Raw genomic sequence first — 57,671 nt, forward strand, 5'->3', positions numbered from 1 at the left:
AGCGGTGGCTCAGGCCACAAGGATGTTGCATGTATGCCCGGATAGAGCAGTCCACCTAAAAAAACGATATTTCCGCCTAACCGGTCAACAACGCTACTCTCAGGGGTATACCGCTACCCAAATCCCCCGGGGACTCCATGGAAAGAACCACCGTCAAACCGCTTTTGCTTGCCCTCGCCCTCGTCGCCATCGCGCCATTCGCCCAAGCCGCCACAACCCTGGTCTACTGCTCCGAAGCCAGCCCCGCCGGTTTCGACCCGAGCCAGTACACCAGCGGCACTGACTTCGATGCTTCGGCGGAGACGGTTTTCAACCGCCTCACCCAGTTCAAGCGCGGCGGCACTGAAGTCGAGCCCGGTTTGGCGACGCGTTGGGATGTGAGCCAGGACGGCCTCAGCTACACCTTTCACCTGCGCGACGGCGTGAAGTTCCACACCACGGACTATTTCACCCCGACCCGGGACTTCAACGCCGACGACGTGCTGTTCACCTTCCAGCGCCTGCTCGATCCGGAGAACGCGTTCCGCAAGGCTTACCCCGCCGAGTCGCCGTACTTCACCGACATGGACCTGAACAAAACGATCAAGAGCGTCGACAAGCTCGACGAGCACACCGTGCGTTTCAGCCTGAACAACGTCGATGCCGCTTTCATCCAGAACCTGGCCATGAGCTTCGCCTCGGTGCAGTCCGCCGAATACGGCGCGCAGCTATTAAAGGAAGGCAAGGCAGCGGACATCAACCAGAAGCCGATCGGCACCGGTCCGTTCGTGTTCAAGCGTTATCAGAAAGACTCGCAGATCCGCTTCGCCGGCAATAAGGCGTACTGGAAACCCGAGGATGTAAAAATCGACACCCTGGTGTTCTCGATCACCCCGGATGCTGCCGTGCGTTTGCAGAAGCTCAAGGCCGGCGAATGTCAGGTCAGCGGCTATCCGCGCCCGGCGGACATCGAGGTGATGGAGAAAGACCCGAACCTTACGGTGCTCAAGCAGGCCGGTTTCAACCTCGGCTTCCTGGCGTACAACGTGACCCACCCGCCGCTGGATCAGCTCAAGGTCCGCCAGGCCCTGGACATGGCCATCGACAAACCGGCGATCATCAAAGCCGTCTACCAAAGTGCCGGTCAGCTCGCGCAAAACGCCCTGCCACCAGCGCAATGGTCGTTTGATCCGAACATCAAGGACGCGCCGCACGATCCGACCAAGGCCAAGGCGCTACTGAAAGAAGCAGGGGTTGCACCGGGTACGACTATTAATTTATGGGCCATGACCGTGCAGCGCGCCTCCAACCCGAATGCGCGGATGTCGGCGCAGATGATCCAGCAGGATTGGGAGAAGGTCGGGATCAAGGCCAACATCGTCAGCTATGAGTGGGGCGAGTACATCAAGCGCGCCAAGAATGGCGAGCACGATGCGATGATTTACGGCTGGACCGGCGACAACGGTGACCCGGACAACTGGCTCGGCGTGCTTTACAGCTGCGCAGCGGTGAAAGGTAGCAACTACGCTAAGTGGTGCGACCCGGCGTACGACAAGCTGGTGCAGCAGGCCAAGGTCTCAACCGACCGCAATGAACGAGTCAAGTTGTACCAGCAGGCCCAGAAAATCCTTAAGCAGCAGGTGCCTATTACGCCGATTGCCAACTCGACGGTGTTCCAGCCTCTGCGCAAGGAAGTGACCGACTTCAAGATCAGTCCTTTTGGCCTCACACCCTTCTATGGCGTGGGTATAAATAAGTAACACCGCGCTCTAACCGGGTGCGCCATACGCCCCGGCTGCCCCTTCATGGGGCGCCATTTGCACCGTAAAAAACGCGCGCAAACGGTCAAATGCGTCAATAGTTATACATATGCGACATTAAGGTACGTACGTGCCACTGTTTAAGACTTGTGGCCGTTCTGGATCTTGCAATGGGTATGGCCCCTGCATAAGTATCCGCAGGCACGACTCACGAGGTCGTCCTCTAATTCCAAAAATGACAACAAATCATGAGGCCACCATGCTTAAACACGCGGTCATTCCGTTTTTAGTCGGCGCCAGCTTGTTAGCTGCCGCACCTTTCGCCCAAGCGGCGACTAACCTGGTGTTTTGCTCCGAAGGGAGCCCGGCCGGTTTTGATCCTGGTCAGTACACCACCGGAACCGACTTCGACGCCTCTGCAGAAACCATGTTCAACCGCTTGACTCAGTTCGAGCGCGGCGGCACCGCTGTAATCCCGGGTTTGGCGACTAGCTGGGACATTTCCACGGATGGTCTGACGTACACCTTCCACCTGCGTGAAGGCGTCAAGTTCCACACCACCCCGTACTTCAAGCCTACTCGTGAGTTCAACGCCGACGACGTGCTGTTCACCTTTAATCGCATGATTAACAAGGATGATCCGTTCCGCAAAGCGTACCCGACTGAATTCCCGTACTTCACCGATATGGGGATGGATACCAACATCACCAAAATCGATAAAGTCGACGACAAAACCGTCAAGTTCACTTTGAAAGAAGTGGACGCAGCGTTCATCCAGAACATGGCCATGAGCTTCGCGTCCGTGCAATCCGCCGAGTACGCTGCCCAGCTGCTCAAGGAAGGCAAAGCCGCCGACATCAACCAGAAGCCGGTCGGCACTGGTCCGTTCGTGTTCAAGAGCTACCAGAAAGACTCCAACATCCGCTACACCGGGAACAAGGACTACTGGAAGCCTGACGACGTCAAGATCGACAACCTGATCTTCGCCATCACCACCGACCCGTCGGTGCGTATTCAGAAGCTGAAGAAGAACGAGTGCCAGATCACTCTGTTCCCGCGTCCGGCCGACCTGAAGGCGCTGCAAGAAGACAAGACACTGAAAGTGCCTAACCAGGCTGGTTTCAACCTGGGTTACATCGCCTACAACGTGATGGATAAGATCAAGGGCAGCGATCAGCCGAACCCGATGGCCCAACTGAAAGTGCGTCAGGCACTGGACATGGCCGTCAACAAACAGCAGATCATCGACTCCGTTTACCAAGGTGCTGGTCAACTGGCCGTCAACGCCATGCCGCCAACCCAATGGTCCTACGACACCACCATCAAGGATGCGCCGTACAACCCTGAGAAAGCCAAAGAGCTGCTCAAGGAAGCGGGCATCAAGGAAGGGACCGAGATCAACCTGTGGGCCATGCCGGTTCAGCGTCCGTACAACCCGAACGCCAAACTGATGGCTGAAATGCTGCAGTCCGACTGGGCCAAGATCGGTATCAAGGCCAAGATCGTGACCTATGAGTGGGGCGAGTACATCAAGCGCTCCAAAGGCGGCGAAAACGGCGCGATGCTGATTGGCTGGAGCGGCGATAACGGTGACCCGGACAACTGGCTCAACGTGCTGTTCGGCTGCGACTCGCTGCAGGGCAACAACTTCTCCAAGTGGTGTGACAAGAAGTTCGACGGCATCGTAAAAGAAGCCAAGCGCACGACCGACCAGGGCAAGCGCACCGAGTTGTACAAACAGGCGCAACACGTCCTCAAGGACGCCGTTCCAATGACACCTATCGCTCACTCGACGGTGTTCCAACCCATGCGCGACAACGTGCAGGACTTCAAGATCAGCCCATTCGGCTTGAACTCCTTCTACGGCGTCAGCGTCAGCAAATAAGATCGGGCAACGGCGGCGTGTTTAACGTCGCCGTTGCTTTATCTGCCGGGAATGTAGGAATTATCTGACAGCCAAATCCTCTGCGTACCACAGCAGATGTTTAGGACGTGTCGGCTTTTCCTACGAGTTTTTCAGGCCTTTCCGCATTTACTGCCAGACCCACGGCCCATACCGTCGGGATCTGACCAGTTTATGCGTGGGCCCTCGGTTTGCTGCACATGGTTTGAGATCAATGAAGTCCCCACGTCCCTGGACGGGACGGTGGCTCATTGTTAAACACTAGAAAGAGGGAGCGTCATGCGCCATACCTTGGTTTTATCCGCATTGCTGGGCACCGGCCTGTTGGCCGCCACTTCCATCAGCCAGGCCGCCAACAACAGCCTGGTCTTCTGCTCTGAAGGCAGCCCCGCCGGTTTCGACACGGCGCAGTACACCACTGCGACCGATAACGACGCCGCCGAGCCGCTGTACAACCGACTGGCAGAGTTTGAAAAAGGCGCGACCAACGTCGTACCGGGCCTGGCAACACGCTGGGATATTTCCGAAGACGGCCTCACGTACACCTTCCACCTGCGCGAAGGGGTGAAATTCCACACCACGCCTTACTTCACGCCAACCCGTGACTTCAATGCCGATGACGTGCTGTTCACGTTCAACCGCATGCTCGACCCACAACAACCTTTCCGTAAGGCTTACCCCACCGAGTTCCCGTATTTCAACGGGATGAGCCTGAACAAGAACATCGCCAAGGTCGAAAAGACCGGGCCGCTGACCGTGGTCATGACGCTCAACAGCGTCGATGCCGCGTTCATCCAGAACATCGCCATGAGCTTCGCCGCCATCCTGTCCGCCGAATACGCCGACAAACTGCTGGCCGAAGGCAAACCGAGCGAGATCAACCAGAAGCCGATCGGCACTGGCCCGTTCGTGTTCAAGAGCTACCAGAAAGATTCCAACATCCGCTACTCCGGCAACAAGCAGTACTGGGACCCGAGCCGGGTCAAGCTCGACAACCTGATTTTCGCCATCAACACCGACGCCTCGGTGCGGGTGCAGAAACTCAAGGCCAACGAATGCCAGATCACCCTGCATCCGCGTCCGGCCGATGTGACGGCATTGAAGAACGATCCGAAACTCAAGCTCATCGAGAAGCCGGGTTTCAACCTTGGCTACATCGCCTATAACGTGCGGCACAAGCCGTTCGACCAGCTCGAAGTGCGCCAGGCGCTGGACATGGCGGTGAACAAGCAAAGCATTCTCAACGCCGTATACCAGGGCGCCGGGCAGTTGGCGGTCAACGCCATGCCGCCGACCCAATGGTCCTACGACGACACCATCAAGGATGCCGCCTACAACCCGGAAAAAGCCAAGGAACTGCTCAAGGCTGCCGGCGTGAAGGAAGGCACCGAAATCACCCTCTGGGCCATGCCGGTCCAGCGCCCATACAACCCCAACGCCAAGTTGATGGCCGAGATGCTTCAGGCTGACTGGGCGAAAATCGGCCTGAAGGTGAAGATCGTCAGCTATGAATGGGGCGAGTACATCAAGCGCACCAAGAACGGCGAACACGACATCAGCCTGATCGGCTGGACGGGCGACAACGGGGACCCGGACAACTGGCTCGGCACGCTTTATAGCTGCGATGCCATTGGCGGCAACAACTACTCCATGTGGTGTGATCCGGCTTACGACAAGCTGATCAAGCAGGCCAAGATCGTCACTGATCGTGACCAGCGCACCGTGCTTTACCAACAGGCGCAGCAATTGCTCAAGCAGCAAGTGCCGATCACGCCAGTCGCTCACTCGACGGTCAACCAGCCGTTAAGCGCCAAAATCGAAGGGTTCAAGGTGAGCCCTTTTGGTCGCAACGTGTTCTCGGGTGTCAGCATAGAAAAATAACCGATAGCCAGAAACGCTGAGGGCGGATTCCGTCCTCACGCAAACGTGTTGCCGTAATTCGCCGATCCGGCCTACAGCAAACGTTTGCGATGCCTTGAACGAGTTACAAACCAAATAGCCGGATCACCAAAAAAGACCGGCATTAAAAAAAAGAAAGAAAGGAGCTTCACCCATGAAACTGAGCAACACCGCGATTTTGGCCTTGGCCATCAGCAGCATCACCGCCACGGCTTACGCGGAATCCCAAAGTCAGGACTTCACCCCGGTGACGGTCAACACCGCCAGCGCCCAAGCGGATGCCCCCGGCTTCCTCGAAGGTTCTACCATCAGCGGCACAACCCGTAACTGGTATGCCAACGAACAACTGAAACGTGGCGGCAAGTTCACCTACCGCAAAGACGGCGTAGCTACGCCGACCGACCGCCGGATCAACTGGGTCCAGGGCACGATCGTCAACTACACCTCGGGCTTCACCCAAGGCACCGTGGGCGTCAGCACCGAAGTGGCCGCGTACAACGCCGTGGCGCTGGAGCGCGATCGCAAGAACCTGGCTTCCAACAACGGTGGCGCACCGGGTTCGCGTCCAGGCGCAGGCAACAACCGTACCCTGACCAACGAAGGCGGCGACGCTGAAGGCCAGTGGAGCAAACTGGGCCTGGCCAACGTCAAGTTCCGCGTGTCGAACACCACCCTGACCGCCGGTCGCCAGAACTTCAGCACCCCGATCGTCGACAACATCGGCAACCGTCCGCTGCCGTCGAGCTTTGAAGGTGTGAGCATTCACAGCGAAGAGCTGAACAACCTGTCGTTCGACGCCGGCACATTCGATCGCGTATCGCCGCGTACCGAAGAAAGCCTGTCGAAATTCCGCTCCGAGTACACCAACAACAGCGCTGAAACCGACCACGTCAACATCGTCGGCCTGAACTACCAGCCACTGAAAAGCCTGAAGACCAGCCTCTACGCTTCCCAGGTTGAAGACTTCTGGAACCAGTACTACTTCGGCGCCACCCACGAACTGGGTGACAGCCAGGTTCTGAGCCTGACCACCGGCCTGAACTACTACAAAACCGTCGATGCCGGCAAAAAAGAGATGGGCGAAATCGACAACGACACCTACTCCCTGTCGTTCGGCCTGACTCACCAGGCTCACAGCCTGACCTTCTCGTACCAGGAAATTAACGGTAACGAGTACTTCGACTACCTGCACGAAACCAACGGCATCTACCTGGCCAACTCCCTGCTGTCCGACTTCAACGGCCCGAACGAAAAATCGTTCCAGATCGCCTACGGTCTGAACATGGCTGAATACGGCGTGCCAGGCCTGAAGTTCAACATCTACCAGGCTCGCGGCTGGGGCATCGACGGTACTCACTACACCGGCACCGCCTACGACGTGCGCAACATGGACGGCGAACACCATTACGAATACGGCATCGGCAGTTCGTACGCCGTGCAGAGCGGTCCGCTCAAAGCGACCACCATCCGCGCGACCTACACCACTCACCGCGCCAGCGAAAACCAGGCTGATGGCAGCATCAACGAGTTCCGTCTCGTGACCACCATCCCGTTCAAGGTTTTGTAATACCGCACGCCAACGGCTGACTCATCAAGAGTCGGCCGTTTGGCTTTTATCTGTTCAACCGATTGCAGAGGGCTCTTGATGAAAATGCTTCCCCTACGTGCGGCCATCGCTGCCGCGTTGCTGAGTGTCGCTGTTGGTGTCTCGGCCAAACCCCTGGTGGTCTGTACCGAAGCCAGCCCGGAAGGCTTCGACATGGTCCAGTACACGACTGCAGTCACAGCCGATGCGGTGGCCGAAACCATCTTCAATCGTCTGGCGGACTTCAAGCCCGGTACCACCGAAGTGGTTCCGGCACTGGCCGATTCCTGGGACATCAGCGAGGACGGTCTGACCTATACGTTCCACCTGCGCAAAGGCGTCAAGTTCCACACCACCGATTACTTCAAGCCGACCCGCGACATGAACGCCGACGACGTGGTCTGGAGCTTCCAGCGTCAACTGGACCCGAATCACCCGTGGCACAAACTGTCGAGCGTGGGCTTCCCGTACTTTGAAAGCATGGGCTTCAAGGAACTGCTCAAAAGCGTCGAGAAGATTGACGACAACACCGTCACTTTCACGCTGACCCGTCGTGAAGCGCCGTTCCTGGCCGACATTGCCATGGCCTTCTCCTCGATCTACTCCGCCGAGTACGCCGACCAGTTGCTCAAGGCCAACAAGGCTGGCGATCTGAACAACAAGCCGATCGGTACCGGCCCGTTCATCTTCCAGCGCTACGCCAAGGACGCTCAGGTCCGGTTCAAGGCCAACCCGGAGTACTTCCGTGGCAAGCCACCGGCCGAAGCGCTGATCCTGGCCATCGCCACCGACAACAACGTGCGCCTGCAAAAACTCAAGGCCAACGAGTGTCAGATCGCGCTGTATCCGAAGCCGGATGACATCCCGAGCATCAAGAAAGACCCGAACCTGAAAGTCGATGAACTGAACGCGATGACCGTTTCGTACATCGCCATGAACACCACCCACAAGTACATGAGCGACGTGCGGGTGCGTAAAGCCATCGACATCGCCTTCGACAAGGCCGCTTACGTCAATGCGCTGTTTGGCAAAGGCAATGCGACGGTCGCGGTCAACCCGTACCCGGACACCCTGCTGGGCTACAACCACAAGCTGACCAATCCGCCACGTGACCTGGACAAGGCCCGCGCCCTGCTCAAGGAAGCCGGCGTACCGGAAGGCACCACGTTTACTCTGTTCACCCGTAACGGCGGCGGTCCGACCAACCCGAACCCGATGCTCGGCGCACAGATGATGCAGGCTGACCTGGCCAAGGTCGGGATCAAGATCGACATCCGCGTCATGGAGTGGGGCGAGATGCTCAAGCGCGCCAAAAACGGCGAGCACGACATGGTTTCCGCCGGATGGGCGGGCGACAACGGCGACCCGGATAACTTCCTGACGCCTATGCTCAGTTGCGAGGCGGCCAAAAACGGCGAAAACTACGCGCGCTGGTGCAGCGAGAAATTCCAGACGCTGATCGATGAAGCCCGAGCTAAAGTGAACCCGGCCGAACGCGCAGCGCTCTATGAGCAAGCCCAGGAAGTCTTTAACCAGGACCAACCCTGGATCAGCATGGCTCACACCCGTATGTTCACCGCAATGCGCAACAACGTAGAGGGCTATCACATTAGCCCCCTCACCACTAATAACTTCGCCACCACCCAGGTGAAGTAGATAAGAAAACTCCCGGCGTCCCTGACTCCAGGGACGCCAGGCACGCCTAACCGGCTGATGAGGTACCACACAAGATGTTTAGTTTTATTGCCCGCCGACTGGGGTTACTGATCCCCACGTTTTTCGGCATCACCTTGCTGACTTTCGCGTTGATTCGCATGATTCCGGGCGACCCCGTGGAAGTAATGATGGGCGAACGTCGGGTCGACCCCGAAATGCACGCTCAGGCAATGGAACGCCTAGGTCTGAACAAACCCCTGTATGCCCAATACCTGGATTACATCGGCAAGTTAGCCCACGGCGATCTTGGAGAATCCCTGCGTACCCGTGAAAGTGTCTGGACCGAGTTCAGCTCTCTATTCCCTGCGACCCTGGAACTGTCCATGGCCGCCCTGTTGTTCGCCGGCATCCTGGGCCTGTTGGCCGGGGTGATCGCGGCACTCAAGCGAGGATCCCTGTTCGACCATGGGGTGATGGGCATCTCCCTGGCGGGATATTCGATGCCGATCTTCTGGTGGGGCCTGATCCTGATCATGTTCTTCTCGGTGTCCCTCGGCTGGACCCCGGTATCCGGGCGGATCGACCTGCTCTATGACATCGAGCCGCGCACCGGTTTCATGCTGATCGACACCTTGTTGGCAGATGACGTCGGCGCGTTCTTCGACGCCCTGCATCACCTGATCCTGCCGGCCATCGTGCTCGGCACCATCCCGCTGGCCGTTATCGCGCGAATGACCCGTTCTTCGATGCTCGAAGTGCTACGTGAAGACTACATCCGTACTGCCCGCGCCAAAGGCCTGTCGCCGGCGCGCGTGGTGTTCGTGCACGGCCTGCGCAACGCGCTGATTCCGGTACTGACCGTGGTCGGCCTGCAAGTCGGCACGCTGCTGGCCGGTGCGGTCCTGACCGAAACCATCTTCTCCTGGCCCGGCATCGGCAAATGGCTGATCGAAGCCATTGGCGCACGGGATTATCCCGTGGTGCAAAACGGCATCCTGTTAATCGCCTGCCTGGTGATTCTGGTCAACTTCGTAGTGGACATCCTCTACGGCTTTGCCAACCCACGCATTCGTCACCAGCGCTGAGATCATCATGACCATGACCACTCCAATTCCACCGGTAGCAGTCGATCAAAGCCTGCTGTACCCGTCTCCGTACAAAGAATTCTGGCAAGCATTTTCCAAGAACAAGGGTGCCGTCGCCGGCCTGCTGTTCATGCTGCTGGTGATTTTCTGCGCGATCTTCGCGCCATGGGTTGCCCCGCACAACCCGAGCGAGCAATACCGTGACTTCCTGCTGACCCCGCCGTCCTGGCTGGAAGGCGGGCAAATCCAGTTCCTGCTCGGCACCGATGAACTGGGTCGCGACCTGCTGTCGCGGCTGATCAACGGTTCGCGTCTGTCCCTGCTGATCGGTTTGTCGTCGGTGGTGATGTCGCTGATTCCGGGCATCCTGTTGGGTCTGTTCGCCGGGTTCTTCCCGCGCCTGCTCGGCCCGACCATCATGCGCCTGATGGACATCATGCTGGCCCTGCCGTCCCTGCTGCTGGCCGTGGCGATTGTCGCCATCCTCGGCCCTGGCCTGATCAACACCATCATCGCCATCGCCGTGGTTTCGTTGCCGTCCTATGTTCGTCTGACCCGCGCCGCGGTAATGGGCGAGCTGAACCGCGACTACGTGACCGCCGCGCGCCTCGCCGGTGCCGGCCTGCCACGTCTGATGTTCGTTACCGTGCTGCCGAACTGCATGGCACCGTTGATCGTTCAAGCGACCTTGAGCTTCTCCTCGGCGATTCTCGATGCCGCGGCCCTGGGCTTCCTCGGCCTTGGCGTACAACCGCCAACCCCTGAGTGGGGCACCATGCTGGCTTCGGCTCGCGACTACATCGAACGCGCCTGGTGGGTGGTCAGTCTGCCTGGCTTGACCATTTTGCTCAGCGTGCTGGCAATCAACTTGATGGGCGACGGCCTGCGCGATGCGCTGGACCCGAAACTCAAGAACGCCGCCTGAGGAGATTCAAATGTCACTGTTAGAAATCAAGAATCTCAACGTTCGCTTTGGCGACAAGAATGCCGTTCCGGTGGTCGACGGCCTCGACATTACCGTGGACAAGGGCGAAGTCCTGGCCATCGTCGGCGAATCGGGTTCCGGTAAGTCCGTGACCATGATGGCGCTGATGGGCCTGATCGAGCACCCGGGGATCGTCACCGCCGACGCGCTGAATTTCGACGGCAAGAACATGCTCAAGCTCAGCAGCCGTCAGCGTCGACAAATCGTCGGCAAAGACCTGGCCATGGTGTTCCAGGACCCGATGACCGCGCTGAACCCGAGCTACACCGTCGGTTTCCAGATCGAAGAAGTGCTGCGCTTGCACCTGAAAATGTCCGGCAAGCAAGCGCGCAAGCGTGCCATCGAACTGCTGGAAAAAGTTGAAATCCCGGGCGCTGCCAGTCGTATGGAGGCCTACCCGCATCAACTGTCTGGCGGTATGAGCCAGCGTGTTGCGATCGCCATGGCGATTGCCGGCGAACCGAAACTGCTGATCGCCGACGAACCGACCACCGCGTTGGACGTGACCATCCAGGCCCAGATCATGGACCTGCTGCTGGCCCTGCAGAAAGAGCAGAACATGGGCCTGGTGCTGATCACCCACGACCTTGCGGTCGTGGCCGAAACCGCCCAGCGCGTGTGCGTGATGTACGCCGGCCAAGCGGTGGAAGTGGGGCAAGTGCCGCAACTGTTCGACATCCCGGCGCACCCGTACAGCGAAGCGCTGCTCAAGGCGATTCCGGAACACAGCCTCGGCGCCACGCGTCTGGCCACGCTGCCGGGCATCGTTCCCGGTCGCTATGACCGTCCGCAGGGTTGCCTGCTGTCGCCGCGCTGCCCCTACGTGCAGGATTCCTGCCGTCAGCAACGCCCCGGCCTTGACCCGAAAAGCAACAGCCTCGCCCGCTGCTTCTACCCGCTGAACCAGGAGGTGGCGTAATGGCCGTCGTACTTACCGCCCGCGACCTGACCCGTCACTACGAAGTGTCCCGTGGCCTGTTCAAGGGCCATGCGACCGTCCGCGCCTTGAACGGTGTGTCGTTTGAACTGGAAGCCGGCAAGACCCTCGCCGTTGTTGGCGAATCGGGCTGCGGCAAATCCACCCTGGCCCGCGCCCTGACGCTGATCGAGGATCCGTCCTCCGGCTCCTTGAAAATCGCCGGGCAGGAAGTCACCGGCGCCGACAAGGCTCAGCGCAAGCAACTGCGCAAAGACGTGCAGATGGTGTTCCAGAGCCCGTACGCCTCATTGAACCCACGGCAGAAAGTCGGTGACCAGCTCGGCGAGCCGCTGCTGATCAACACCAATCTCTCCGCCGCCGAACGTCGCGAGAAAGTCCAGGCGATGATGAAGCAGGTGGGCTTGCGTCCTGAGCACTACCAGCGTTATCCGCACATGTTCTCCGGCGGTCAACGCCAGCGGATCGCCCTGGCGCGCGCCATGATGCTGCAACCGAAAGTGCTGGTCGCGGACGAACCGACCTCGGCGCTGGACGTATCGATCCAGGCGCAGGTGCTGAACCTGTTCATGGATTTGCAGCAAGAGTTCAACACCGCCTACGTGTTCATCTCCCACAACCTGGCCGTGGTCCAGCACGTGGCCGATGACGTGATGGTGATGTACCTCGGCCGCCCGGTAGAAATGGGCCCGAAGAACGACATCTACGAGCGCCCGCTGCACCCGTACACCCAGGCGTTGCTGTCGGCCACCCCGACCATTCACCCGGACCCGAACAAGCCGAAAATCAAGATCGTCGGCGAGTTGCCCAACCCGCTGAACCCGCCGTCGGGTTGCGCTTTCCACAAGCGCTGCCCATATGCCACCGAACGCTGCAGCACCGAAGAGCCAGCCCTGCGCCCTCTCGATAACCGCCAGGTGGCTTGCCACTACGCGGAGCAGTTCCTCGACGGCGCGGCATAAAAATGTGGGAGCTGGCTTGCTCGCGAAGAGGGTGTGTCAGTCGACATCACTGTTGAATGACACACCGCTTTCGCGAGCAAGCCCGCTCCCACAGGGTTTGCGGTGTACTTCCTGGTTGACCAAACCCCTTTTCCTGGACTGCGCATCAGTCCGGTAGAAGGGGTTTTCTTTTGTCTGCAATTTACGACTGGCTATCGCCCTCGTCGGCATCATCGGGGTCCGGCTCGTCGGTGGTCGAGTCGTCATCGTCAGCGCTGCCGCCCTGCCCTTTATCACCGCCCTCCGATTCGGATTTGGCGATCATCATGCCCGTGTGCACTACCTGCCCGCTCGAAGCCTGTTCACCATGCGCCGGGCAATCGGCCCACGCCGCCGACATGCCAACGGACAGCATCACCGAAACCTTAAGCAACAACACAATGCGTTGAAAAATGCTCATAGCCGATTCCATCCCTTCTAAGGTGCAGCATGGGTGCCTGACGGCGGGGAACCCGATTGCCGTGGCGCTGAATAAAATCTAGTTCCGTTCGGCGGGGTTCACCAGATAGGACGCTAACGAAGGCCGGGAATTGCTGCTGATAGGCAGATTGGTTTGGAATAAATGCTATGCCGAAAAGATCAAAAGATCGCAGCCTTCGGCAGCTCCTACGATCCAGTGTAGGAGCTGCCGAAGGCTGCGATCTTTTGATCTTGGCTATCGATGGACCGCTGCAGTAGGATAATTCTGAACACCATTTCCTGGACACTTGAGTCATCCCGTCTGCGCTACAGCGACAGAGCGTAAACGATTACTTCCTGGAGGCATCTTTCAGTTTTTTTGACTTCTCCAACTCCGAGTACCCCGTCAGGTTGGCACTTCCTATGAGCTTGATTTCAGAGTCATCCACTAATTTAGCGTCGAACCGGAAACTGACGCTGATATGTTCCTTGGCGAGATCGATTGCATTGACGAAGAGTGTCCCCCCCTTCAGCGTTTCCCACTGGCCATCACTGGTGCTGAATAAAATGTCCACTGTTACCGGCCCATCGGAGTCGGGATAAATCCTGTAATCACGCCCAGCCTCGATCTTCTCGTAATCCAGGAAAGTAATCGTCAAGGCCCTATCTCGATGCCAGCCCATCAGGACCAGTTCGTCATACTGGCGGTACTCCCAGAATGAAAGTTCATTGGCGTCGAAACGCTCAAAATCCGGATGGATTTCCGCTTCAAATTTGCCAGTGGTTGTTGCATTGGCTTGCGCTGTCATGTCGTTCTCCCTTCTCAATTCAGCCTGTTAAGAGAAACATTTCTCTCCCGCCTATTTGAAGAACGAAAAGCCCGCCGGTCTACTGTCAGATCTGACAGTAAAACGCTTAATCCTTGATCAAACCGACGAACGGCACGCCCAAAAATGCAAAAAACCCCGCAGCTTTCGCCACAGGGTTTGGGGGCGCCACATAGGCTATAGGAGCGAAGCTTGCTGACGATAGCTGTTCCGAAACCGCCACCGTCAGCTAAACGTACCCCTCACAAATTAATGATGCTCACGCGTCGCACGGAATTTCACATCCGGCCAACGCTCTTCCATCAACGCCAGGTTAACCCGGGTCGGAGCCAGGTAAGTCAGGTGACCGCCGCCGTCAATGGCGAGGTTTTCCACAGCCTTGACCTTGAACTCTTCAAGCTTCTTCTTATCGTCGCAATCGATCCAGCGCGCGGAGTACACGGTGATCGGCTCGTACGAGCATTCGACCTTGTATTCCTCTTTCAAGCGGCTGGCGACCACATCGAACTGCAGCACACCGACGGCGCCGAGGATGATGTCGTTGCTGCGCTCCGGGAAGAACACCTGGGTCGCGCCTTCTTCGGCCAGTTGCTGCAAGCCCTGGCGAAGTTGCTTGGATTTCAGCGGATCGCGCAGACGCACGCGGCGGAACAGTTCCGGGGCGAAGTGCGGGATGCCGGTGAAGCCCAGGGCTTCGCCTTCGGTGAAGGTGTCGCCGATCTGGATGGTGCCGTGGTTGTGCAGGCCGATGATGTCGCCGGCAAACGCTTCTTCCAGCTGCTCACGCTCGGAGGAGAAGAAGGTCAGCGCATCGCCGATCCGCACGTCTTTGCCGGTGCGCACGTGGCGCATCTTCATGCCTTTTTCGTACTTGCCGGAGCAGATACGCATGAAGGCGATACGGTCGCGGTGTTTCGGGTCCATGTTCGCCTGGATCTTGAACACGAAACCGGCGAATTTCTCTTCGACCGGTTCCACGGTGCGCTCGTTGGCGACACGGGCCAGGGGTTTCGGCGCCCAGTTGACCACGGCGTCGAGCACGTGATCGACACCGAAGTTGCCCAGCGCAGTACCGAAGAACACCGGGGTCAGTTGGCCGTCGAGGAATTCCTGTTGATTGAATTCGTGGCAGGCGCCCTGCACCAGTTCCAGCTGATCGACGAAGCGATCGTACTCGTCGCCCAAATGCGCGCGGGCTTCATCGGAGTCGAGCTTCTCGATGATTTTCACATCGGTGCGCTCGTGGCCGTGACCGGCGGTGTACACGATGATGTAGTCGTCGGCGAGGTGATAAACGCCTTTGAAATCGCGGTAGCAACCGATCGGCCAGGTGATCGGCGCAGCCTTGATCTTCAGGACCGCTTCGATTTCGTCAAGCAGTTCGATCGGGTCGCGGATGTCACGGTCGAGTTTGTTGATGAAGCTGACAATCGGCGTGTCACGCAGACGGCAGACGTCCATCAGCGCGATGGTCCGAGGCTCTACACCCTTACCGCCATCGAGGACCATCAAGGCCGAGTCCACTGCCGTCAGGGTGCGGTAGGTATCTTCGGAGAAGTCTTCGTGGCCCGGGGTGTCGAGCAGATTGATCATGTGATCGCGATACGGGAACTGCATGACCGACGTGGTAATCGAGATACCACGCTGCTTTTCCATTTCCATCCAGTCGGAGGTGGCATGGCGGTCGGACTTGCGAGACTTCACCGTGCCCGCAATCGCAATCGCCTTGCCCATCAGCAAGAGCTTCTCGGTGATGGTGGTTTTACCGGCATCGGGGTGGGAAATAATGGCGAAAGTGCGGCGTTTCGCGACTTCGGCGGCCTGTTTGGTCATGGGAAATCGCCTGGCAGGTGATTCAAAAAAGGGCGGCGAGTATAGCTCAAAACATGATCGCCGGACCACCGTTCGCCCTGTAGCAGCTGCCGAGCCCGCGAGGCTGCGTTCGGCGGCAAAGCCGTCGTAAATCCAGGCTCCGCGGTGCAGCAGGCACACCGCTATGGGTGACTTGACGACGACTTCGTCGCCGAACACAGCCTCACGGGCTCGGCAGCTGCTACATCGGGTAATTGAGATCAGCGGTGGCTAAATGCTGCTAATTATGGAACCTTTTAAAAGGTGGAGGCGTCCACTCCCCTGTTACAGCTCTCGTAGCAGGGTTTGAAAAACCTGCAAGTTAGCCTGACGAGGCTGCGCTTATGGCTCGATCTCATGCGGTTGCACCAGCATGAAGAGCTGCTTCTCGCGAACGTTGATTTCCCGGCAGCCAGTGATGGCATTGCCTCACGGGACTGCGTTCGCCGATCAAGAAAAAAAAGGAGTCCGCCTGTGGCTATTCGCTATGGCAAGGGGCTTATTGGAGGTGCGGTTGTCGTCGCACTCCTGGCCCTGCTGGTCCACTGGATTGGCATCAACACGATCGAACATTACCGCGACGATTTGTTGTTTTACCTGCAAGCTCACTTGATTCTCGTCCTTGTTTCCATGCTGGCCGCCCTCGTTGTAGGCATCCCCGCCGGTATCTTCCTCAGCCGCCCGACCATGGTGGGCCGCGCTGAACGCTTCATGCAGATCTTCAACATCGGCAACACTGTGCCGCCTCTCGCCGTACTGGCCATCGCCCTGGGGATTCTGGGCATCGGCAGCGGCCCCGCGATCTTCGCCCTGTTCCTCGCCTCGCTGTTGCCGATCGTGCGCAACACCTATGAAGGCCTGAAAAACGTCCAGGGTTCGCTCAAGGAAGCGGCGGTCGGCATCGGCATGACCCCGACGCAAGTGCTGTGGCGAGTCGAACTGCCGAACGCCGTGCCGATCATCATCGGTGGCGTGCGCGTGGCCCTGGCGATCAACGTCGGTACCGCACCACTGGCGTTCCTGATTGGTGCCAACAGCCTGGGCAGCCTGATTTTCCCTGGCATCGCCCTGAACAATCAGCCGCAACTGCTGCTCGGCGCGGCGTGCACCGCGCTGCTGGCCTTGCTGCTCGACGGCCTGGTGACACTCGCCAGCCGCCTCTGGCTCGAACGCGGCTTGCGCCCGTCTTAAGCCTCGGCAAAGGAATTTTTATGAAGAAATTAAGCTTGCTAATAGGCTGCGTCCTGCTGTTCTCGGGAATCGCACAAGCCGCTGAAAAACCGGTGATCCGCATCGGCGCCCGGGTGTTCACCGAACAAACCCTGCTCGCGGAAATCACGTCCCAATACCTGCGCACCAAGGGTTATGACACCCAGGTGACAGGCGGTCTGGGCAGCAACCTGGCCCGCAGCGCTCACGAAAGTGGCCAGCTCGATTTGATGTGGGAATACACCGGCGTCTCGCTGGTGGCTTACAACCACGTCACCGACAAGCTCGACAGCGCTCAGTCCTACGCCCGGGTGAAAGAACTCGACGCGAAAAAAGGACTGGTCTGGCTGACGCCGTCGAAATTCAGCAACACCTACGCCCTGGCCCTCCCGGAAACCACCGCGAAGGCTTACCCGCAGATCAACACGATCAGCGAGTTGAACACGGTCTTGCAGGCCGAGAAGAAAGACAATCACCTGTTAGCGCTGGACACCGAGTTCGCCAACCGCTCCGACGGTCTGGACGGCATGGTCGATCTGTACGGCATGAACCTGACCCGCAAAAAAATTCGGCAAATGGACGCCGGGTTGGTCTACACCGCCCTGCGTAACGGCCAGGTGTTTGCCGGCCTGGTCTACACCACCGACGGTCGACTGAACGCCTTCAAGCTGAAATTGCTTGAAGACGACAAGCATTACTTCCCGGACTACACCGCCGCGCCGGTCGTGCGTCAGGTTTACCTCGACGCCCATCCGAAGCTGGCCGAAGAACTCAAGCCACTGGCTGAACTGTTCGACGACGCCACCATGCGCGCGCTCAATGCCCGGGTCGATGTCGATCACGAAAGCCCTTCATCCGTTGCCGCAGATTTCCTGCGCCAGCACCCCATCAACTGAGGAGGAAAAGCCATGGAATTTCTGAACGCCTTTTCCCATCTCGACTGGCCGCAGGTTTTGCACCTGACCTGGCAGCACATCACTCTGGTCGGCATCGCCGTGACCCTGGCGATCCTGGCGGGCGTGCCGCTGGGCATCCTGATGACGCGCTTCCCGTCGCTCGCAGGCCCCTTGCAAGCCAGCGCCACGGTACTGCTGACCGTGCCGTCGATTGCGCTGTTCGGCCTGCTGTTGCCGTTCTACTCCAAGTTCGGCCAGGGCCTGGGCCCGATGCCCGCGATCACCGCAGTGTTTCTCTACTCGCTGCTGCCGATCATGCGTAACACCTACCTGGCGCTGACCGGCGTCGAACCCGGCATTCGCGAAGCCGCCCGCGGTATCGGCATGACCTTCGGCCAGCGCCTGCGCATGGTTGAACTGCCCATCGCCGTGCCGGTGATCCTCGCCGGTGTACGCACCGCCGTGGTCATGAATATTGGTGTCATGACCATCGCCGCGACCATCGGTGCCGGTGGCCTTGGTGTACTCATTCTCGCTTCAATCAGCCGCAGCGACATGTCGATGCTGATCGTCGGCGCCGTGCTGGTCAGTCTCCTGGCCATCTTCGCCGACCTGCTTCTGCAATGGCTGCAACGCACGCTGACTCCAAAAGGACTGCTCAAATGATCGAACTTCAAAACCTCAGCAAGACCTTCCAAAGCAACGGCAAAGATGTGAAAGCCGTGGACTCGGTAAGCCTGACCGTCAATGAAGGCGAAATCTGTGTGTTCCTCGGGCCATCGGGCTGCGGCAAAAGCACCACGCTGAAGATGATCAACCGCTTGATCAAGCCGACCTCGGGCAAGATCCTGATCAACGGCGAAGACACCACCGACCTCGACGAAGTGACCCTGCGTCGCAACATCGGTTATGTGATCCAGCAGATCGGTCTGTTCCCGAACATGACCATCGAGGAAAACATCACCATCGTTCCGCGCCTGCTGGGTTGGGACAAACAAAAATGCCACGACCGCGCCCGCGAATTGATGAGCATGATCAAGCTGGAGCCCAAGCAGTACCTGAATCGCTACCCGCGCGAGTTGTCCGGCGGTCAGCAGCAGCGGATCGGCGTGATTCGTGCGCTGGCGGCGGATGCGCCGCTGTTGTTGATGGATGAGCCGTTCGGCGCGGTCGACCCGATCAACCGCGAGATGATCCAGAACGAGTTCTTCGAGATGCAACGCGCGCTGAACAAGACCGTGATCATGGTCAGCCACGACATCGATGAAGCCATCAAGCTGGGCGACAAGATTGCGATTTTCCGCGCCGGCAAGCTGTTGCAGATCGATCACCCGGACACGCTGCTGGCGCACCCGGCGGACGACTTTGTCAGCAACTTCGTCGGCCAGGACAGCACGCTCAAGCGACTGTTGTTGGTGAAAGCCGAAGACGCGGCGGACAACGCGCCGTCGGTGAGCCCGGAAACCCCGGTGGCCGAGGCCCTGGAGTTGATGGACGAACTGGACCGTCGTTATGTGGTGGTCACGGACGGCGAGAACAAGGCGCTCGGTTATGTACGCCGTCGCGACCTGCACCGTCAGACCGGTACGTGCGCTCAGTACCTGCGCGAGTTCAACGCCACCGCGGCGTTCGACGAGCATCTGCGCATCCTGTTGTCACGCATGTACGAGTTCAACCGTTCGTGGCTGCCGGTGATGGACGCCGAGCGGGTATTCTTGGGAGAAGTGACCCAGGAATCGATTGCCGAATACCTGAGCTCCGGCAAATCCCGTGGGGGCAAGACCAGCATTGTCTCGCCGGCCGAGACGGCGTTGGCCTGATCGCGCGTCTAACCAGGCCGCTCTCCTGCCGGAGAACGGCCCGGCGACTCGATCAGGAAGAGATGGCCTGATCGGCGGCAATAAACTGGAACACCGCATCGGAAGCGGGTGTCTGTGGCAGTGTGAGCTTGATCATCGGCACCCAGATCCCGGTTTGCGTCTTGAAGTCTCGCTGGTTGTATTGAGCCCCCACCTTTCCGGTATCGTTGAGATAGAAAAACGCTTCGATGGGCACGGTGGTGCCGAGGTTTGGCGCCCACTTGGCCATTCTGATTTCATTCTGCGTCTTGAACGCGTAAGTCCCCACCAGCCCCTCTGCCTTTATACCTTCATTGAACGCCGTAGTTGCTCCGGCATTCAATTCGTCACGTACATTGAACCCGCATAAGTATTGATATTTCGAAGGCGAAGCATTGAAGTGAGCGACATACTGCGCGGCGGTATTTATACCTTGAGCCTGGCACTCCCTACTGGCAATAATCCCCGGCGTTTGTCCGCAGCCCTGATCAGGGCGATTACTGGTTGCCCCGTCGACTGGAAAAAAGCACAGAATCTCCGGATCAAACTTACCGGCTGGTGCGTAAAAAATCGGATAAAAAATAAAACCCGTATTGTAGTCATACGCCAAATTGTCATATTTCGCGTCGGTTCTCAAATATGAAAATGAAACCCCGTTACCGGCTGGGTTCGGGTCCCAGACGTGGTACTCAGTGGAATAGCTGGTACCTCGTATCAGTACACCCGAGCAAAGAAATGCCGGCGCCGACGGGCTATTACGGCACATACTGGCTCTGTCGTTGTAACGATTGGTAAGGTGTCGAACGATATCCGGGCCAGAGTCCGCGCTCGTATATCTTCCTGGTCCTTCAATCGGCGAGTAGGTGGCGCACCCGGATATAATCAATGCAATCAGCAAGGCCATTATTTTTTTCATCGCTCATATCTCCACACATGAACACCAACAATCAACAAGCACGAACACATCTACCGCAAAAAAAACGACCCAACCCTCTACAACTGAGCTTTGGGCAGTACTACTGCGCACTTACCTATCTCTAAACAATGCAATCAAAAAATAAATTTTTGTTCATTGCACTCATTAATTTATATCAATAAATAGCAAGTCCAACTTAACCGCCTGATTTTTTGCACACAGGTACACCATAATGGCAACTTTAAAAGTGACCAACACGTGCATATTCGATAGTTCATCACCGAGAATTATTGCCCTTACAGTAGCGAATTCATGAATGCCTGACACCTGTCAGAAATGACAGTTCGCAGAGGTTTCTCGATACTTAATCGAACTTAAAAAAATTCCAGTTATTACCAGCGTCCACTGAATCCATTTCGTTGGGAAAATCCGACACGATGGAACATCAGCCTGTCATGTGGGTCCGTTACACCAGTGACAGAGTGGGACCGCACGACGGAAGCGTGCAAAAACGCGACATTTTTTGTTGATCTCAAGCCCCTCACGCCCTAAAGTTCGCGCCGAACGTCCATGCTGGAAACGATCCATCCGGCTCAAGTACTGACGACGAGACAGCAAGGCCAAGGGACGCACCATTTCCCATGGCCTTTTTGCTTTCGGCGGCAATGCCTTGGGAAGTAGGCGAACCAAAGTGGGGATACGGAGGACGTTCATTTGCACCCATTGATTAATCTAGTTTGCCAGTAGGAGATCCCAGCATGTCGATCAACGTCGAAGACTATTACGCACGCGAAACCTTCCAGAAAATGAAGGCGTTCGCCGACACGCAAGAAACCCCGTTCGTGGTGATCGACACCGCGATGATCAGCCAGGCCTATGACGACCTGCGCGCCGGTTTCGAATTCGCCAAGGTCTACTACGCGGTCAAGGCCAACCCGGCCGTCGAAATCATCGACCTGCTCAAAGAAAAAGGTTCGAGCTTCGACATCGCGTCGATCTATGAGCTGGACAAAGTGATGGACCGCGGCGTCAGCGCCGACCGTATCAGCTACGGCAACACCATCAAGAAATCCAAGGACATCCGCTACTTCTACGAGAAGGGCGTGCGTCTGTTCTCCACCGACTCCGAAGCCGACCTGCGCAACATTGCCAAGGCTGCACCGGGTTCGAAAGTCTACGTGCGCATCCTGACCGAAGGCTCGACCACGGCCGACTGGCCTTTGTCGCGCAAATTCGGCTGCCAGACCGACATGGCCATGGACCTGCTGATCCTCGCCCGTGACCTGGGCCTGGTGCCATACGGCATCTCGTTCCACGTCGGCTCGCAACAGCGCGATATCAGCGTCTGGGACGCGGCGATCGCCAAGGTCAAAGTGATCTTCGAACGTTTGAAAGAAGAAGACGGCATCCACCTGAAGCTGATCAACATGGGCGGCGGCTTCCCGGCCAACTACATCACCCGCACCAACAGCCTGGAAACCTACGCCGAAGAAATCATCCGTTTCCTCAAGGAAGACTTCGGTGACGACCTGCCGGAAATCATCCTGGAACCGGGCCGTTCGTTGATCGCCAACGCCGGCATCCTGGTCAGCGAAGTGGTGCTGGTCGCGCGTAAATCCCGTACCGCCGTTGAGCGATGGGTGTACACGGATGTGGGCAAATTCTCCGGCCTGATCGAAACCATGGACGAAGCCATCAAGTTCCCGATCTGGACCGAGAAGAAAGGCGAGATGGAAGAAGTCGTCATCGCCGGCCCGACCTGCGACAGCGCCGACATCATGTACGAGAACTACAAGTACGGCTTGCCGCTGAACCTGGCGATTGGTGACCGTTTGTACTGGTTGTCGACCGGTGCCTACACCACCAGTTACAGCGCCGTTGAGTTCAATGGCTTCCCGCCGCTGAAGTCGTTTTACGTGTAAGTACAACTGGTAGAAGTGAAAAGCCCATGACGAGTCATGGGTTTTTTTTGTGCCTGAAATCCGCGCACGCCCCCCCTGTAGGGCCTGGTAGGAGCTGTCGAGTGCAACGAGGCTGCGATCTTTTGATCTTTTTTTTTAAAATCAAAGTCAAAAGATCGCAGCCTCGTTGCACTCGACAGCTCCTACCAGCTCCTACCAGCACCTACCAGCCCGTACCAGCGCCTACAAAGGCCTGAGGTCGTACTCCAGTTCGGCGCAGCGGTGGGCATAATCCGCCACCAACGCTCGAATGTTCGGGTCCGTTGCGCTCGCCAATGCGTTACTCGCCACCCGCAAAAAATTCAGATTACCGCCGGCCAGTGCTTTGTGCAGCCAACCCAGCGCGTCTTCGATACTCCCCTCGTCCGCCAGCACCGCGGCATAACTGAACTGCCCACGAAAATCCCCGCCGAGCGCCGATCGTCGATACCAGTCGCGCGCAGCCCGTGGGTTCGCCGGGCAAACCCGTCCGTCTTCCAGATAGCGCCCCAGCAGGTTCATCGATTTCGCGTGGCCCATTTCAGCGGCACGGCGATAAAGACCCAGCGCTTGCACTTGGTCTTCAGCCACACCGCGCCCGGTCGCCAGCAGATTGGCGTAGTTGTACATCGCCCAATCCAGGCCCTTCTCGGCCGCCAGTCGATAATGCCCAGCAGCCACTGAAGCATCGGCGCTGCAACCCCAGCCATGCTCATGACAACGACCGAGCATATTGCGCGCCATCAAGTGCCCACCATTGGCTGCAATCCCGAACCAGCGCACCGCCAGCGGCTGATCCTGTTCGATGCCCTGCCCGTCCAGCAGAATCTGCCCGAGCAATGCCTGCGCATCGAGCACGCCTTCGCGCGCAGCGATCAGAATCGCCTGGGCCGCCCGAGCCGGACTTTCCTCCAGCATGGCTTTGAGCCGGTCACCGTCGAGGATTTCCTCGCGGCGCAGTTGATAACTCATACCTCGACCCAGCGGCGCAGCAGGTTGTGATAAGTGCCGGTGAGGCGGATCAGCGAGGGGTGATCGGGCATGTCCAGGGTCAATTGCTGGATAGCCCCGTCCATCTCGAACAGCAAGGCCCGTTGGCTGTCTTCGCGGACCAGGCTTTGGGTCCAGAAGAACGACGCGTAGCGGGTACCGCGAGTGACGGCGTTGACCTTGTGCAAACTGCTGCCGGGGTAGAGAACCATGTCGCCGGCGGGCAACTTGACCCGTTGGGTGCCGAAGGTGTCCTGGATTTCCAGCTCGCCGCCGTCGTAGTCGTCCGGCTCGCTGAAGAACAGCGTCGCCGACAGGTCGGTACGCACCCGTTCGATGCTGCCCTTGGGTTGGCGCACGGCGTTGTCGATGTGGAAGTCAAAACTGCCGCCCGCCGTGTAGCAGTTCAGCAACGGCGGGAAGACTTTGTGCGGCAGGGCCGCGGACATGAATTGCGGATTTTTCCACAGCCGTTCGAGCATCGCCGCGCCGATTTCCTTGGCCAGCGGATGACCTTCCGGCAGTTGCAGATTGTGCTTGGCCTTGGCCGACTGGAAGCCGGCGGTGATCTTGCCGTCCGCCCAATCCGCCTGTTCCAGGGCCTCGCGGATGCGCTGCACTTCTTCTTTCGCGAACACGCCGGGAATGTGCAGCAACATGAGGACGACACCTGATTTTAAAGAGGCGCCAATGGTATTGATTCTTATTGACCGTGTAAAACCCCGCAGACGAACGAGACATCAAAAACCGTAAGGATAAATTGTAAAGAATGTAAATTCGTCGCGAATAGTAACGTTTCGCAATTGATACAAATACCTGTTTACCCTATATTCCGCGGCCTCAAATCCTTGGGGAGGGGAATTCACATGTCACGCCAACAACTACAATTACCGGTCAGTTCACCACGTTTGCTCGCGTCTGCCATTGGCATGGCGATCACGGCCGGCTCCGCAGGCCACATGGTTTTCGCCGCCGAGCAGACTGACGAAAAAGCCTCGGGCAATGCGATTTCCCTCGACGCCACCAGCGTGGTCGGCGAGCAGCAAGACACCTCCTACAAGACCGATACATCGGCCTCGAAAAAGTACACCGCACCGCTGCGCGAGACGCCAAAAAGCGTCACCGTGATCCCGCAACAAGTCATCCGCGACACCGGCGCCACCAGCCTGGTCGACGCGTTGCGCACCACGCCGGGCATCACCTTCGGTGCCGGTGAAGGCGGCAACCCGGCCGGCGACCGTCCGATCATTCGCGGCTTCAACGCTGAAAGCGATGTATTCGTCGACGGCATGCGCGACCCGGCGTCCCAGAGCCGTGAAATCTTCGACGTTGAATCCGTCGAAATCAGCAAAGGCCCAGGCTCGGCCTTCACCGGCGCCGGTTCCACCGGTGGCAGCCTGAACCTGGTGAGCAAGACCGCCAAACTGGGCAACTTCTACAATGGCGGCTTCACTTGGGGTTCGGACCAGACCAAACGCACCACCCTGGACCTGAACCAGCAGATCAACGATACGTCAGCCTTCCGCCTGAACCTGATGAAGCACGAAGCCAACGTCGCCGGGCGTGATGCGGTGGACGTCAGCCGCTGGGGCGTGGCGCCGACCTTTGCCTTCGGCCTGGGCACCGACACCCGTGTGACCGTCGGTTACTACCACGTCGAAACCGATGACATGCCGGACTACGGCGTGCCGCTGACCTTGAGCCCGAACCGCAGCAAGTACAACGTCGACAAGCCGGCCAACGTCAGCAAAGACAACTTCTACGGCCTCACCGGTCGTGACTATCGCCAGACCGAAAACGACAGCGGCACAATCAAGATCGAACACGATCTGAATGAAGACCTGACCGTTTCCAACAGTTTCCGCATGTCCCGTTCGACCCTGGACTACATCGTCACCAACCCCGACGACAGCAAGGGTAACGTGGCCAATGGCAGCGTGTACCGTGGCGCGAAAAGCCGTAACTCGACGTCCAGCGGCTGGGTCAACCAGACCGACCTGAGCGCCAAGTTCAACACCGGCGCGATCGAACACAGCCTGGTCACCGGCCTGGAGTTTTCCTACCAGGACACTCACAACCGCCCGTACATCCTGACCTCGACAGCGGCTGGCACCACGTGCAATCGCGCACTGTTCAACTCCGGCGACTGCACCAACCTGTACAAGCCGACGCCTGGGGATAACTGGTCGGGCAGCATCACCGACAGCAACGCCTTCACCGACACCGACACCAAAACCACTGCGGCCTACGTGTTCGACACCCTGAAGTTCAACGAACAATGGTCCCTGAATCTGGGCCTGCGTTACGACAACTACCAGGTTGAATCCAGCGGTTATGCCAACGCGGGCCGTGGCTCAGCGGCGGGCAGTTTCTCCCGGGAAAACACCACCGACCTGGTCAACTACCAGATCGGCGTGGTCTACAACCCGCTGCCTAACGGTAGCGTGTACGCGGCGTACTCCACCTCCAGCAACCCGGCCGGCGAAACCAGCGGTAATGGCAGCCTGGAACTGGCAGCGAACAACAGCGACCTGGATCCGGAAAAGAACCGCAACTACGAAATCGGCACCAAGTGGGACTTCTTCGGTGACGACCTGTCGCTGACCGCCGCGCTGTTCCGCACCGAGAAAACCAACGCCCGCATCGACGATCCGGACGGCGCCACCACCCAAGTGCTGGACGGTGAGCAAACCGTCAACGGTCTGGAGCTGACTTACACCGGCAAACTGACCCGTAACTGGAAAGTCTTCGGCGGCTACACCTACATGGAAAGCGAAGTGGTCAAGACCACCCTCGCGGCCGACAAAGGCAACCACATGCCGAGCACGCCACGGAACAACTTCACCCTGTGGTCGACTTACGACCTGATCCCGGAAAAGTTGACCATCGGTGGCGGCGCGACCTTCGTCGATTCCCAGTTCGGTAACGTCGCCAACTCGGTGGAGATCCCGTCCTACTGGCGCTACGACGCCATGGCCAGCTACGCGCTGACCAAGAACGTCGACCTGCAACTCAACGTACAGAACCTGACCGACAAGCGTTATTTCGACCAGGTGTTCCAGACGCACTACGCCCACGTGGCGGCGGGCCGTACCGCCCTGCTGAGCGCGAACTTCCACTTCTGATTGCCAGCCACACCGCAATCCCCTGTGGGAGCGGGCTTGCTCGCGAAGGCGTCGTGTCAGTCAACATTAATGTCAACTGAACGACCGCTTTCGCGAGCAAGCCCGCTCCCACAAGGGAATGTGTGTAAAGGCGGGCATCAGGACCAGGCCCCGTTCATTGAATTGAACGGGGCTTTTGTGCGTAATAAAGAATGTTTCTCGACAACCCACGGCATAATGCGCGCCGTGATGATGACTTTCGAACGAACAAGGCGAGCGACGTGTTGAAGAAAACCCTGTTCCAGTTGCACTGGTTTTTTGGCATCAGCGCCGGACTGGTCCTGGCCCTGATGGGCATCACCGGTGCGGCTTATTCGTTTCAGGACGAAATCCTGCGGGCGCTGAATCCGTCTGTCTTGCAGGTCGAAAAACAGGTCGCCGGTGTCTTGCCGCCCGCCGAACTGGTGGAACGCATCGAATCGGCCTCGGGCAAGAAAGTCTCGATGCTTTGGGTCGAGACCGACAGCGGCAACGCCGCACGCGTAATCTTCACGCCGCCACCGGGCGAACGTCGCGGTGAGATGCGTTACTTCGACCCGTACACCGCCGAATTCCTCGGCGACGCCACCGGTCAGGATTTCTTCGGCTTCATGCTGCAACTGCACCGTTTCCTGGCCATGGGCGACACCGGTCGGCAGATCACCGGCGCCTGCACCTTGATCCTGCTGTTCTTTTGCCTGTCCGGCCTCTACCTGCGCTGGCCGCGCCAGTGGAACAAATGGCGCGCCTGGCTGACCCTGGACTGGAAGAAAAAGGGTCGCAGCTTCAACTGGGACCTGCACTCGGTGGCGGGCACCTGGTGCATAGTGTTTTACCTGTTGGCCGCGTTGACCGGGTTGTCCTGGTCTTACGAGTGGTACAACAAGGGCCTGACTCAATTGCTGTCCGACGCACCGCAGAACGAACGGGTGCGCAACCGTGGCCCGGCACCGAGCGGTCCAGCGCCAAGCGCCGATTACGCGGCGATGTGGAGCAGCATCTACAGCGCCGCCGGCCCGAACCTGTCCGCCTACAACATCCGCATGCCGCCCCTGGCCGGCCAACCGGCGACGGTGTATTACCTGCTGAACACCTCGCCCCACGACCGCGCACTGAACGAGATTTCACTCGATCCGGCCACCGGCATCGTCAAACGCCATGACCGTTACAGCGACAAGAGTTTCAAGGCGCAGTTGCTGACCAGTATCTACGCGCTGCACACCGGCAGTTACTTCGGCATCGTCGGGCGGATCATCCTGACGATCACCGCGCTGACCATGCCGCTGTTTTTCGTCACGGGCTGGTTGCTCTACCTGGATCGTCGGCGCAAGAAACGCCAGATCAAGGATGCGCGCAAAGGCCTGGTGCAACCGGGCAGCGATGCGCCGGCGTGGCTGATCGGCTTCGCCAGCCAGAGCGGGTTTGCCGAGCAACTGGCCTGGCAGACCGCCGGGCAATTGCAGGCCGCCGGGTTGCCGGTGAGGGTGCAGCCGCTGGCGAGTGTCAGCGAACAGGATTTGCAGGATTCGAACAACGCACTGTTCGTGGTCAGCACCTTCGGCGACGGCGAAGCGCCGGACAGTGCCCGGGGTTTCGAACGCAAAGTGCTGGGTCGGGCGTTGAGCCTGGAAAGCCTGAACTACGCGGTGCTCGGCCTTGGTGATCGCCAGTATCAGCACTTCTGCGGTTTCGCCCGACGCTTGCACACCTGGCTCGGCGAACACGGTGGCAAGACCCTGTTCGCCCCGGTGGAAGTCGACAGCGGCGACCCTTACGCCTTGCGTCACTGGCAGCAGCAACTCGGCCTGCTGACCGGACAGGCGCCGGTGGACACCTGGCAAGCGCCCAGCTACGACAACTGGACGCTGGTCAGTCGCGAACTGATGAACCCGGACAGCTGCGGCTGCCCGGTGTACAAAGTCGGCCTCAGCGCTCCGAGCACCAGCAGTTGGCTGGCCGGTGACCTGGTGGAAGTCATGCCGCGCAATTGCCCATGGGCGATCGAGCATTTCCTCGATGGGCTGGGGATTGATGGCCGAGCCACTGTTGAGCTCGATGGCCTGTCGCAACCGCTTGACCAGACCCTCGCCAGTCGCCAACTGCCCGAGAACCGCGCGCATCTGGTCGGCCTGCACGCTCAGGCGCTGGTGCAAGCGTTGGTGCCGTTGGCGATGCGCGAATACTCAATCGCCTCGATCGCCGCCGATGGCGTATTGGAATTGATCGTGCGTCAGGAAGTGCACCCGGACGGCAGCCTCGGCATCGGCTCCGGCTGGCTGACCGAGCATGCGCCCGTGGGTGGCAGCATCAGCCTGCGCGTGCGGCGCAACAGTGGTTTCCACCTGCCAACCGAACCGGTGCCGATGATCCTGTTGGGCAATGGCACCGGCCTGGCCGGGCTGCGCAGTTTGCTCAAGGCGCGAATTGCCGATGGGCAACAACGGCATTGGCTGCTGTTTGGCGAGCGCCACCGCCAGCATGACTTCCTGTGTCGCGATGAGCTGGAAGGCTGGTTGATCGAGGGCGATCTGGAGCGACTGGACCTGGCATTTTCCCGCGACCAGGCCGAAAAAATCTACGTCCAGGATCGCCTCCGCGAATCCGCCGCCGAACTGAAGAAATGGCTGGCAGACGGCGCCGTGATCTACATCTGCGGCAGCTTGCAAGGCATGGCCTCAGGCGTGGACCACGCGCTCAACGAAATACTCGGGATCGAAGAGGTCGACCGACTCATCGAACAGGGCCGCTACCGCCGCGACGTCTACTAAGCCCCCCTCACCCCAGCCCTCTCCCCAAAGGGGAGAGGGAGCCGACCGAGGTGTCTTGCGCTATGCATCGACCTGAAAAACCGAGTCGAACTCAGGTATGGAAAACAACGACGATCAGCTCAACGGTTTAGAGCTGAACCCAGGACTTGAAAACAAAGAAATTAGCTCTGCGGTCTAGAGCCGAACTCAGGACCTGAAAACAAAGAAATTAGCTCTGCGGTCTAGAGCCGAACTCAGGACTTGAAAACAAAGAAATTAGCTCTGCGGTCTAGAGCCGAACTCAGGACTTGAGCACCATGAAGATCGGCTCCCTTTCCCCCTCTCCCCTTTGGGGAGAGGGTTGGGGTGAGGGGTCGATTTCAAGCCGAACACCAAAACCCCGACTAAAGTAAAACCTCCATCCCCTTCACACGGACGTGAAGCATGCCCCCCCGCCCCACCCTCGCCCAACGCCAATTCGCCCGCCATCTACGCACCCACCAAACCGACTGCGAACTCCTGCTCTGGCAGAAACTACGCGCTCGGCAAATCGCCCATCTGAAATTCCGCCGACAGTTTCCGTACCCGCCGTATGTGCTGGATTTCTACTGTGTCGAGTTGAAACTGGCGATAGAACTTGATGGAGGGCAGCACTATGAAACGGCAGGAAGGATTCATGACCAGCGCCGCACGCTTTACCTCCAACAGCGTGGAATTGAGGTTGTGAGGTTTAGCAATCTGGAGGTCATTGAGCGGATGAGTGACGTGTTGGAGCAGATCATCAGGATGGCTGCGAATCGAACGCCGTGATTCTGATCTGGAATCGCCCCCTCTCCCTAACCCTCTCCCCAAAGGGGCGAGGGGACTGACCGAGGTGTCTTGCGATGTACATCGACCTGAAAAACCGAGTCGAACTCAGGTTTAGAACGAAGAAGATCAACCCGGCGCCCTAGCGTCGAACTGAAGTCTTGAAAACAAAGAGATCAACCCAGCGGCCTAGCGCCGAACCCAGGCTTTGAAATCGATAGAGATCTGCTCCCTTTCCCCCTCTCCCCTCTGGGGAGAGGGCTGGGGTGAGGGGTGGATCTTGAAGCCATCCACATCAAACCGGCTGCAACTTCTGCTCAAACACACTCACCCCATCCAGATCCCGCAACACCACGCTCATCTCCCCACTCTGCCCGTCAATATTCACCTCGCCAAAAAACTGAAACCCGGCAAACGGCGAGGTGTTTTGCGCGGGCGGCGCTTTCTCGAACACAACTTCAGGGCCAAAGGTTTTATCCAGTGGATTCGGTCCAAAACTCCCGGCATTCAACGGCCCGGCAACAAACTCCCAGAACGGTTCGAAATCCTGGAATGCCGCGCGATCCGGATGGTAGTGATGCGCGGCGCAGTAATGCACATCCGCCGTCAGGAATACAAAATTGCGCACCTGCTGCGCACGCAGATAACCGAGCAATTCAGCGATTTCCAATTCGCGGCCCTGCGCCGGTCCTGGATCACCGTTGGCCACCGCTTCCCAACGCGCCACCCCCGGACTGACTTCCCCGTCGGGTACGCCGAGGCCGATCGGCATGTCAGCGGCGATGACTTTCCATTGCGCATTCGAGGCTTTCAGCGACGCCTTCAGCCAGTCCAGTTGCTCACGCCCCAGAAACGGTTTTTCAGCGCCCAGATTGTCGTCATTAGCCCCACGATAACTGCGCATATCCAGCACAAACACATCGAGCATCGGACCATAACTGAGCTGGCGATAAATCCGCCCGCCATTGTCGGCGCTCTGCAACCGCATCGGCGCGTATTCAAGCCACGCTTGGCGCGCACGGCCGACGAGGCTGTGGATATCTTTGCTCTTGTAGCGCTCGTCCAGTTGCTTGCCCGGCGACCAGTTGTTCACCACTTCGTGGTCGTCCCACTGCCAGATCTGCGGCACTTCGGCGTTGAAGCGACGGATGTTTTCGTCCATCAGGTTGTAGCGATAATTGCCACGGTATTCGTCGAGAGTTTCGGCGACTTTGCTCTTGGCTTCGCTGGTGAGGTTGCGCCACACCCGACCGCTCTCGGTGGTCAGTTGCGCGGGCACCGGGCCGTCGGCGTAGATGGTGTCGCCGCTGTGGATAAAGAAGTCCGGCAGGCGCAGACGCATGGCTTCGTAGATGCGCATGCCACCGATGTCCGGGTTGATGCCAAAGCCCTGGCCGACGGTGTCGCCGCTCCAGACAAAACGAATGTCGCGGCGAGCCGTGGGTACGCTGCGCAAGTGGCCGAACCAGGGTTCGCTGGCCGCGCCGTTCTGGGCGTCTTCGAAGTGCACGCGGTAGAAAATCGCCTGGTCGGCGGGCAGGCCGGTGAGCTCGACGCGGGCGGTAAAGTCAGTGCGCGAATCAGCCAGAGGCGAAACAAAACGACGCGGGTTGGTGAACAGGCTGCGGGTGTCCCACTCCACCACCATCCGCGCGGGACGGTCGCTGCGGCTCCAGACCATCGCCCGGTCGCCCAGCAGGTCGCCGGACTGCACGCCGTCGGTGAGTTGCGGCCGATCCTTGACCGACGCGATCACCGCCGGCGCCAGGCCGGGCAACAACAAACCGGCGCCGACCGCTTGCATGACACGCCGGCGACCGAGGTTGAATTCGCTCATGGTGTTCTCCCTGAAAAAGGGAAACTTAAGCATGTGCGCATGACGTCCGTGTGAAATCACAGTTCCCTTGTGGGAGCGGGCTTGCTCGCGAAAGCGGTCTGCCAGTAGACATCAATGGTGACTGACACGACGCCCTCGCGAGCAAGCCCGCTCCCACAGGGGTTGTGGTGTTAGGCCTTGGCGGGCTCCAACGCCAACTCCACCACTTCCGGCCGCTTCAACACCGCATACACCACCGCCGTCAACAAACTGCCCGCCACAATCGCCAGCAAATAAAGCAGCGCATGGTTGATCGCATTCGGGATCATCAACACAAACAACCCACCATGCGGCGCCATCAGTTTGCAGCCGAAATACATCGACAACGCACCGGTCAACGCGCCGCCCGCGATGCTCGCCGGAATCACCCGCAATGGGTCTTTCGCGGCAAACGGAATCGCGCCTTCGGAGATAAAACACAGCCCCAGCACAAACGCCGCTTTACCCGCCTCGCGCTCGGTCTGGGCAAACTTGCGCCGCGCGATAAACGTCGCGATCCCCAGGCCAATCGGCGGCACCATCCCGGCGGCCATGGTCGCAGCCATCGGTGCATAACTCTGCGACGCCAACAGTCCCACGGAAAACGCATACGCAGCCTTGTTGATCGGCCCGCCGAGGTCGACACACATCATGCCGCCGAGCAACACACCGAGCAGAATCGCATTGGTGGTGCCCATGCTGTCGAGGAAGTGCGTGAGCGCTAAAAGCATCTCCGCCACGGGTTTACCGACCACGTAAATCATCACCAGGCCAGTGAACAGACTCGCGAACAGCGGGATGATCAGGATCGGTTTCAGTGCTTCAAGGCTCTGCGGCAACCGCGCATAACGATTGATCGCCTGGGCCGCGTAACCGGCGATAAAACCGGCAATGATCCCGCCGATAAAACCGGCGCCCAGAGTGCTCGCCAACAACCCACCGATCATCCCCGGCGCCAGGCCCGGACGGTCGGCGATCGAGTAGGCGATGTACCCCGCCAGCAACGGCACCATCAGCTTGAACGCGGTCTCGCCGCCGATCTGCATCAGCGCCGCCGCCAGCGTGCCCGGCTCCTTGAACGCGGTGATGCCGAACACGAATGACAAGGCGATCATCAAGCCGCCCGCCACCACCATCGGCAGCATGAACGACACACCGGTCAGCAGGTGTTTATAGACGCCGGTCTTCTCTTGTTTGGCCGGGCCTTTCGAACCGCTCGAAGCAGTTTCCTGCTTGCCTTCGGCCAAAGCTTTGTTGAGCGTGGCTTCGGCTTGTTTCAACGCGATGCCGGTGCCGCAACGGTAAATCTTCTTGCCAGCGAAACGCTCGGTGGCGACCTCGATATCGCAGGCCAGCAGCACCACGTCAGCATCGGCAATCGCCGCTGCGCTCAGTGGATTGCGCGCACCGACCGAGCCTTGGGTTTCGATCTGCAAGTCGTAGCCCAGCCGCTTGGCCGCTTGCTGCAAGGCTTCGGCGGCCATGAAGGTATGGGCGACGCCGGTCGGGCACGCGGTGATAGCGACCAAACGCGGCGCGTTTTTAACGACTGCCACCGCTTCTTCGGCGACGTAAACCTCAGCCTCTTCCGCGCCACGGCGCAGCACCGCTTCAACATCTTGCAGGGCCTGGGCCGGGGTGCTGCGGAACACCCGTTTGCCGACAAATCGCGACATGTCCACCGGCGCGCTGGTCACCAGCAACACCCATTCGGCGGACTCGATGGTCGCTGCCGACAACTGACGTTCCGGGTGCGCCGCATCGTTCACTTCGACGCAGGTGCTCCAGCCCTGACGCTGGGCGGCGGCATCGAGCAGCCGAGCGCACAGCACACTGGTGACCATGCCGTTCGGGCAGGCCGTAACAATGGCTAACTTCATGACAACCCCTCTTATTGTTCTGTCAGGAGGCGCACGCGCACGCCCTGTTCGAGTTGCGTCAACTGCGCGGCATCATGGATGCCGAAACCGATTTGCGTGACCGCCATCGCCGCAATCGCCGTGGCAGTGCGCAGGGTCTGTTCAGGCGTGTCGGCACTGAGCAAACCGTGGAGCATCCCCGCCAACAGCGAATCGCCAGCGCCCACGGTGCTGACCACACTGACCCTCGGCGGAGTGGCATGCATCGCCGCGCCGACACTGAACCAATTCACACCATCGGCGCCGTGGGAAATCACCACGTGCTCGATGCCTTGAGCGTGCAACCGGCTCGCGGCTTCAGCCTGGGCCGCCACCGACACCACGTCGCAATTGAGTGCTTCGGCGAGTTCTTCGGTGTTGGGCTTGATCAACCACGGACCCGCCGCCAACCCTGCCCGCAGGGCTTCGCCGCTGGTGTCCAGGGCCACGTTCAAACCGAGGCTTTTCAGACGCACGATCAGCGCCTGCAACCACTGCGGGCTGACCCCGCGCGGCAAGCTGCCGGCAACGACAACCGCGTCATGCCCCGGCGCGATCTGCTCCAGTCGTTCGAGCAACGCTTGCTGCGCCGCTTCATCAACCTGCGGGCCCGGACCATTGATGTCGGTGATGCGTCCGCTGCTTTCCGCCAGTTTGATGTTGCTGCGGGTTTCGCCGGGGACGCGGATGAAGGCGTCGACAAAACCACGCTTGGCGAACAACGTTTCAAACGCCTGAAGATTGTCTTCCCCGAGAAAACCGCTGACCGTCAGTTGATGCCCGAGATCGGCCAGCACTTGCGCCACGTTCACGCCTTTGCCAGCGGCGTGGGTGTGCATCTCGTCGCTGCGGTTGACCTGACCGGGTGTCAGCGCCGGCAACTGGACGGTGAGGTCCAGCGCCGGGTTCAGGGTCAGGGTTAAAATCTTGGCCATTACAGGGCCTCCACTAATGCGCGCACTTCATTGGCGCTGCCCACGGCCAGGGCCTGTTGGGCGAGAATTTGAGTCTGGGCCAGGCTGAGTTCGCGGACGCGCGCCTTGACCTCGGCGATGCTGCGGCCGGACACGCTGAGCTCATCGACACCGAGGCCGACCAATACCGGCACCGCCAGCGGATCCGCCGCCAGTTCGCCGCACACGCCGACCCATTTGCCATGGGCATGGGCCGCGCGCACGGTGATGTCGATCAATTGCAGCACCGCCGGGTGCAAGCCGTCAGCCTGGGCCGACAGGGTCGGGTGACCACGGTCGATGGCCAGGGTGTATTGGGTCAGGTCGTTGGTGCCGACGCTGAAAAAGTCGACTTCCTTGGCCAGCACCGGCGCCAGCAACGCCGCCGACGGCACTTCAATCATGATCCCCAGTTGCAGGTCCGCAACCGGTATTTCCAGACGCAGACGCTCGGTCATGTCCCGGGCCTGGCGCCATTCATCGACGCTGCCGACCATCGGGAACATGATGCGCAAGGGACGGTTGTCCGCAGCACGCAGCAACGCACGTAATTGCGCTTCCATGATCTGCGGACGTTGCAAGGTCAGGCGAATGCCGCGCACGCCGAGGAACGGGTTTTCTTCCTTGGCGATCGGCCAATACGGCAGCGGTTTGTCGCCGCCGACGTCGAGGGTGCGCACCACCAACGGGCGACCGGCCAGGCCATCGAGGACGCGACGGTATTCGACTTCCTGGGTGGCTTCGTCCGGCGCTTGCGAGTGCGCCATGAAAATCAATTCGGTGCGCAGCAGGCCAATGCCTTCGGCGCCCTGCTCCACCGCGCTGGTGACACCGGCGCTTTCACCGATGTTGGCAAACACTTCCACGGCGTGGCCGTCGGTGGTCAGTGCTGGTTGGTGGCGCTGCTCAGCCGCCGCTTTCAGCCGTAGTTCGCGGGTGTCGCGTTCCTCGGTAGCACGCTGCAAGGTCGCGGCATCCGCGTCCACGTGCAGGCGACCGCGTTGGCCATCGATCAGCAACGGCGTGCCCGGTGCCAACAGCAACACCGCTGCACCGGCACCGACCAGCGCCGGAATCCCTAACGCACGGGCAACGATGGCGCTGTGAGCGGTGGCGCCACCACGGGCGGTGAGAATGCCGGCGACGCGCGCAGGGTCAAGACGCGCGACGTCGGATGGACCGACCTCGTCCATCACCAGAATGTACGGCTGCTCCGGTTCGCTCGGGGTTTCGACGCCACGCAACTGCGCCAACACCCGACGACCGATGTCCCGCAAGTCGGCGGCACGCTCGGCGAGCAAAACGTCTTGCAGCGATTCCTGCTGCTTGGCGGCGGCTTCGATCACCGCCATCCACGCCGCCTCGGCGCTCTCGCCTTGCTTGAGGCGCGTGTCGACTTCATCGGTCAATTCCGGGTCGTCGAGCATTTCCTGGTGAGTGATGAAAATTTCGCGAATCGCCTTGGATTTGCTGCGCTCAATCAAGCCTTCGATGTCGCGACGGACATCGGTGAGGGCTTGCTTGAGACGTTCGCGCTCGATGGCGGCGGACTCTCCGCGCAGCGGGTAATCGATGGTTTGCAGCACTTGAATATGCGCCGGGCCGATGGCGATGCCAGGGGCGGCGGCGATGGCCTGAATCAGGCTGCCGAACTTTGGCGCCAGCAGCACTTCGGCGATGTCGGCCATGACTTCGCGCTGCTGACTGACGGCTGGCAGCGGCTCGACTTCTTCACCGAGACCTTCTTCGATAGCCGCCAGCAACGCCGATAAGGCATCGGCAGCGATGCTCGGCTCGGCGATGAATTCCAGCACCTGACCGCGACGGGCGCCGAGGCTCAGCAGCTTGCTCAAACTCTTCACCGACACGGCGCTGTCCTGGCCATCGACGATGCGCACGCGAATCTCGCCTTCAAAGCTTTTCGCCAGTTGCGCGAGGATCTTCGCCGGGCGCGCATGCAAACCATGAGCGTTGGCCAAGGCAATGCGCGCGCTCGGCCAGTCGGCGGGCACTTCACCGCCCAGTACTTCGAGGACTTTGCGACTGCTGGTGGCGCGGCCCAATTCATGGCCGCGACCTTCGATCAGCAACGCGCACAGGCGTTCGAGCAGGGCTTGATGCGCTTCGCCGAGACTGGCCAGGCAGAACAGACCGCTCAACGGCTGGCCGAGATAGCGCATCGGTTTGTCCGGCGTGACGAAGGCCAGGCCCGGGCGCTTGACGGTTTGTTCGCTGTGCAGCCACCACAAACCATCGCCCAGTGGCAGCGCTTCGACTTGTTGCAACACGGCGGAGAAACCGTTGCTTACGCAATCGGCCTGACGCAACAAACGCGCACCACGCCAGACCAGTTCTTCGAAATCATCGGCAGACACGCCGAGGCCGATCATCTGTGCATCCAGCGCCAGTTCTTGTGGCGCGCCTTGCAGCAGTTTCAGCAACGCTTCGGCGGAACTGGCGCGACGCAAGGCTTGGCCCAGGTCGGTTTCGCCGAGGGCGCGGGTCAGCAGTTGCAGCAGGCGCAGGTGTTCATCGGATTTGGCGGCGATGCCGATCGCCAGGTAAACAATCTGGCCATCACCCCAATCCACGCCGTCGGGAAACTGCATCAGCCGTACGCCGGTGGAAAACACCAGGTCGCGGGTTTCCGGAGTACCGTGGGGGATGGCAATACCTTGACCGAGAAAGGTCGAGCCCTGGGCTTCCCGCGCCTGCAAACCGGCGAGGTAACCTTCTGCGACCAGACCATCGGCAACCAGATGCTGGGCCAGCAGGTGCAACGCGGCTGACTTATCCACAGCCGACTGGCCCATGGATATCTGCTCTATGGTGAGCTCGAGCATGCTTTCTCCTTTTTGGCGCCTTGGGACGCCAGGTATTGTTTTGAATGATTCAGCTTAGGCGCTTGGTGATGACTTTTGGCGGTTTCGCGGCAGAACCGGCAAAAGCAACCTATAACGCAGAAAATACGCCTGCTGAAACGTTTAATCTAGAATGTTTGGCACGTTACTCGATAATGTCGCATCCTTGAAGTCCAACTTGTCGGATACGTTGCGACATGGGTCGTCTGCTCGAATCGGGTAGGATTGGCGAAAATGTCGGGGCAAGCTCGAAAAAACAAGGAAATCCCGAGTTGAAACTCAGTGATATCGCACAGTTGGCCGGTGTGTCCGTTACCACCGCCAGTTATGTCATCAATGGCAAGGCCACACAGCAACGCATCAGCAGCGCCACCGTCGAGCGCGTGCGTGCCGTGGTCGAGCAACATGGCTTTACGCCAAACCCTCAGGCCGCCGGGCTGCGCAGTCGGCACACCCGTACTCTGGGGTTTATTCTGCCGGACCTGGAAAACCCCAGTTACGCACGGATCGCCAAGCTTCTGGAGCAAGGCGCCCGGGCGCGCGGCTATCAGTTGCTGATCGCCAGCTCTGATGATGCACCGGACAGCGAGCGGCAACTGCTCAAACTGTTCCGTGCCCGGCGCTGCGACGCCTTGATCGTCGCCAGTTGCCTGCCGGCCGGTGACGACAGCTATCGTCAGTTGCAGACCAAAGGCATGCCGATCATCGCCATCGACCGGGTCATGGAGCCCGAGCATTTCTGCTCGGTGATCAGTGACGACCGCGAGGCCAGCCTGCAACTGACCCGCAGCCTGCTCGAACCGCTGCCCAAGCAAATCGCACTGATTGGCGCCCGCCCGGAACTGAGCATCAGCCAGGAACGGGCTGCCGGGTTCAAAGAAGCGCTGAGCGGGTTCAAAGGCGAAATCCTGATCGAACACGGTGAGTCGTTCAGTCGCGAGTGCGGCAAGCAGTTGATGGACGAATTGCTCCAGCGTCTGGGCCATTTGCCGGATGCGCTGGTGACCACGTCTTACGTGCTGCTGCAAGGCGTGTTCGACGCCTTGCATGACTTCCCGCTCAAGACTCGCCCGTTGCGGCTCGGTACGTTTGGCGACACCCAATTGCTGGATTTCCTGCCGTTGCCGGTCAACGCCATGGCCCAGCAACATCAATTGATCGCCGACAAAGCGTTGGAACTGGCCCTGGCCGCCATCGAACAATCGGATTACCAACCCGGCGTGCAGGCCATCGCCCGGACCTTCAAGCAGCGCATTCTTCAGGACTGAGCCGTGGAGCTGATCGACAGCCACACGCATCTGGATTTTCCGGACTTCGATGCCGATCGCTCGGTGTTGTTGGCCGAAAGCCGCGCCCTCGGGGTGCGGCGGATGGTGGTGCTGGGGGTTTATCAAGGCAATTGGCAGCGGGTCTGGGACCTGGTGCTGAGCGATCCCGATCTGCACGCGGCGTTCGGCTTGCATCCGGTGTATCTGGACGAGCATCGCCCCGAAGACCTGACGGCGCTCGGCGACTGGCTGACTCGATTGGCCGGCCATCGGCAGGTGTGCGCGGTGGGCGAGATCGGCCTGGATTACTTTATCGAAACCCTCGATCGCGAGCGCCAGCAGGCATTGTTCGACGCGCAGTTGCAACTGGCGGTGGATTTCAATCTGCCGGCACTGATCCATGTGCGCCGCAGCCATGCCGCGGTGATTGCCACGCTCAAACGCTTTCGCTTGAAACGCGCCGGCATCATCCACGCTTTTGCCGGCAGCAAGGAAGAGGCGCGGGAATACATCAAGCTCGGTTTCAAACTGGGTCTCGGTGGCGCCGCGACCTGGCCTCAGGCACTGCGCATGCACCGTGTACTCGCCGAGCTGCCACTGGAATCGGTGGTGCTGGAAACCGACTCCCCGGACATGGCGCCTGCCATGTTCCCCGGCCAGCGCAACAGCCCGGCGCACTTGCCGGCGATCTGTTCGGCACTGGCCGAGATCATGGCGATCAGCCCCGAACAACTGGCCACGGTCAGCACGGCCAATGCCTGCGAGTTGTTCAACTGGTAATCAGTCGACGTGGACCTTGGCCGCCTCAAGCGTCAGGGTGATGTGTTGCCGGTGCCGGGCAAACCGGACGACAGCGAAATAGACGAAAATCGCCAGCAGCGAGAAATTCAGTTGTTCCATCACGCTGAGCATCCCGACCCATTCCATCACCAACGCCACCAGTAAAGCGGTGCAGACCATCACCAGCGTGCTCGCCCTTAACAATGCCAGGGAGTCGAGGGATTTGAAGCGCCTGATCTGCTTGGGATCGTTAAGTTGCAGGGCGTTTTCACAGTGGGAACAAGTAAACGGCTCGTTGATCGCGATGGCGTTGAGTTGCCAGGGCTCCAGCAACAGCGTGCGCTGGCAATGGGCGCAGCGACCCAGAATTCCAATCGTGGCGGCAGACATAACCGGGCCTCCTCAGGGCATGTCGAAGAGATGGATCTTGCTTCATTGAAGACCAAAAACCAGAGCGTGCAGGAAAACAGGAAATGACGTACTGGCGATGGGAAGAAGTACTACAGATTGTTCGGTATTGACGCTGGAACACATTCCCTGTGGGAGCGGGCTTGCTCGCGAAGGCGGTGTGTCAGTCGCCATCCTCCTTGACTGACACACCGCCTTCGCGAGCAAGCCCGCTCCCACATTGGGTGTGTGGTGTTGCTTAGACCCGGAACGCGCTGATCAATTGTTTCAACTCCACCACCTGCGCCGACAACGCGCGGCTGGCATTCTCGGTCTGATGCGCGCCCTCGGCCGTGCGTTCACCGGCCCGGTTGATTTCGACGATGTTCTGATCGATGTCATGGGCCACGGCGGTTTGCTGTTCCACGGCGGCAGCAATCTGCTGGTTCTGGTCGACGATCATGCCGACGGCGCCGAGGATATTTTCCAAGGCTTGCTGGACCTTTTCCGACTGCCCCACGGTGCCGTTGGCCATTTGATGGCTGACGCCCATGGCTTTCACCGCCGCGCCGACGCCACCGTGGAGCTTGGCGATCATCTGCTCGATTTCTTCAGTCGATTGCTGGGTTCGCTTGGCCAGCGTGCGAACTTCATCCGCCACTACCGCAAATCCACGACCCTGCTCGCCCGCCCGTGCCGCTTCAATCGCTGCGTTGAGGGCCAGCAGGTTGGTCTGCTCGGCAATGCTTTTGATCACTTCCAGCACACGGCTGATGGATTGGCTGTCGCTGGCCAGTTGATTGATCACCAGCACCGACTGATCAATCTCGCCGGCCAGCGCCGCGATACTGCCTTGCTGGGACTCCACCAACCCGCGACCGCTGAGGGTTTCGTCGTTGACGCTGTGGGCGCTGCTCACCGCCGCCGCGGCACTGCGCGCCACTTCCAGGGAGGTGGCGGACATCTGGTTCATCGCGGTGGCAACCTGTTCAATCTGGCTACGCTGCCCGGCCACGGCCTGGTTGCTTTGGGCGGAAACGCTTTCCACCTGCCCGGCCTGACGTTCGACTTCGCCGACGGTCTGCCCGACCCGCTCGATCAAGTCGTGGATTTTCTTCACCGTGCCGTTGAACACCTCGCCCAACTCACCCAGTTCATCGCGGCTGTGGGCGCTGAAGGTCACGGTCATGTCGCCGGCCGCCACTTTGTCCATCACCGCGCCCAGGCGCTTGAGGGTGGTGCGGGTCGAGTAGTAAAAACCGCCGTAGAGGTAAAAGATCAGCACAAACACCACCGACAGCGCCACGGCCTGCATGACCATATGGGCGCGGTTCTGCTCCAGCCGCTGCTGCAACTGGCTGCCGAGGAACTTCAGGGTCGCCTCATTAAGTTGGTAAGTCTGGTCCATCAGGCCGGTCACTTGTTCGTAAAACGCTGGCCACGGCGCATCGAGGGTGTCGGCCATCACCACTTGTTCTTCGAACAGTTCGCTGGCCTTTTTCAGAGACGCCTTGCTGCTGTCAGCCTGAGCGGCCAGGGTTTCGTTCGCAGCTTTGCTTGAGCCCAATGCGTCGTGCAACTTCAGCCCGTACTCCGCCTGAAGCTTCTCGATCTGTGCCAGCAACTCGTCGAAGCGGGTGCTCGACGCCGAGTTGAGAAAGCCCTGCCCCAGCGACAGCGAGCCCATGGCCCGGCCTTCGCCCAAAATTTGCGTCACGGGCGGGGTGACATTGGTGATGAGCTCGCTGAGCTGGCGCATGTCGCTTTGCGTGTCGCGGCTCAGGCCGGCCTGACTGGTGATGATCTGGCTGAAAATCTGCGCGTTGCCGAGCAATTTGCCGATCAGCGCACTTTTACTTTGCAGGGAGTTTTCCGCTTGCTGGGCCTTGAACGCGACGATCATTTCGTCGCGTTTGCCATCGAAAACCGTGATCTGCTCCGGGTCGACGCTCATCGCCGTCAGCCCTTGCAGGCGAGCCAGGACACTTTGCTCAAGTGCGCCGATCTTCGTCTCGACGTCGCCGGCCTTACCGGATTGCCCGAGGGTGACGTTGATCTGCACGAGATTGTTCAGGGTTTCCAGATCCCGCCGCAGGGTCAGACTGCTGCCCAACAGGTCGAGGCTTTGCAATTCGACGCGGGTGCCCTGGAATTCACGATAGGAATCGCGCACCAGGTAGAAGTTGGTCACCAGCATCGGCACCAGGAACAGCACGCTGATCAGGCTGAACTTCATGCCGAAGCTCAGGCGGTTCATCAGCGCGACGGCGGGATAGAGCAAGCTCTTCACTGTGAAGTCTCCCTTGGATTTCTTATTTTTATTGGCAGGCGCACAGATACAGCAGATAGCCACTATTGGGCGCTATCTCTGTATAGCTCAAATCGGAGGGAGGTTTTGTAACTTAAGGTTAACGGCAAGACACGCAGCCTCGTCGCGTCGCGCTCAGCCCTGTAGCAGCTGGCGAAGCCTGCGTTCGGCTGCGCAGCAGTCGTAAACCCTGAGTCCGCGGTGCGTCTGACACATCGCGGTGCCTGAACTGGCGACTGCTTCGCAGCCGAACGCAGGCTTCGCCAGCTGCTACAAGGCCGGTGTCAGGGCAGAACAGTCCACAACGCAAACCCGGCATACCAAAGCACCGCCGCCCGCAACAGCAGTTCCCAGATACGATCGAGGCTGTTGATGCCATCCGGCCCGACCACCGGCGCCGGAATCTCCCCCGCCACCAGCCCGACCTTTTCGATCAACTGCGCAGCGCTGATGTTCCAGTTCAGCAACTCATGCAGCATCACCCGACCGACCGCGACAAAGTTGCCGACCAGGGCAAAACTCGCCGCCAGCAAGCGCACCGGTACCCAATCGAAGGCATGGCGCAGTTGCGCGGCGCGTTCGACCACCGCCGGGTTCTGCCCGTGCTCTTCGGCCAGGGCGAGCAAGCGATAACTCAGCGCGGCGACCGGGCCCAACAGGAAGTACCAGAAAATCACCGCGAAAAAGCTCTGGTAGGCCTCCCACAACAGATGCCCCTGAACCCGCTCCAGCAGTTGCTCGCCACTGTCGGCGCAGATATCGAGATCGCGCTTGGCCACATGCGCGGCGGCTTGCAGGTCTTCCCGGCGCCAGGCGTCGCGAAACGGACCGAGACCGCCCAGCAGATCACCGCGCCCCAAACTGTAAATCACCACCAACAAGTGCACCGGCAACGCCAGCAGTCCGTAGGCCACGGGATCCAGCACTACCAGCAACAAACCGAGCAGCGCCACCGGCAACAGCACCAACACGACCAATACCAGCCACGGACGGTCCTTCAGACGTGGGCTGGCCTCAAGCTTGTGCAGCTCGCGCACCCAACCGCCATCACGTTGAACCCGATGGCGCAGGGCCGAGAATTTCTCGATCCAGACGGCCAGCAGCAACACCAGAAAACTCATTGTTGTTCCTCTTTTGCCAAAGCGGCGCGGTAGCGTGTCCAGTCAAACGCCGGTCCCGGGTCGGTCTTGCGCCCGGGCGCGATGTCGCTATGTCCGCAAATACGCTGTGCGGTAATGCCCGTGAAAGCGCTTTGCAACTGTCGGGTCAGGGTCGTCAACGCCTGATATTGCGCGTCGGTGAACGGCAGATCATCCGTGCCCTCAAGCTCGATGCCCACGGAAAAATCATTGCAGACTTCTCGCCCGTCAAAATTCGAGACGCCGGCATGCCAGGCGCGCTCAAGACAGGAGACAAACTGAGTGACCGTGCCGTCACGCTCGATCAGAAAATGCGCAGACACCCGCAGGTCAGCGATCCCTTCAAAGTAGGGATGCTCCGTGACATCCAGGCGATTCTGGAAAAATTCCTGCACCTTGCCGGTGGCGAACTGCGCCGGCGGGAGGCTGATGTTGTGGATCACCAGCAGGGAGATTTCATCCGAGGGGCGCGCATTGAAGTTGGGCGAGGGGCAGATATTTACGCCCTGGCACCAACCGCTCGCGGGGTCCAACTGCATACAGGTTCCTTCGACGACGACGGTGTTGGCGCCCAGTATGCCGCGATAGACCCTCGGCGCGCGATCACTTGGCGTGATTGAGACGCCGCAAGTTGCCGATCACCGATTCCAGGGCCCGATCGAACAGCAACGTATCGTCCAGTGTGCGCACCGCGCCACGGCGGAATTCCAGGGCCAGCCCGGTGCGGCTGCGCTCCAGCACTTTCATACCGGTGCGGTTGACGAAAATGTACTTGCCGGTGGCGTCAATGATCGCCGCCAGTTTGCAACGCAGGGTGTTTTCTTCGTCTTCCTGAAACTCCACCCAGCAGCCCAGGCGCAGTTGATCGACCTGAAGCAGGCCCTCATCGTCCGCCGCCAAGCGCACCGAAGCCGTCTCGACCGGGCCTTCATCGGCGGTGCGCAGCACGATTTCTTCGCAGACTTCGACCATCACTGGCGCATCAGTCTGATCCGGCGCCTCGCTCGGCCGTTCGAACAGTTGAACGTGCAAGGCTTCCAGTTCGCTGAAGAATTCGCTGGTGGCGAAGGGATCGAACGCCGAGCTGGTCAGGCCATCGCGCAGGGACTTGAGCAACCCCGGCACCATCGACAGCAGGCGCAGGCTTGCATCGGCTTCGTCATGGCGCTGCACGCTCCAGATCAATTGCGCCATGGTTTGCACATCGACGTGCCATTCGGCGGACTGATCGCCGTGCTTGAGGCAGGTCAGCAACAGCACCTTGCTCCAGGCGTCGTGGACGAACGCCACCACACCCTGCGGAAGTACCTTGCCGAGCAAGGCCTCATTCAGCGCTTGCTCGACCCGCTGACGCGCCAGTTCGGTTTTGGCCCGGCCTTCTTCGGCGTCGCGGGTGCGTTGCTCCAGCAGTTCGCTGCGACGGCGCTCGTCACTGGTAAACGCCAGGAAATCCGCGAGCAACTCGGAGAAAATCGCCGGGTCGTCGACAAAATCATTCAACAGCCGCTGCACCACCTGCTCGATGCGCAGGTACAACGTGTCGCGCTCATGATCGTCGCACTCGCCCCAGCCCATGGCCGCGGCGGCGATTTCGTTGAGCAGGCGCCGCGCCGGATGGCTACTGCGGCTGAAGAAGCTCTTGTCGAGTACGGCGACTTTCAGCATCGGGATCTGCAACCGCCCGATCAACGCCTTGAGCGAGTCCGGCAGGTTGCGGTCATCGAGGATGCATTCGAAGAGCATGGCGATCAGGTTGATCACGTCTTCATCCGCAACCCCGACCACCCGCGACTTACCACTTTTGACGCTGACTCGGGTCAGCAGTTGTTCGAGCTGGTTGCGCAGGTCGAAGTCATCCTGAGCCGCCAGGGCCGGGACGTATTGCTGCAAGTGCGACAGCAGGCGCAGCAGGTCGCGGGTGGAAATCGGCTGGGTCGGGGTGCTCGCTTCGAGCGTCGGCGCCACGCTGCCGCGCACGTGGAACAGCAGTTCCTGCAACGCGGCGAAAACCTCCTGCACGCTTTCGTCAATATGCATACTGCCGGGCCGTGCAGCCGCCTCGGCGGGCTCGGCATGGGCACTGGCCGTCGCACGATCAGCGGCACGTCGCGCCGGGGCGGGTTTGAGCTCGGGCAGCACGCCGGTGGCGATCAGCAGTTGGTTGGCTTCGGCGTAGAGCTGATCAGCGCTGCTGAGCACATAACGCTCGAACAGTTTGAGGATGATCAGCTTGACCTTGATCTCCACGCCCAGATTGCGCCCGGCCTGGAGGAAATACTCACACAGCATCGCCGGGCCGAGCGGGTTGTGCTGTTCGAGCAGTTCCTTGCCCAATAGCACGCTGAGCCGGGTGGTCAGTTGATCGAGGGCGAAACCTTCACGGTTCAGCACCTTGCTGACCATGCCCTCCACCGCCACGTTGCGCTCCAGGTCATCACTGGGTAGCGATGCACTGGCATTGAACGCCAATGCCTGGGGCAAGGCTGACTGGGTGACGTCGTATTGCGTGAGGCTGACGAACGCCTCGAAGAATTGTTCGAGAAACCCGCGCTCAATGCTTTTGCGCTTGAGGCGCAAGTCGCGCATGGCTTCGAAAAAGATGTTCTGTTCGACGTCATTACGGGCCCGGTCGGCCATTTCAAACAGGGTGTCGTCGGCGTTATCAAACAGCTCCTGCAAACCATGCCGGAGCTGTTGCGCAGCCTTGTCGCGAACCTGAAGCAGAATCACAGGCAGGCGGGCGAGCGGCGAGTGAGTCGCCTGGTCGGTAGTCGCCTTGTGCAAAGGCACTACATTCCCGTCGTTGTGCATCCAAGCCTCCTGGAACGGTGATGCTTCGGTTCGGTAAGAGATCGGCTGCGCCGCACAGCCGGCGCTCAACGGGGAACAGTTCCCACCCGCTGTCATTCAATAATCGGGGAGCTAAAGGGACGTCAAAGCTATGACGTCAAATGCAAGGCGGATTATCTGCAAAACCGGCCGCTTGTGCCAGCAGACTCTACGTTTCACATTGAAATAGACGTACAAGGCAGACCCTGGCTTAGCGCCAAATGCTCATGCGAATCGACCAAATGCAGGTTTCAGAGCGATCTGAGTACCCGGCATGCCTTGGGTTGCTTCGCGCCATACCCCTATAATCGAGCCACTTTGTTTGTGGAGCCCGTTATGCCGAATCTACGTCTCGCCGATTTGACCGCCGAAATCGAAGCCAACGTGCGCCGTGCGTTGCTCGAAGACATCGGCAGCGGCGACATCACCGCGCAACTGATCCCGGCCGAACGCCTGGCCAAAGCCACCATCATCACCCGCGACGCGGCCGTCATTGCCGGCACCGCTTGGGTCGATGCCGTTTTCCGGCAACTGGACCCGCGGGTGGCGGTGCACTGGCAAGTGCGCGATGGCGAACGGGTAAAACCCAATCAGGCGCTGTTTCACCTCGAAGGCCCGGCCCGCTCGCTACTGACCGGTGAGCGCTGCGCGCTGAATTTCCTGCAACTGCTGTCTGGCGTGGCCACTCGCGCGCAGTTCCTGGCGGATTTCGTCGCCGAGACCCAGGTAAAGCTGCTCGACACCCGCAAAACCCTGCCGGGACTGCGTCTGGCGCAAAAGTACGCCGTGACCTGCGGCGGCTGCCACAACCACCGCATCGGCCTGTATGACGCCTTCCTGATCAAGGAAAACCATATCGCGGCGAGCGGCGGCATCCCCGAAGCGATCAAAGCCGCGCACAAGATTGCCCCGGGCAAGCCGGTGGAAATCGAAGTGGAAAGCCTGGATGAACTGAAGGAGGCCCTGGAGGCCGGTGCCGACATCATCATGCTCGACGAACTGAGCCTGGATGACATGCGCGAAGCGGTGCGCCTGAACGGCGGCAAGGCAAAACTGGAGGCCAGCGGCGGGATCAACGAAAGCACGTTGCTGCCGATCGCCGAAACCGGCGTGGATTACATCTCGATTGGTGCGATGACCAAGGATGTGAAGGCGGTGGACCTGTCGATGCGGCTCAGCCTCTGAGCAGCTACAAGCGGCAAGCTACAAGCTTCAAGCAGTTCTGCTTTGACTTGTAGCTTGCGGCTTGAACCTTGAAGCTGCTTCAAACCACCAGATTATTCATCTCGCAGTACTCTTCCCATTCGACGCCCAACACTTCGGCCGCCTCCTTGTGCAGAACCAGGCGCGCCGCCTCGAACTCTTCAGGAGTCGAGGTGTACTTGAGCGTCAGCTCCCACGGCTGCAAGCCCTGGGATTCCGCTTCATCCTCGAATGCCCACTGGATCTGGTCTTTCTGATCGTCGGCCGGCAGGTCCTTGATCTCATCGGCTAGCTGGGGCGACTCCAGCAAGTACTTCTTGAGCGCTTCTTCGTGTCTGGCTTCTTGGGTCAATTCTTTAACAGTCATGTCGTTCTCGCTGATCTTAGGAATGGAAGATGGATCTGGATCATCAAGGATCTCTCTGACGCAAAAAACCGTGTAACGCCCGGTTTATCTGGCCTTCAGAACCATTCGGGATCATCTGAAAACAGCTCGGTGATGCTCATGCAAGCTCCGAATATAGGACCTTTGGCTGACGATTTATATGCATGTTTACATCAAATCTACAAAAAGTTGGATGACGCCACTGACCACGCTTATTTTGTGCGGCCGACAGGAACATGTTTCAGGAAACGAAGTCATAGCGATGTGCCATATAGGCACTTCACAAGGAATTCAGGTGATGCGCAATTTCCCAAAGCTTTCGTCTACCCTGTTTGCAACCGGCATGGCTGCCCTGGTGCTCGGCAATCTGGCACTGCCCAATACGGCTCAGGCGATCGAGCTTAGCTCCGACAGTCCTTCGTACAACGATACCCTTACTGCCACACACAACTCGTATGGCAAAACCGTATTGGTCAGAACCAATCTGGATGTCAATGAACTGGAAAAGCTGCAGGCCACCGTTAAAACCAATACAGCCGAAATCGACACCCTGAAGAAAACCGTCAGCGAACAAACGCGCCTCATCGAAGAACTCAGACGCAACACCGGCACCAGCTCCGGCTCGAGCAGCAATGACATCTCCAGCCTCAAGCGCACTGTCGAGGAGCAGGATAAAGACCTGAAAAACCTCACCAAGCAGATGGAGGAGTTCAAGCGCAACACCGGTTCGAGCTCAAGTTCCAGCTCAAGCGATCTGTCCAGCCTCAAACGCAGCGTCAGCGACCAGGACAACGATCTGAAAAAGCTCTCCAGCCAGGTGGAAGACCTCAAACGCAGCGCCGGATCGAATTCCAGCTCAAGTTCCAGTGACCTGTCGAATTTGAAACGAGAAGTCAGCGATCAGGACAATCAACTCGATCAGCTTAAACGCACGGTCGAGGATCTGAGCCGGAAGGTGAAATAACAGCGGCAGTGGTGCCCGAGACAGGAGTCGAACCTGCGACCTTCGCGTTACGAGTGCGCTGCTCTACCAACTGAGCTACACGGGCGGTGAGCTAAACCTAGCACCGGGATTGGGCTCCGGCAACTTGGCGGACCTCTCTTTTTTCAGCCTGAAATGTCAAGATCGCAGCCTTCGGCAGCTCCTACAGGGAATGGGTGTAGGAGCTGCCGAAGGCTGCGATCTTTTGATTTTATGGCACACAGCAAAACGCCCCGAACCAGTCGGGGCGTTTTGTTGTTCAGCGGTTAAGCGCGGGGGGTGATTAAACGCCCGACGCCTTGGCTGCTGCCACGTCTTTGATGGACAGCTTGATACGGCCACGGTTGTCCACGTCCAGTACCAGTACTTCCACTTCCTGGCCTTCTTTCAGGATGTCGGTCACTTTCTCAACGCGAGCGTCGCTCAACATGGAGATGTGAACCAGACCGTCCTTGCCAGGCAGGATGTTGACGAATGCGCCGAAGTCGACGATGCGTTCAACCTTACCGACGTAGATCTTGCCGATTTCAGCTTCTGCGGTGATGCCCAGAACGCGCTGGCGTGCCGCTTCAGCCGCTTCCTTGGTTTCGCCGAAGATCTTGATCGAACCGTCGTCTTCGATGTCGATCGAAGCCTTGGTCTCTTCACAGATCGCACGAATGGTCGCGCCGCCTTTACCGATGACATCACGGATTTTGTCGGTGTCGATTTTCATCGCGATCATGGTCGGAGCATTTTCCGACAGTTCGGTGCGGGACTGACCAATGATCTGGTTCATCTGACCGAGGATATTCAGGCGCGCTTCCAGGGCTTGGCCCAGAGCGATTTCCATGATTTCTTCGGTGATGCCTTTGATCTTGATGTCCATCTGCAGCGCGGTAACACCTTTGGCGGTACCGGCTACTTTGAAGTCCATGTCGCCGAGGTGGTCTTCGTCACCCAGGATGTCGGTCAGGATGGCGAATTTCTCGCCTTCTTTAACCAGACCCATGGCGATACCGGCAACCGGTGCCTTCATCGGAACACCAGCGTCCATCAGGGCCAGGGAAGCGCCGCAGACCGAAGCCATGGAGCTCGAACCGTTGGACTCGGTGATTTCCGACACAACACGAATGGTGTACGGGAACACGTCGGCAGCAGGCAACATCGCTGCAATCGAACGACGAGCCAGACGGCCGTGACCGATTTCGCGACGACCAGCGCCACCCATGCGACCACACTCACCGACCGAGAACGGAGGGAAGTTGTAGTGCAGCATGAACGGGTCTTTTTTCTCGCCTTCCAGGGTGTCCAGCAGTTGCGCGTCACGGGCGGTGCCCAGTGTTGCAACGACCAGCGCCTGGGTTTCGCCACGGGTGAACAGAGCCGAACCGTGGGTCTTGGGCAGAACACCGACTTCGATGTTCAGAGGACGTACCGTCTTGGTGTCGCGACCGTCGATACGTGGCTTGCCGTTTACGATGTTTTCGCGAACGGTGCGGTATTCGATTTCGCCGAAAGCCGCTTTCACTTCGCTGGAAGAAGGCTGGCCTTCTTCGCCGGACAGCTTGGCAACAACCTGATCCTTCAACTCACCCAGGCGAGCGTAACGGTCGGCCTTGATGGTGATGGTGTAAGCCTGGGAGATCGCGTCGCCGAACTCGGCACGGATAGCGCCCAGCAGAGCGGTGGCTTCTGGCTGTGGAGTCCAGGTCCAGGTCGGTTTGGCAGCTTCAGCGGCCAGTTCTTTGACGGCGTTGATCACCACCTGGAACTCGTCGTGAGCAAACAGTACCGCGCCCAGCATCTGGTCTTCGGTCAGCTCTTTGGCTTCCGATTCAACCATCAACACGGCTTCCGACGTACCGGCAACGACCATGTCCAGGCTCGATGCTTTCTGTTGTTCGTAAGTCGGGTTCAGCAGGTAGCCGGTGCTTTCGTGGAACGCAACGCGTGCACAGCCGATAGGGCCATCGAAAGGGATACCGGAGATTGCCAGGGCAGCCGAGGTACCGATCATCGCAGCGATGTCCGGATCGGTCTTCTTGCTGGTGGAAACGACGGTGCAGACAACCTGCACTTCGTTCATGAAGCCTTCTGGGAACAGCGGACGGATCGGACGGTCGATCAGTCGGGAAGTCAGGGTTTCTTTCTCGGAAGGACGGCCTTCGCGCTTGAAGAAACCGCCAGGGATCTTACCGGCAGCGTAAGTCTTTTCCTGGTAGTGAACGGACAGAGGGAAGAAGCCCTTGCCTGGATCGGCTTGCTTGGCACCAACGACGGTCACCAATACGCTGACGTCGTCGTCAACGGTGACCAATACTGCGCCGGAGGCCTGACGGGCGATACGGCCAGTCTCGAGGGTAACGGTCGACTGACCGAACTGGAATTTTTTGATTACCGGGTTCACGGTGTCCTACCTTCTTTGTGGCTCTTGGGGAACTTGTCTTCTTGCGAAATTCTTGGGCAATGTCGGGAATCGGCCCAACGCCTGTCCAGGGTAAAACGTGTATCCAGATAAAACTTGAGGCTGGGAGCCTGCCATGTGCCGGCGGGAAACCCGCTGGCACACAGCAAACAACCAACCTCTAGCGCAATCGCTTATTAGCGACGCAGACCCAGGCGACCGATCAGAGCCTGGTAACGGCCCAGATCCTTGCCTTTCAGGTAGTCCAGCAGCTTACGACGCTGGTTTACCATGCGGATCAGACCACGACGGGAGTGGTGATCTTTACCGTTGGCCTTGAAGTGACCTTGCAGCTTGTTGATGTTGTGGGTCAGCAGTGCAACTTGCACTTCTGGCGAACCAGTGTCACCAACAGCTTGCTGGTAGTCAGCTACGATTTGAGCTTTTTCTTGAACGTCGAGAGCCATGAGGCAATCCTTTTATCAGGAAACTGTTTCAAAGAAACAGCTTCAACAGGCCAGGGACAAATCCCTGTATCTATAAATGAGGAAGTGACCGTGCCTGTTAACAGCCACCCTCGTCCGGTCATTCTGACCGAATCAGTCGACGCGGCGCGATGCGCCCGTCTTCGCTCACTTCACCGATACCGATGAAGCGACCATTGTGATCCTGTACCCGTACCATGCCGAACTTCGGTGCATCCGGGGCGCGTACTGGTTGGCCGTTAAGCCAATAGAACGAACTGTGCTCCGAGAACTGCAACAGTGGCCAATCCAGCAAGCCGCTGTCCGATGGCATCAGGAAGCGGTCGACCGCTTCATTGCCGCCTTCGGCATGTACCGCTTCCAACTCTTCAAGCGTGACCGTCTGCGCCAGCGTGAAAGGCCCGGCCTGGGTACGTCGCAGTTCTGCAACGTAAGCGCCACAACCGAGTTGCTCACCGATATCCTCCACCAGGGTGCGGATATAGGTGCCTTTGCTGCAATCCACCGCAAGCCGCGCAGTATCACCCTCAAAGGCCAGCAATTCCAAGCGCGCAATAGTAACAGAACGCGGTTCGCGCTCCACTACTTCGCCTGCACGGGCCAGCTTGTACAGCGGCTGGCCATCACGCTTGAGCGCCGAGTACATCGGCGGTATCTGGCTGATTTGCCCACGAAAACCGGGCAAAACCGCTTCGACATCGGCGCGACCAACGGTCACCGGGCGCTCCTGCAAAACTTCACCTTCGGCATCCGCCGTGGTGGTGGTCTTGCCCAGTTGCGCCAGGGTTTCATAAGCCTTGTCGGAGTCGAGCAGGTATTGCGAGAACTTGGTGGCCTCACCGAAGCACAACGGCAATACGCCGGTGGCCAGCGGATCGAGACTACCGGTATGCCCGGCCTTCTCGGCGTTCAGCAACCAGCGAACCTTCTGCAACGCCGCGTTGGAGGTGAACCCCAACGGCTTGTCGAGCAGGATGATGCCGCTGACGTTACGACGGATACGTTTGACCTGAGCCACCGATTACTCCTTGGTGTCTTCGGCTTCAGCCGCAACCGGGTGCTGATTGTCTTCAGCCACCGCACGCTCGATCAGGGCCGACAGGTGCGCGCCACGCACGACGCTTTCGTCGTAGTGGAAGTGCAACTGTGGAACGCTGCGCAACTTCATTTCGCGAGCCAACTGCATACGCAGGAAGCCGGCGGCGGAGTTGAGCACCTTGATGCTTTGCGCGATGTCTTCGGCGCTGTCCTGCCCCATCACGGTGATGAAGATCTTGGCGTGACCGACGTCACGGCTGACTTCAACAGCGGTAATGGTGACCAGGCCGACGCGCGGGTCTTTGACTTCACGACGGATCAGCTGTGCCAGCTCACGCTGCATCTGATCGCCGATACGCTGGGTACGGCTGTATTCTTTTGCCATGTCTTGTTACCTGTTACTGCCTCACGGTGAAACCCGTGGGGTCTGAAAGCGGCAAACGCCCGGCCTGACAAAAGTCAGACCGGGCGTTGCGTTTAGAGTCCTGACGCCGTGCCGCGCATCTGCATGCGGCGGCTCGTCGTGGCCCTTGAAGTGCGCGAGTTAGAGGCTGCGAGCAACCTGAACCTTCTCGTAGACTTCGATCTTGTCGCCAGCTTTGACGTCGTTGTAGCTCTTCACGCCGATACCGCATTCCATGCCGGCACGTACTTCGGAAGCGTCATCCTTGAAGCGGCGCAGGGATTCCAGCTCGCCTTCGAAGATAACGATGTCTTCACGCAGTACACGGATTGGACGGTTACGGTGAACAACACCTTCGATAACCATGCAGCCGGCGATCGCGCCAAACTTCGGCGAACGGAACACGTCACGCACTTCAGCGGTACCCAGGATGTTCTCGCGAACATCGCTGCCCAGCATACCGGTGAGGGCTTTCTTGACGTCTTCGATGATGTCGTAGATCACGTTGTAGTAACGCATATCCAGACCTTCCTGCTCGACAATCTTGCGAGCGCCAGCATCGGCACGCACGTTGAAGCCAAACAGTACAGCGTTGGAGGCCAGTGCCAGGTTGGCGTCGGACTCGGTGATACCACCGACGCCGCCACCGACAACACGCACTTGCACTTCGTCGTTACCCAGGCCGTTCAAGGCACCGTTCAACGCTTCCAGCGAACCACGGACGTCAGATTTGAGGACGATGTTAAGCGTCTTCTTCTCTGCCTGGCCCATGTTTTCGAAGATGTTTTCAAGCTTGCCAGCGTGAGCGCGGGCCAGTTTGACTTCGCGGAACTTGCCTTGACGGAACAGAGCCACTTCACGGGCTTTCTTCTCGTCCGACAGCACGCTCATCTCGTCGCCAGCGTCCGGGGTACCGTCCAGGCCGAGGATCTCGACAGGGATGGAAGGACCGGCTTCCTTGATTGGCTTGCCGTTCTCGTCGAGCATGGCACGTACACGGCCGTAGTTCGAACCGACCAAGACCATGTCGCCTTGGCGCAGGGTACCGTCTTGGACCAGAACAGTTGCAACCGGGCCACGACCTTTGTCGAGACGCGATTCAACCACAACACCACGACCTGGGGCCGATGGAGTCGCTTTCAGTTCCAGAACTTCGGCTTGCAGCAGAACAGCTTCGAGCAACTCGTCCACGCCAGTACCGACTTTCGCCGAAACCGATACGAACGGGGTGTCGCCGCCCCACTCTTCCGAGGTCACGCCGTGAACCGACAGTTCGCTACGGATGCGATCGAGATCGGCGCCCGGCTTGTCGATTTTGTTCACAGCAACGACCAGTGGAACACCGGCAGCCTTGGCATGCTGGACAGCTTCAATGGTCTGCGGCATTACGCCGTCGTCCGCTGCAACTACCAGGATCACGATGTCAGTCGCCTTGGCACCACGGGCACGCATTGCGGTAAACGCAGCGTGACCCGGGGTATCGAGGAAAGTGACCATGCCACGATCAGTTTCAACGTGGTACGCACCGATGTGCTGGGTGATACCGCCGGCTTCGCCAGCAGCTACCTTGGCACGACGGATGTAGTCGAGCAGCGAGGTTTTACCGTGGTCAACGTGGCCCATTACGGTCACAACCGGTGCACGGGAGAACGTCTCACCTTCAAACTTCAGGGACTCGGCCAGGGAATCTTCCAGGGCGGTGTCGCTGACCAGGGTCACTTTGTGGCCCAGTTCTTCAGCTACCAGTTGAGCAGTTTCCTGATCAAGCACCTGGTTGATGGTCGCTGGGGTACCCAGTTTGAACATGAACTTGATGATTTCAGCAGCCTTGACCGACATCTGCTGGGCGAGATCGCCAACAGTGATGGTCTCGCCAATCTGCACATCACGCACAACAGGGCCGGTTGGGCTCTGGAAACCGTGAGCGTTGCGCTTCTTCAGCTTGGCCTTGCCGCGACCACCACGACGGAAGCCATCGCTTTCTTCGTCGGTAGTACGTGGCGCAACACGTGGAGCAGGCGCTTTCTCTTTGACCGAAGCACGATGTGGAGCGTTTTTGCGCTCGCCATCGCCACCGCCGCTACGACGATTGTTATCGTCGGCACGTGGCTTGTCCGGACGGCGCTGTTCGTTCTGCTTATTGCGAACGTCAGCAGACGGTGCCGGTGCAGCCGCCACAACCGGTGCGCTTTCGCGAACTGGCTCGGCAACCGCAGCAGGCGCTGCGACAGCATCGGTAGTAGCATTTTGCGCAGTAGCAGGCTGGCGACGCGCTTCTTCTTCGGCGCGACGCTTGGCTTCTTCTTCAGCCTTCTGACGGGCAGCATTTTCTACTGCACGACGTTCTTCCAGTTCGCGTTTGCGCTCGGCTTCGATTTCTTCCGGGCTGCGCTGTACGAAAACTTTCTTTTTACGGACTTCAACGCTGATGCTTTTGCTGCCAGCAACACGCAGGGTGCTGGTGGTTTTACGCTGCAGCGTGATCTTGCGTGGTTCTTCCACTTTCGCCTTGTGGCTGCTTTTCAAGTGAGTCAGCAAAGATTGCTTCTCACTGTCAGTCACATGTTCTTCGGCGGCGGTGTGCGGCAGACCTGCCTCACGCATCTGCTGCAACAGGCGCTCTACCGGTGTTTTGACCTCATCGGCCAGTTGTTTCACCGTGACTTGCGTCATGCACTTCTCTCCTCAGGCCGCGCCTAATTACTCGAACCAGTGGGCTCGGGCGGCCATGATCAACTTGCCGGCACGATCATCGTCAATGCCGTCGATGTCGAGCAGGTCGTCAATAGACTGCTCGGCCAGGTCTTCGCGGGTAATTACGCCGCGCACCGCCAGTTCCATCGCCAAATCCTTGTCCATACCCTCAAGCGAGAGCAGGTCTTCGGCCGGATGGGCGTCTGCCAGCTTTTCCTCAGTAGCGATGGCTTTGGTCAACAAACGATCCTTGGCGCGAGCGCGAAGCTCGTTGACGGTTTCTTCGTCAAAGCCGTCGATGTTGAGCATTTCTTCCAACGGTACGTAGGCAATCTCTTCCAGGCTGGTGAAGCCTTCATCTACCAGCACCTGTGCAAGGTCTTCGTCGACTTCCAGCTCGTCGATGAAGTTGCGCAGGATGTCGCCGGTTTCTGCTTGCTGCTTAGCCTGGATGTCCGATTCGGTCATCACGTTCAGGGTCCAGCCAGTCAACTGGCTAGCCAGACGCACGTTCTGACCACCGCGACCGATGGCCTGAGCCAGATTGTCTGCGCCAACGGCGATGTCCATTGCATGGGCATCTTCGTCAACGATAATTGCCGCCACTTCAGCCGGCGACATTGCATTAATTACGAACTGAGCCGGGTTATCGTCCCACAGGACGATGTCCACACGCTCACCGCCCAATTCGCCCGACACTGCCTGGACGCGCGAACCGCGCATACCGATGCAAGCGCCTTGCGGATCAATGCGTTTGTCCTTGGAGCGGACCGCGATCTTGGCGCGCGAACCCGGATCACGGGACGCAGCCATGACTTCGATCAGGCCTTCAGCGATTTCCGGCACTTCGATGCGGAACAACTCGATCAGCATTTCCGGCGCGGTACGCGACAGGATCAGCTGCGGGCCGCGGTTCTCGGTGCGGATTTCCTTGAGCAGCGCACGCAAACGCACGCCAACCCGGAAAGTTTCGCGAGAGATGATGTCTTCACGAGCCAGCAACGCTTCAGCGTTGTTGCCCAGGTCAACGATCACGTTGTCGCGGGTTACTTTTTTCACGGTGCCGGAGATGATTTCACCCAGGCGCTCGCGATAAGCGTCAACGACTTGCGCGCGCTCGGCTTCGCGAACTTTCTGCACGATGACTTGCTTGGCAGTCTGTGCAGCAATGCGGCCGAACTCGATGGATTCGATTTTTTCTTCGACTACGTCACCGACCTGAGCGCCTGGATGCGTTTCGGCAACCTTGCTCGGCCAGGTTTCGATGGCCGGATCGTCCAGGTCTGCTTCTTCGACGACCGTCCAGCGACGGAATGTCTCGTAAGCACCGGTGTGGCGATTGATTTCCACACGCAGATCGACTTCGTCCTCGAAACGTTTTTTGGTAGCAGTGGCCAGAGCCAGCTCCAGCGCTTCAAAAATTACGTTTGCCGGTACGCCCTTTTCATTGGATACCGACTCAAC

Annotated in this window: 43 protein-coding genes and 1 tRNA gene (1 of these 44 running past the window's edge); 21 read left to right on the top strand and 23 right to left on the bottom strand. The window is 59.2% G+C overall.

Features of this window, described 5'->3' with window-relative positions:
- Positions 1-137: 137 nt before the first annotated feature.
- The 9 genes from HB680_RS23460 (at position 138) to HB680_RS23500 (ending at position 12,751) form a co-directional block, all read left to right on the top strand.
- Positions 138-1,739: an ABC transporter substrate-binding protein gene (locus HB680_RS23460; protein ID WP_213940855.1), complete on the top strand. Its 1,602-nt coding sequence runs from the start codon at positions 138-140 to the stop codon at positions 1,737-1,739.
- Between the two features lie 259 nt (positions 1,740-1,998).
- Positions 1,999-3,624 carry an ABC transporter substrate-binding protein gene (locus HB680_RS23465; protein ID WP_054049975.1) on the top strand — a complete coding sequence of 542 codons (1,626 nt, stop codon included), beginning with the start codon at positions 1,999-2,001 and terminating at the stop codon, positions 3,622-3,624.
- A 297-nt stretch (positions 3,625-3,921) separates the two neighbouring features.
- Complete coding sequence (locus HB680_RS23470) at positions 3,922-5,523, top strand: ABC transporter substrate-binding protein (RefSeq protein ID WP_213940856.1); 1,602 nt, start codon at positions 3,922-3,924, stop codon at positions 5,521-5,523.
- Positions 5,524-5,695: 172 nt separating this feature from the next.
- A complete protein-coding gene (locus HB680_RS23475; protein ID WP_213940857.1) occupies positions 5,696-7,108 on the top strand; it encodes an OprD family porin in 1,413 nt (470 codons plus the stop codon).
- A gap of 78 nt (positions 7,109-7,186) precedes the next feature.
- On the top strand, positions 7,187-8,782 hold the full coding sequence (locus HB680_RS23480) for an ABC transporter substrate-binding protein (protein WP_213940858.1): 1,596 nt from the start codon (positions 7,187-7,189) through the stop codon (positions 8,780-8,782).
- Between the two features lie 74 nt (positions 8,783-8,856).
- Positions 8,857-9,867: an ABC transporter permease subunit gene (locus tag HB680_RS23485; protein ID WP_054049982.1), complete on the top strand. Its 1,011-nt coding sequence runs from the start codon at positions 8,857-8,859 to the stop codon at positions 9,865-9,867.
- A gap of 13 nt (positions 9,868-9,880) precedes the next feature.
- Positions 9,881-10,792, top strand: coding sequence for an ABC transporter permease subunit (locus HB680_RS23490; RefSeq protein WP_213940940.1), 912 nt, complete (start codon positions 9,881-9,883; stop codon positions 10,790-10,792).
- Between the two features lie 10 nt (positions 10,793-10,802).
- Positions 10,803-11,771: an ABC transporter ATP-binding protein gene (locus HB680_RS23495; protein WP_054049984.1), complete on the top strand. Its 969-nt coding sequence runs from the start codon at positions 10,803-10,805 to the stop codon at positions 11,769-11,771.
- Positions 11,771-12,751: a peptide ABC transporter ATP-binding protein gene (locus HB680_RS23500; protein ID WP_213940859.1), complete on the top strand. Its 981-nt coding sequence runs from the start codon at positions 11,771-11,773 to the stop codon at positions 12,749-12,751. Before HB680_RS23495 ends, HB680_RS23500 begins: the two co-directional genes overlap by 1 nt.
- Before the next feature lie 181 nt (positions 12,752-12,932).
- Here the strand turns inward: HB680_RS23500 and HB680_RS23505 are convergent, their stop codons facing one another.
- The 3 genes from HB680_RS23505 to HB680_RS23515 all read right to left on the bottom strand — a co-directional run bounded on the left by HB680_RS23505 (position 12,933) and on the right by HB680_RS23515 (position 15,849).
- A complete protein-coding gene (locus HB680_RS23505; RefSeq protein WP_213940860.1) occupies positions 12,933-13,190 on the bottom strand; it encodes a hypothetical protein in 258 nt (85 codons plus the stop codon).
- Positions 13,191-13,539: 349 nt separating this feature from the next.
- A complete protein-coding gene (locus HB680_RS23510; protein WP_213940861.1) occupies positions 13,540-13,998 on the bottom strand; it encodes a hypothetical protein in 459 nt (152 codons plus the stop codon).
- A gap of 267 nt (positions 13,999-14,265) precedes the next feature.
- Positions 14,266-15,849 carry a peptide chain release factor 3 gene (locus tag HB680_RS23515; RefSeq protein WP_213940862.1) on the bottom strand — a complete coding sequence of 528 codons (1,584 nt, stop codon included), beginning with the start codon at positions 15,847-15,849 and terminating at the stop codon, positions 14,266-14,268.
- 492 nt (positions 15,850-16,341) lie between these two features.
- Here HB680_RS23515 and HB680_RS23520 point away from each other — a divergent pair, with 492 nt between their 5' ends.
- The 4 genes from HB680_RS23520 to HB680_RS23535 are packed head-to-tail and all read left to right on the top strand — an operon-like array spanning position 16,342 to position 19,792.
- Positions 16,342-17,058 (top strand): ABC transporter permease, encoded by a 717-nt coding sequence (locus tag HB680_RS23520; protein WP_054049992.1) that lies wholly within the window; start codon positions 16,342-16,344, stop codon positions 17,056-17,058.
- A 20-nt stretch (positions 17,059-17,078) separates the two neighbouring features.
- Positions 17,079-17,972 (top strand): glycine betaine ABC transporter substrate-binding protein, encoded by an 894-nt coding sequence (locus tag HB680_RS23525; protein WP_213940863.1) that lies wholly within the window; start codon positions 17,079-17,081, stop codon positions 17,970-17,972.
- 12 nt (positions 17,973-17,984) lie between these two features.
- Positions 17,985-18,638, top strand: coding sequence for an ABC transporter permease (locus tag HB680_RS23530; protein WP_213940864.1), 654 nt, complete (start codon positions 17,985-17,987; stop codon positions 18,636-18,638).
- Positions 18,635-19,792: an ABC transporter ATP-binding protein gene (locus HB680_RS23535; protein ID WP_213940865.1), complete on the top strand. Its 1,158-nt coding sequence runs from the start codon at positions 18,635-18,637 to the stop codon at positions 19,790-19,792. The genes HB680_RS23530 and HB680_RS23535 overlap by 4 nt, the downstream gene beginning before the upstream one ends.
- Positions 19,793-19,844: 52 nt before the next feature.
- Here the strand turns inward: HB680_RS23535 and HB680_RS23540 are convergent, their stop codons facing one another.
- Positions 19,845-20,726 carry a hypothetical protein gene (locus HB680_RS23540; protein WP_213940866.1) on the bottom strand — a complete coding sequence of 294 codons (882 nt, stop codon included), beginning with the start codon at positions 20,724-20,726 and terminating at the stop codon, positions 19,845-19,847.
- Between the two features lie 758 nt (positions 20,727-21,484).
- On the opposite strand from HB680_RS23540, the gene HB680_RS23545 reads away from it, so the two are divergent.
- The gene (locus tag HB680_RS23545; protein WP_213940867.1) at positions 21,485-22,648 is read left to right on the top strand and encodes a type III PLP-dependent enzyme; all 1,164 of its coding nucleotides are present in this window, start codon (positions 21,485-21,487) and stop codon (positions 22,646-22,648) included.
- A 222-nt stretch (positions 22,649-22,870) separates the two neighbouring features.
- Here HB680_RS23545 and HB680_RS23550 read toward each other — a convergent pair whose 3' ends face one another.
- Both HB680_RS23550 and HB680_RS23555 read right to left on the bottom strand, forming a co-directional pair.
- Positions 22,871-23,638, bottom strand: a complete 768-nt coding sequence (locus HB680_RS23550) for a tetratricopeptide repeat protein (RefSeq protein ID WP_213940868.1) — start codon at positions 23,636-23,638, stop codon at positions 22,871-22,873.
- Complete coding sequence (locus HB680_RS23555) at positions 23,635-24,315, bottom strand: Fe2+-dependent dioxygenase (RefSeq protein ID WP_213940869.1); 681 nt, start codon at positions 24,313-24,315, stop codon at positions 23,635-23,637. The genes HB680_RS23550 and HB680_RS23555 overlap by 4 nt, the downstream gene beginning before the upstream one ends.
- 207 nt (positions 24,316-24,522) lie before the next feature.
- Between HB680_RS23555 and HB680_RS23560 the strand changes: the two genes are divergently transcribed.
- From HB680_RS23560 to HB680_RS23570, 3 genes are all read left to right on the top strand, one after another.
- Positions 24,523-26,781: a TonB-dependent siderophore receptor gene (locus tag HB680_RS23560; RefSeq protein ID WP_213940870.1), complete on the top strand. Its 2,259-nt coding sequence runs from the start codon at positions 24,523-24,525 to the stop codon at positions 26,779-26,781.
- A gap of 260 nt (positions 26,782-27,041) precedes the next feature.
- Positions 27,042-29,567, top strand: a complete 2,526-nt coding sequence (locus HB680_RS23565) for a PepSY domain-containing protein (RefSeq protein ID WP_213940871.1) — start codon at positions 27,042-27,044, stop codon at positions 29,565-29,567.
- 423 nt (positions 29,568-29,990) lie between these two features.
- Positions 29,991-30,356, top strand: a complete 366-nt coding sequence (locus HB680_RS23570) for an endonuclease domain-containing protein (RefSeq protein ID WP_213940872.1) — start codon at positions 29,991-29,993, stop codon at positions 30,354-30,356.
- A gap of 292 nt (positions 30,357-30,648) precedes the next feature.
- On the opposite strand, the gene HB680_RS23575 is transcribed toward HB680_RS23570, so the two are convergent.
- The 4 genes from HB680_RS23575 to ptsP form a co-directional block, all read right to left on the bottom strand.
- On the bottom strand, positions 30,649-32,190 hold the full coding sequence (locus HB680_RS23575; protein ID WP_213940873.1) for an alkaline phosphatase D family protein: 1,542 nt from the start codon (positions 32,188-32,190) through the stop codon (positions 30,649-30,651).
- 170 nt (positions 32,191-32,360) lie between these two features.
- Positions 32,361-34,088 (bottom strand): PTS fructose-like transporter subunit IIB, encoded by a 1,728-nt coding sequence (locus HB680_RS23580; protein WP_213940874.1) that lies wholly within the window; start codon positions 34,086-34,088, stop codon positions 32,361-32,363.
- A gap of 11 nt (positions 34,089-34,099) precedes the next feature.
- On the bottom strand, positions 34,100-35,041 hold the full coding sequence (gene pfkB, locus HB680_RS23585; protein WP_213940875.1) for a 1-phosphofructokinase: 942 nt from the start codon (positions 35,039-35,041) through the stop codon (positions 34,100-34,102).
- Positions 35,041-37,902: a phosphoenolpyruvate--protein phosphotransferase gene (gene ptsP, locus HB680_RS23590; protein WP_213940876.1), complete on the bottom strand. Its 2,862-nt coding sequence runs from the start codon at positions 37,900-37,902 to the stop codon at positions 35,041-35,043. Before ptsP ends, pfkB begins: the two co-directional genes overlap by 1 nt.
- Before the next feature lie 290 nt (positions 37,903-38,192).
- Here ptsP and cra point away from each other — a divergent pair, with 290 nt between their 5' ends.
- Together cra and HB680_RS23600 are read left to right on the top strand one after the other, a co-directional pair.
- Positions 38,193-39,188 carry a catabolite repressor/activator gene (cra, locus tag HB680_RS23595; protein ID WP_213940877.1) on the top strand — a complete coding sequence of 332 codons (996 nt, stop codon included), beginning with the start codon at positions 38,193-38,195 and terminating at the stop codon, positions 39,186-39,188.
- A gap of 3 nt (positions 39,189-39,191) precedes the next feature.
- Positions 39,192-39,968: a TatD family hydrolase gene (locus tag HB680_RS23600; protein WP_213940878.1), complete on the top strand. Its 777-nt coding sequence runs from the start codon at positions 39,192-39,194 to the stop codon at positions 39,966-39,968.
- On the opposite strand, the gene HB680_RS23605 is transcribed toward HB680_RS23600, so the two are convergent.
- The 5 genes from HB680_RS23605 to HB680_RS23625 form a co-directional block, all read right to left on the bottom strand.
- Positions 39,969-40,358, bottom strand: a complete 390-nt coding sequence (locus tag HB680_RS23605; RefSeq protein WP_213940879.1) for a hypothetical protein — start codon at positions 40,356-40,358, stop codon at positions 39,969-39,971.
- Between the two features lie 256 nt (positions 40,359-40,614).
- Positions 40,615-42,645, bottom strand: coding sequence for a methyl-accepting chemotaxis protein (locus HB680_RS23610; RefSeq protein ID WP_213940880.1), 2,031 nt, complete (start codon positions 42,643-42,645; stop codon positions 40,615-40,617).
- A 302-nt stretch (positions 42,646-42,947) separates the two neighbouring features.
- Positions 42,948-43,784, bottom strand: coding sequence for a regulatory signaling modulator protein AmpE (ampE, locus tag HB680_RS23615; protein ID WP_213940881.1), 837 nt, complete (start codon positions 43,782-43,784; stop codon positions 42,948-42,950).
- Positions 43,781-44,341, bottom strand: a complete 561-nt coding sequence (ampD, locus tag HB680_RS23620) for a 1,6-anhydro-N-acetylmuramyl-L-alanine amidase AmpD (protein WP_213940882.1) — start codon at positions 44,339-44,341, stop codon at positions 43,781-43,783. The genes ampE and ampD overlap by 4 nt, the downstream gene beginning before the upstream one ends.
- Before the next feature lie 64 nt (positions 44,342-44,405).
- Positions 44,406-46,613 (bottom strand): DUF1631 domain-containing protein, encoded by a 2,208-nt coding sequence (locus HB680_RS23625; RefSeq protein ID WP_213940883.1) that lies wholly within the window; start codon positions 46,611-46,613, stop codon positions 44,406-44,408.
- A 354-nt stretch (positions 46,614-46,967) separates the two neighbouring features.
- Here HB680_RS23625 and nadC point away from each other — a divergent pair, with 354 nt between their 5' ends.
- Positions 46,968-47,816, top strand: a complete 849-nt coding sequence (gene nadC, locus HB680_RS23630; protein WP_213940884.1) for a carboxylating nicotinate-nucleotide diphosphorylase — start codon at positions 46,968-46,970, stop codon at positions 47,814-47,816.
- A 79-nt stretch (positions 47,817-47,895) separates the two neighbouring features.
- Here nadC and HB680_RS23635 read toward each other — a convergent pair whose 3' ends face one another.
- Complete coding sequence (locus HB680_RS23635; protein ID WP_213940885.1) at positions 47,896-48,201, bottom strand: DUF6388 family protein; 306 nt, start codon at positions 48,199-48,201, stop codon at positions 47,896-47,898.
- Positions 48,202-48,412: 211 nt separating this feature from the next.
- On the opposite strand from HB680_RS23635, the gene HB680_RS23640 reads away from it, so the two are divergent.
- On the top strand, positions 48,413-49,183 hold the full coding sequence (locus HB680_RS23640; protein WP_256735612.1) for a hypothetical protein: 771 nt from the start codon (positions 48,413-48,415) through the stop codon (positions 49,181-49,183).
- 9 nt (positions 49,184-49,192) lie between these two features.
- Here the strand turns inward: HB680_RS23640 and HB680_RS23645 are convergent.
- The 7 genes from HB680_RS23645 to nusA form a co-directional block, all read right to left on the bottom strand.
- Positions 49,193-49,268, bottom strand: a tRNA-Thr gene (locus HB680_RS23645).
- A gap of 216 nt (positions 49,269-49,484) precedes the next feature.
- The gene (gene pnp, locus HB680_RS23650; protein ID WP_046045794.1) at positions 49,485-51,590 is read right to left on the bottom strand and encodes a polyribonucleotide nucleotidyltransferase; all 2,106 of its coding nucleotides are present in this window, start codon (positions 51,588-51,590) and stop codon (positions 49,485-49,487) included.
- Between the two features lie 194 nt (positions 51,591-51,784).
- Positions 51,785-52,054: a 30S ribosomal protein S15 gene (gene rpsO, locus HB680_RS23655; RefSeq protein ID WP_003176135.1), complete on the bottom strand. Its 270-nt coding sequence runs from the start codon at positions 52,052-52,054 to the stop codon at positions 51,785-51,787.
- A 118-nt stretch (positions 52,055-52,172) separates the two neighbouring features.
- Entirely contained in the window at positions 52,173-53,090 is a 918-nt protein-coding gene (gene truB, locus HB680_RS23660) for a tRNA pseudouridine(55) synthase TruB (protein WP_123405159.1), read from the bottom strand.
- Between the two features lie 3 nt (positions 53,091-53,093).
- A complete protein-coding gene (rbfA, locus tag HB680_RS23665) occupies positions 53,094-53,495 on the bottom strand; it encodes a 30S ribosome-binding factor RbfA (RefSeq protein WP_034148332.1) in 402 nt (133 codons plus the stop codon).
- A 159-nt stretch (positions 53,496-53,654) separates the two neighbouring features.
- A complete protein-coding gene (infB, locus tag HB680_RS23670) occupies positions 53,655-56,186 on the bottom strand; it encodes a translation initiation factor IF-2 (protein ID WP_213940886.1) in 2,532 nt (843 codons plus the stop codon).
- A 27-nt stretch (positions 56,187-56,213) separates the two neighbouring features.
- Positions 56,214-57,671 carry the 3' portion of a transcription termination factor NusA gene (gene nusA, locus HB680_RS23675; RefSeq protein ID WP_008024459.1) on the bottom strand. The gene runs 24 nt beyond the window's last position, so only the last 1,458 of its 1,482 coding nucleotides appear in the window; the start codon falls outside the window, past its right edge — the gene reads right to left on this strand; it ends in the stop codon at positions 56,214-56,216.

Source organism: Pseudomonas sp. dw_612, from assembly GCF_018449725.1.
Taxonomy (GTDB): Bacteria; Pseudomonadota; Gammaproteobacteria; order Pseudomonadales; family Pseudomonadaceae; genus Aquipseudomonas.

Bases quoted from the DNA above. Each gene is read 5' to 3' on its own strand.
- HB680_RS23580 (WP_213940874.1), bottom strand. From the start codon at position 34,088: ATGAAGTTAGCCATTGTTACGGCCTGCCCGAACGGCATGGTCACCAGT.
- HB680_RS23540 (WP_213940866.1), bottom strand. From the start codon at position 20,726: ATGAAAAAAATAATGGCCTTGCTGATTGCATTGATTATATCCGGGTGC.
- HB680_RS23525 (WP_213940863.1), top strand. From the start codon at position 17,079: ATGAAGAAATTAAGCTTGCTAATAGGCTGCGTCCTGCTGTTCTCGGGA.
- HB680_RS23485 (WP_054049982.1), top strand. From the start codon at position 8,857: ATGTTTAGTTTTATTGCCCGCCGACTGGGGTTACTGATCCCCACGTTT.
- HB680_RS23500 (WP_213940859.1), top strand. From the start codon at position 11,771: ATGGCCGTCGTACTTACCGCCCGCGACCTGACCCGTCACTACGAAGTG.
- HB680_RS23465 (WP_054049975.1), top strand. From the start codon at position 1,999: ATGCTTAAACACGCGGTCATTCCGTTTTTAGTCGGCGCCAGCTTGTTA.
- HB680_RS23560 (WP_213940870.1), top strand. From the start codon at position 24,523: ATGTCACGCCAACAACTACAATTACCGGTCAGTTCACCACGTTTGCTC.
- HB680_RS23495 (WP_054049984.1), top strand. From the start codon at position 10,803: ATGTCACTGTTAGAAATCAAGAATCTCAACGTTCGCTTTGGCGACAAG.
- HB680_RS23535 (WP_213940865.1), top strand. From the start codon at position 18,635: ATGATCGAACTTCAAAACCTCAGCAAGACCTTCCAAAGCAACGGCAAA.
- HB680_RS23510 (WP_213940861.1), bottom strand. From the start codon at position 13,998: ATGACAGCGCAAGCCAATGCAACAACCACTGGCAAATTTGAAGCGGAA.
- ptsP (WP_213940876.1), bottom strand. From the start codon at position 37,902: ATGCTCGAGCTCACCATAGAGCAGATATCCATGGGCCAGTCGGCTGTG.
- HB680_RS23505 (WP_213940860.1), bottom strand. From the start codon at position 13,190: ATGAGCATTTTTCAACGCATTGTGTTGTTGCTTAAGGTTTCGGTGATG.
- HB680_RS23530 (WP_213940864.1), top strand. From the start codon at position 17,985: ATGGAATTTCTGAACGCCTTTTCCCATCTCGACTGGCCGCAGGTTTTG.
- rpsO (WP_003176135.1), bottom strand. From the start codon at position 52,054: ATGGCTCTCGACGTTCAAGAAAAAGCTCAAATCGTAGCTGACTACCAG.
- infB (WP_213940886.1), bottom strand. From the start codon at position 56,186: ATGACGCAAGTCACGGTGAAACAACTGGCCGATGAGGTCAAAACACCG.
- HB680_RS23635 (WP_213940885.1), bottom strand. From the start codon at position 48,201: ATGACTGTTAAAGAATTGACCCAAGAAGCCAGACACGAAGAAGCGCTC.
- HB680_RS23460 (WP_213940855.1), top strand. From the start codon at position 138: ATGGAAAGAACCACCGTCAAACCGCTTTTGCTTGCCCTCGCCCTCGTC.
- HB680_RS23470 (WP_213940856.1), top strand. From the start codon at position 3,922: ATGCGCCATACCTTGGTTTTATCCGCATTGCTGGGCACCGGCCTGTTG.
- HB680_RS23475 (WP_213940857.1), top strand. From the start codon at position 5,696: ATGAAACTGAGCAACACCGCGATTTTGGCCTTGGCCATCAGCAGCATC.
- HB680_RS23575 (WP_213940873.1), bottom strand. From the start codon at position 32,190: ATGAGCGAATTCAACCTCGGTCGCCGGCGTGTCATGCAAGCGGTCGGC.
- HB680_RS23625 (WP_213940883.1), bottom strand. From the start codon at position 46,613: ATGCACAACGACGGGAATGTAGTGCCTTTGCACAAGGCGACTACCGAC.
- HB680_RS23480 (WP_213940858.1), top strand. From the start codon at position 7,187: ATGAAAATGCTTCCCCTACGTGCGGCCATCGCTGCCGCGTTGCTGAGT.
- nadC (WP_213940884.1), top strand. From the start codon at position 46,968: ATGCCGAATCTACGTCTCGCCGATTTGACCGCCGAAATCGAAGCCAAC.
- pfkB (WP_213940875.1), bottom strand. From the start codon at position 35,041: ATGGCCAAGATTTTAACCCTGACCCTGAACCCGGCGCTGGACCTCACC.
- ampD (WP_213940882.1), bottom strand. From the start codon at position 44,341: ATGCAGTTGGACCCCGCGAGCGGTTGGTGCCAGGGCGTAAATATCTGC.
- HB680_RS23605 (WP_213940879.1), bottom strand. From the start codon at position 40,358: ATGTCTGCCGCCACGATTGGAATTCTGGGTCGCTGCGCCCATTGCCAG.
- HB680_RS23545 (WP_213940867.1), top strand. From the start codon at position 21,485: ATGTCGATCAACGTCGAAGACTATTACGCACGCGAAACCTTCCAGAAA.
- HB680_RS23570 (WP_213940872.1), top strand. From the start codon at position 29,991: ATGCCCCCCCGCCCCACCCTCGCCCAACGCCAATTCGCCCGCCATCTA.
- HB680_RS23640 (WP_256735612.1), top strand. From the start codon at position 48,413: ATGACGCCACTGACCACGCTTATTTTGTGCGGCCGACAGGAACATGTT.
- HB680_RS23515 (WP_213940862.1), bottom strand. From the start codon at position 15,849: ATGACCAAACAGGCCGCCGAAGTCGCGAAACGCCGCACTTTCGCCATT.
- HB680_RS23550 (WP_213940868.1), bottom strand. From the start codon at position 23,638: ATGAGTTATCAACTGCGCCGCGAGGAAATCCTCGACGGTGACCGGCTC.
- rbfA (WP_034148332.1), bottom strand. From the start codon at position 53,495: ATGGCAAAAGAATACAGCCGTACCCAGCGTATCGGCGATCAGATGCAG.
- HB680_RS23490 (WP_213940940.1), top strand. From the start codon at position 9,881: ATGACCACTCCAATTCCACCGGTAGCAGTCGATCAAAGCCTGCTGTAC.
- HB680_RS23555 (WP_213940869.1), bottom strand. From the start codon at position 24,315: ATGTTGCTGCACATTCCCGGCGTGTTCGCGAAAGAAGAAGTGCAGCGC.
- ampE (WP_213940881.1), bottom strand. From the start codon at position 43,784: ATGAGTTTTCTGGTGTTGCTGCTGGCCGTCTGGATCGAGAAATTCTCG.